This window comes from Streptomyces sp. NPDC004539, from assembly GCF_040610055.1.
GTDB lineage: Bacteria > Actinomycetota > Actinomycetes > Streptomycetales > Streptomycetaceae > Streptomyces.
On the sequence record NZ_JBEXLS010000003.1, the window covers coordinates 230687 to 287916 of the forward strand.

A 57230-nucleotide genomic window follows, 5' to 3' on the forward strand; every position below is an offset into this window, starting at 1 on the left:
GCGGCCCCCGGAACCGGCCCGGCCCACCGCCACCGACGCCTGGGACCCTCTCGCGACGCCCGCCGGACCGGCCCCGTACGACACCCACGACGCCTGGGACCCGTTCGCCGGTCCGGCCCCCGGCGCGGCCCGCGCCGACCACCACGGACCCCGGCTGACCCGCCCCGCCGCCCTCCGGGGCGAGGGGTGCGGGCTGCTGTGGGCCGGGGACCTCAGGGCGGCCCGTGTCGCGGGCGACCCGGACGTCGCCCCCGACGACCCGCGCGCGCTGGCCGTCCTCGTGGACGTCCTGTGCGGCCTCTTCGACGACGTCCTCGCCCGGCTCGCCGAACTCGCCGACTCCGCCGCCGTCCCCGCCGTCCGCCTCCTGGAGCACGACCTGTCCCCGGCGGCCCGCGACCGGGCCTGGACGGACGCCCTCCACCGGCTCGCCGGGGACACCGAACAGCCGCCGCCGGACGGCGGATCGGACCTCGTCGACCTGCTGACCGGGCAGGCCCCGCAGGTCCGGACCGTCCCCGGCGGACGGCTCGGCCGCTCCCGCGCGCACTGCGTCCACACCCTCGACGCCCTCGACACCCTTGACCTGGCCTGCCGGGTCGGCGCCCCCGCCGACGCGCTGGGCGACGCCGTCGAGGCCCTGGAACGCCACCGGGCCCTGATCGTCGAGGTGCTGAGCCACGAGGAGCCGCCCGAGGGGGAGGTGTCGGTCGCGCCGAGCGCCCTCACCCGGGAGGAACTCGCCGTCGCCCTGCGCGTCACCACCGAGCAACTCCTCGACCGGGGCGCCCCGTTGCGCGGCGTCGCCGCCCGGCTCGTGGCCCTCGCGGAGGAGGTGCTGCCCGGTTCCGCCGGCGAGGTCGCCGCCGAGGCCGAGCGGCGCTGCCCGCCCGCGCGCATCGGCCGCATCACCCCGCAGCAGCCGTTCACCGTCCGCCCGCACCTGCCCCTCGCGTTCCTCGCCGGCGCCGCCTGCGGCCTCGCCGCCTGGCCCGCGGCCCTCGGCGCGCTCGCCGTCCTCGCGGTGGGCGCCGCCGGAGTGCGCACCCTCAGGGCGGCCCTCCTCACCGCCGCCGCGTTCCTGCCGGGCGCCGCCGCCGGGTTCCTCGCGGGCCGGGCCCTGCCCCTGCCCGCCTGGACCCCCGCGCCCACCCTGGCCTGCGGGCTCCTCGCCGCGCTGCTCCTCGTCCGGGTCAGCCGCCGGGCCGCCGCCGACGACTGGTGGCGCACCTCCGGGGCCGACGGCGCCCGGCGTGTCCTCACCGACCTCGACACCCTCCTCGCCCAGGGCGCCGCCCGCCGCTGGTGGGCCGCCGCGCACCGCCGCGACCTCGCCGACCTGGCCCGCGCGAGCGCCGGGCTCCTGCGGGCCGCCGCCGACACCGCGCAGGAGTGCGCGGGCGTCCCCCGGCCCCGGCAGGGCGCCTACGACAGCATCGGCGAGGGACTCCGGCTCGTCCCGCCCGAACTGTCCGACACCTCTTTCGGCACCTCCTCCGACACCGCCTTCGGCACCCCTTTCGACTCTTCCGAGGAGACCGCCTCCGACGTGCCCCGCTGGCTGGGCCGGGAGGCCGGCGAGGGCGGGCCCGCGCTGGTCGCCACCCTGCGCGACGACCTCGACGCCGCCGTCCGCACCGCCCTGCGCCGGCACACCGGCCGGGGGCGCGGCGAGAGCGACCTGCGCGCCCTCTTCGCCGCCGCCCGCCGCCACCTCGACCGGCACGGCGTCGTCGCCCCCTGCCCGCACCGCCCCGGCGCACCCCGCCCCGACACCGAGGCCCTCCTCGGCGTCGCCGCCCGCGACCCCGACGACGACACCACCGACCTCGTCGAACTCGTTACCCCCCGGCAGTCCGCGCTCCTCAGCAAGGACCCCGGGCAGACCCGCCGCATCCGCTTCGCCCCGCACACCGCCCGCCGCCCCGCCTGGGCCACCGACCAGCCCGTCCTGTTCCCCGGCCGCTACAGCGGCACCCTGCGCCTGACGCCCCTGCGCCACGGCGTCATCCGCACCGTCCGCCGCCCGGCGACCGACGTCGACCCCGCCGACCATGAGGACATCTGGTGAACGACACCGCGAAGGGCCGCCTGTCCTTCCTCACCCCGCAGGGCGTACGGCGCACCGAGGCCGCCACCGCTGGCGAACCCCGCCGGCGCACCGTCCCGCCCCCGCTCACCGCCCGCGACGTGACCCTCGCCGGCCGGGCCGCCGTCCGGCTCACCGCCGCCGACCCCGAGACCGGACCGCCCCGCCTCGAAGCCGAGGCCCGCGCCGCCCTCACCGTCCACCGCGCCTTCGCCACCACCCCCTACCGGCGGCTCTTCCCCGTCCTCGTCGGCCACGACCTGGACGCCGACGAGCCGTTCCTCCTCTACGAGACCCCGCGCGGCGAACCCGCCGCCCGCCTCGCCTACGGCATCTCGACCACCGAACAGCGCACCGTGGAACGCGACCTGGTCCTCGCGGTCCGCCTGCTGGAGAGCGTCGGCCTCGTCCACCAGGGACTCGTCCCGGCCGCCGTGCGCTGGGACGGCAAGCAGGTCCAGCTCTGGGACCTCGCCTCCGCCACCCCCCTCGGCGCACCCCGCACCCCCGCCGGCTCGCCGCCGTACGCCTCCCCCGAACAACGGCGCGGGGTGGGCCGCAGCGACGCCCGGGACGCGCTGTGGAGCGCCGCGCAGATCGTCTACCAGCTCGCCGCCGGCCACCCCGGCGACCCGGACGGCCCGCCCGCCGACCTCGCCTCCTACCGCTCCCTCGAACTCGGCGACGCCTTCGCGCCCACCGCCGACGCCCGCCCCGAACCCGCCCGCGTCCTCGACCGGCTGATGCCGGGACCCGACCCGGCCGCGCTCGCCGAGGCCCGGCCCGACCCCCTCGAACCCCACCGCCAGGAGTACGACCGCGCCATGGAACGCAAACGCAGGGCGGCCGGCGTCGTCCCCCAGGACCCGGGCCCCGCCCCCGCCGCCGCGGACCCCGGACCCGCCCGGCGCCGCGCCTGGTTCGGCGGGAGGGCCTACTGATGACCGGCCACGACCACGTCCTGTGCCCGTACTGCCTCGAACACGTCCAGTACGACGAGACCCGCCTGCACCGCCGCACCGAGACCTTCAGCTACGAACGCCTCGACACCGCCGACCTCGTCAGCCCCCTGCGCCGGGCCGACATCCTGCGCTCCGCGTTCCAGGCGTGCGCCGGCGACGGGAAGGGCGAACCGCACTTCATCCCCGTCCCCTACCTCACCAACGGCCGTCCCCTCACCGTCGCCATGATCGGCGCCTCCGGCAGCGGCAAGAGCCACCTCCTGACCCAGATGGTCGCCGAGGTCATCGGCGGCGGCCTCGACCCCTACGGGGTGCGCTGGCAGTCCGTGAACCCCGCCGACCACGCCGCGTTCGTCCGCGAACGAGTGGTGCGGCTGCGCCAGGGACGGCAGTTGGAGGGGACCGGGCAGACGTCGTTCGCCGAGTTCGTCGAGGCGCTGCTGCTGACCGGCGCCGACCGGCAGGTGCGGCCCGTCGCCTTCTTCGACCTCGGCGGCGAGGACCTGGTCCGCACCGACAGCCTGCTGCGCTTCCTCCTCGGCGTCGACGCGCTCGTCTTCGTCGTCGACCCGCTGCTCGCCCTCAAGCTGCCCCACCTCGACGAGCCCCGCAAGGACGCCGGGCTCGAACTCACCGGCAGCGACCCGGCGTTCGAGACCGTCCTCGACCGGCTCCCGCTGCGCGACGGCTACCTCGACATCCCCTGCGCGCTCGTCGTCGGCAAGGCCGACCTGCTGCGCTTCGAACCGCCCGTCGACCGCTGGCTCGGCCAGGACACCGGCTACGACCCCCGGCTGCTGCGCGAGGAGAGCCGCGACGCGTACGCGTTCCTGCGCCGGCACGCCGACCCCGGCTGGCTGCGCCCCTTCGACAGCGCCCTGCGCTGCACCCTGCACTTCGCGTCCGCGACCGGGGGCAGCGCCCGTGACAGCCACTTCCCCCAAGGGGTGCGCTCCCGGCGGGTGCTGGGGCCGCTCGTCTCGATCCTCGCGATGTGCGGGATGTTCACCAAGGAGGCCGCCGTCGCGGGGGGTGTCGCCGGTGGCGGACTCCGCTGAGGTCGACCTCCTGCTCTTCCGCTGGGAGGGCAACCGCGACCGGCACACCACCGGGATCGCCGCCAGCGCCCACTCCTGCGGGGCGGCCCGCGCCGAGGAACTCCGGGCGCTGCTCGCGCCGTTGCTGCGGGTCGAGGGGGAGCAGAGCCGGCGGCCCAGCGTCGTGCGCTGCTTCGACCCGGCGACCGGGGACGCCGTCGTCGTGCACCGCAGGCCCTCGCTGGACGCGCGCGGCCGGGAGTCCACCGTCTCCCGCGCCCTCGTCGGCGGCCCCGAACTGCTCACCGCCCGCGACTCCGTCACCCTCGCGATGCCCGCCTGGGAGTGGCTCGGGGTGCCCGACGAGGCGTCCGGGCAACTGGCCCGGGTGCCCGCCGACACCGTCCGCGGGCGGATGGCCGGCCTCCTGCCGACGTACCTGGGGGGCGTCTCCTACATCCGTACGCCGCTGGAGATCGCGGTCGCCCAGCTCGTCCGCACGCCCGAACGCCGGCTGACGTTCCTGCGGCACGAGGTGCAGGACCTGGAGAAGGTCAACTACGCGCCGCTGCTGATCTGGGGGGTGTGCGCGATGCTGGGGGAGTGGCTCGGGGACTCCTCCCTGACCTACGCCAGTTTCGACACCCAGGCCGACGCGCGGCTGCGGCTCGTCTGCGTGCCCGAGTGGCCGCGCTCCGCGGTGGGCGGGGCCGGTGCCGAACGGATCTCCTTCGCGGAGGCGCCCCGTGACGAGGCCCGCGAGATCGCCGCCCGCCTGGTCGACCTCTTCCTCACGGAACCCGGCCGCCCCGAGGCGCTCCTGAGTGTGCTGCGCGGGTGTCCGGGGCCGACGGGGATGGGGACGGAGGAGCGGCTCGACGCGCTGATCTCCGGGCTGGGGGGCGGGGGGCGGCGTGCGGGGGCGGTGTCGGCGGGGGCGGGGGTGGGGGTGTCGCCGGGGGGTGCGCCTGCGGCGGGTCCGGTGCCGGAACCTGTGCCGGAGCCCGTGCCCGTGCCCGTGCCCGTGCCCGTAGTACCCGTAGTACCTGTGGACCCCGTAGTACTTCCGGTGCCCGGGCCGTCCCCGGAGCCGGCACCCGTAGTACCCGTAGTACCCCTGGCTCCCGTAGTACCTGTGGCGCCCGCAGAACCCGTAGTACCCGTAATACCCGTAATACCCGTAGTACCCGCACCTCCGACCGACTTCCCGCCCCCCGTCCCCGACCCCCTGCCCCCCGTCGCCGCCTACGTCCCGGCCGACCCCCTCCCCCTCCTCCCACCTCTCCCCAGGTCCTACGCCCCCACCCCCACACCCACCCCCGTCTCCGCCCCCGCGCCCACCCCGCGAGCCGACCGCCAACTCCCCCACCGCACCCGCAAACTGGGCCGTGCCACCAAGTACCTCTCCCCGGAGTGGTGGAGCCGGCGCCCCACCCGGCAGGACCCGGCGCCGGTGCTGGCCCGGCTGACGGGCCTCGACCGCCTCCCCGACCACGCCCTGTGCAAGGAACTCGACCGCCCCGACCTCACCCCCGAGGCGGCGCGGGCGATCCTGCGGGCGCTGGAGCGCCGGACGAGGTGGCGGACGCACGGCGAGGCGGTGAGCCTCGCGGGGACGGTCGTCCGGCACGGCATGTTCCTGAAGAACGGCTGGCGTGCGGAACTGGCGAAGGAGAACTCCTGCCACGGGGGAGCGGCGGGCGCCGCGCGGATGTTCCGCTGGGCGGTGCAGCCGTACCTGCGGCGACCGGAGCTGGAGGGCCAGGTGGGCAGGCTCGTGGAGTCGCTCGGCGGTCAGTACCGGCCGCTGGTGGGCGAGTTCTGGCGGCGCACCCTGTTCGACCAGGACCCCGCCCCGGACCTGCCGCCCCCGCTGTGGCGGGAGCTGACCCGGACCCGCCCGTGGGAGGAGCGGCCGGCGGAGCCGCCCGGCACACCCGAGGGACACGCCTCCGGTACCGGGTCCGGACACCCCGGAGCGCTGCGGCCCCCCACCGGACCGGCCCCCACCCCCGCGGGACACCGCACCCCCGAACCCCCCGACGACACGCTCAAGGCCGTCGTCATCGGCCTGGTCCTGCTCGTACTCTTCGTCCTGCTGATCCTCCTCCTGCGCCGGTAAGCCCCCAAGCCCCTCAACCCCCAAGCCCCTCGACCCCTGAGCCTCTTACCTCTCTCCGACCCCGCCGTACCCGCCCGTACCCGCCCCCTTCACACCACCGCCACCCGCCCCACCCCCCTCGTTCGGCCCCTCTCGCGAGACTCCTGGCGCACGCATTCCGACGCGAACCGGCCGGAACGAAACCGCCCAGGTCGAGAGGTCCCCCATGTCAGAGGTCAACCGGCGCCGCTTCCTCCAACTCGCGGGCGCCACCACGGCGTTCACCGCGCTGTCCGGGAGCATCGAACGGGCGGCGGCGCTGCCCGCGAACCATCGGACGGGGTCGATCGAGGACGTCGAGCACATCGTCGTCCTGATGCAGGAGAACCGCTCCTTCGACCACTACTTCGGCCGGCTGCGCGGGGTGCGCGGCTTCGGCGACCCGCGCCCGGTCGTCACCCGCGCGGACGGCAAGCCGGTCTGGTACCAGTCGGACGGCACGAAGGACATCCTGCCGTTCCGCCCCGACCACGACGACCTGGGCCTCGCCTTCGTCCAGGACCTCCCGCACGGCTGGAACGACGGCCACGCCGCGTTCGACGGCGGGAAGTACGACAAGTGGGTCCCCTCGAAGGGCTCCACGACGATGGCGCACCTGGAGCGCGGCGACATCCCGTTCCACTACGCGCTCGCCGACTCCTTCACGATCTGCGACGCCTACCACTGCTCGTTCATCGGCTCCACGGACCCCAACCGGTACTACCTGTGGACGGGTTACACCGGCAACGACGGCAAGGGCGGCGGCCCGGTCCTCGGCAACGACGAGGCGGGCTACTCCTGGACGACGTACCCGGAGCGGCTGGAGAAGGCGGGCGTCTCCTGGAAGATCTACCAGGACGCGGGCGACGGCCTCGACAAGGCGGGCGGCTGGGGCTGGATCGAGGACGCCTACCGGGGCAACTACGGCGACAACTCGCTGCTGTACTTCACCCAGTACCAGAACGCGAAGCCCGGCGACGCCCTCTACGACAAGGCCCGCACCGGCACGGACGCGAAGGCCGGCGAGAGCTACTTCGCCCGGCTCAAGGCCGACGTCAAGGCGGGCAAACTGCCCCAGATCTCCTGGATCGCCGCCCCCGAGGCGTTCACCGAGCACCCCAACTGGCCCGCGAACTACGGCGCCTGGTACGTCTCGCAGGTCATCGACGCGCTCACCTCGAACCCCGAGGTGTGGTCGAAGACGGCCCTGTTCATCACGTACGACGAGAACGACGGCTTCTTCGACCACGTCGTCCCGCCCTTCCCCGAGGCGGGCCGCTCCACGGTCGACCCCGGCCCCGACCTCTTCACCGGCGACTCCGCGGGCCATGTCCCCGGCCCCTACGGGCTCGGCCAGCGTGTCCCGATGATCGTCGTCTCGCCCTGGAGCAAGGGCGGTTACGTCTGCTCCGAGACCCTCGACCACACCTCGGTGATCCGCTTCATGGAGCGCCGCTTCGGGGTCCACGAGCCGAACATCTCGCCGTGGCGGCGCGCGGTCTGCGGCGACCTGACGTCGGCGTTCGACTTCTCCCGCCGGGACGACCGCGCGGTGCCCCTGCCGTCGACGGCCGGCTACAGGCCGCTGGACGACAAGCGGCACCCCGACTACGTGCCGACCCCGCCGGCCCACCCCGCGCTGCCCCGCCAGGAGCGCGGCCACCGCCCGACCCGGCCCCTGAGGTACGCGCCCAGCGTCGACGCGAAGGCCGAGGGCGGCGCGCTGACCCTGACGTTCGCCTCCGGGGCGCACGCCGGGGGCGCGTTCCTCGTCACCACGGCCGGCGTCACTCCGCGGAGCTACACGACGGGCGCCGGCAAGAAGATCTCCGACACCTTCACGGGCGCCTCCTACGACCTCACGGTGCACGGTCCGGCGGGCTTCCTGCGCGCCTTCCAGGGCGAGACCGCGCACGCGGGCCCCGAGGTGGTCGCCCGGCACGTCGGCGACCACGTCGAGCTGACCTTCACCAACAAGTCGAAGGAGACGGTCGAACTCCGCGTCACCGACGCCTACCGCTCCCGCACCACCACGGTGAAGCTCCGCCCCAAGGCGGTCGTCAAGCGCACGGTCGAGACGAGCAAGGGCCACCGCTGGTACGACCTGACGGTCACCTCGCACGCCTCCTCGACGTTCCTGCGCCGCTTCGTCGGCCACGTGGAGAACGGCCGCCCGGGGGTCAGCGACCCGGCGATCATCACCGAGTAGTACGGGTATTACGGGTACGGGACGGCCGGGTCAGCGGTACTTGGCCGTCTTGTACCCGTTCTCCTCGGTGCGCCGCACGTCCTCGTCGCTCCACGTGTTGGGGGTGACCAGCCCCCACTTCTTGCGCAGCGCCGCGTGTTCGGTCTTGTCCATGGTCACGTACCACTGCCCCCAGCGGCACCACCCCATGGGCTCGTCGCTCTCCGTCGCCACCGCCTTCACCAGCTTCGCCACCACCGGCTTCATCCCCGTGGCCTCCGCCTCCAGGACCTGGTTCATCCGGTAGGTGGCCTGGTCGCCGTGCTGGAACATGGCGTACGGCGAGTCCTCCATGTGCAGTCCGTGCGCGCCCTTGACGGACTTCCCCTCGCGCTTGACCGGGGTGTCGGAGCTGTTCGCGACCCCGGCGTTGAGCCGGTTCAGCAGGTGGACCTTCGCGTCCGACGCCTCGGCGATCTGCCCGCCGCCCGCTCCGGCACCCATCCAGGAGTACGCCTCGTGCAGGTCGTAGTCCCCGGTGTACAGGAGCGTCTTCCAGTTCGGGACGGCCGTCTTGAGGGTGGCCAACGCGCCGCCCCCGCCGTCCTCCAGCAGCGTGATCGGCACGTACTGCTCGTCGTCGGGGCCGGTCTGCACGATCCCGAGGTCCAGGACGCTCTGCGGCGGGTCGTCGATCCGGAGCCCCTCCAGCCCCGCGTCCCCCCAGTGCCCGACGAAACCGTCCAGATCCTCCTGGGCGAGCCAGGCCAGCACCTCGTCGAGGTTCGTGTCCGGCCGTTTGCTGCCGGCGCCGTACTCCTTCTTCACCGAGCCCGGCTTGATGGACTTCTCCAGGATGGTGTGCGGTTTCGGCTTGGCGCCCTCCGCGATCCGCTTGATCGAGTACTCGCCGGTCTCCCGCACGGCGATCGTGTAGTGGTACTTCTGGCACACCGCCGCGATGGGGGCCCAGTGCTCCGCCCACGCGATCTGCCGGAGCGTCGCCGCGCGGGGACCGTCCGCGACCTCTCCGACGGTCCCGCCGGGGCCGGGGGTGTACGTGGCCGCGGCGAAGGCCGTCAGCGGGTCGACGGGGGCGGGCGCGGGCGCGCCGTCCGCCTCCTCGTTCGTCATGCGCTGGACGGCCGTCCCCCGAGCCCGTCGCACCGCGCCGTCCGGTGCCGCCGCCGTCGCGACGGGTCCGGACATCACCCGGCGTGCCGTCGCCTCCGCCTCCCGTTCGAAGCGGTCCGAGGGGTCCGACACGCTCAGCCCCGAGCCGTCGTCCGTGCCCGGCACCGGCCCCGAGCGCTGCTGCACCACGTGCACCAGCTCGTGCGCCAGCGTGTGCCGGTCACCGCCGCCGTCCCCGATCACCACATGGTGCCCGGAGGTGTAGGCGCGGGCGCCGACCTCCGCCGCCGACCGCTGGGCGGCCACGCCCTCGTGCACCCGGACGTCGGAGAAGTCCGTGCCGAGCCGCTGTTCCATCTCGGCCCGCACGGGTCCCGCGAGCGGCCGGCCGGCGGAGCGCAGCACGTCGGGCACGGTCGAGCGCTGCACGGGCGGGCCGCCGGGCCGTTCGTCCGCGTCGGCGTCGTCCCGCCGCCGCTGGACCATCCGCGCCACCGCAGCGTTCCCGACGGCCCGTTGCAGGGGCGCGAGCGAGCGGGGCGGGAGGGAACCGGCCCCGAGCGGGGCCGCCGCGCCGGCCCGCCGGGACGTGCCCGGCGCGTGACGGGCACCGGCCGACTCCTCGGGTTGCTCCTTCTTCGCCCGCATGACGACCCCTGCCTCGATTCCCCGCCACCGTCCGATCGTCCCCTTGATAACAAGGGTGCCCGGCGGTGGTGAAGGTCCGAAGGGGCAGTCCCGAGGCAGGGCCGGCGGCCCCGGCGTCTACAACGCCGTGAGCTGCCCCGGGCCCGCCGTCGGCCGGGGCAGCAGCGCCGGCTCCTGCGACGCCGACTCCGGCCGCAGCGCGAGGACCGCCGCGACGGGGTGCTCCTCGTCGTCGTGCGCGACACCGGCGGGCTCCGGGAGCACGATGTGGTCGGGTACGACGATGTCGTCGTCCGCGCCGGCGTCGTACCCGTACGACTTCCGGGGGACGGCCGGGGCGTTCTCCGGGGCCTCGGCCGTGGCCGGCTGCGGGGTCGCGCGGGACAGGAGGACCACGCCGTACCCGGCGAGGCCGGCGCCCGCGAGGGCGAGGAGGATGCCGGCGGCGCCGCCCTGGAGGCGTTCACCGAGGAGGGTGAGGCCGATGGCCGCGGCGGCGACCGGGTTGGCGAGGGTGACCATGGCGAGCGGGGCGCCCAGGCCGCCCTGGTAGGCGGTCTGGGACAGCAGCAGGCCCGCCGTCGCGAACGCGGCGACCAGCAGGGCGATCCCCAGGACCTGGTACATCGGCAGCGAACCGGTGTCGGTGAGGGCGACCGTCACCGTCTGGGTGAGCGCCGAGGCGACACCCGAGGCGATCCCGGACGCGGACGCGTGCCGCAGACCCGGCTTCGCGCCGGGCTTCGCCAGGAACGCGATCACCGCGATCGTCGCCGCCGCGACGGCCACCGACTGCGAGCCGTCCAGCACCGTCTCCGGCGCGGGCCCCGACGCCACGACCAGGATCGCGGCGAGCCCGGCGAGGGTGTAGGCGGTGCCGCGCCACTCGGCCCGGCTGACCTTCCGCCCGGCGACCCGCGCCCCCAGCGGCACCGCCGCGACGAGCGTCAGCGCCCCCAGCGGCTGCACCACGGTCAGCGGGCCGTAGTTCAGCGCGACGACGTGCAGCAGCGCGCCGCCGCCGTTCAGCAGCACCGACCCCCACCAGGCGCCGCGCCGCAGCATCCGCATCAGCCCCGCCCCGGACGACCGGGACGCGAGCCGCTCCTGCGCGACGGCCGCCGACGCGTAGGCCACCGCCGAGAACAGGGACAGGACGATCGCGACGAGGGTGGCGTTCATCGGGCCGCTCCCACGAGCTCCTTGGCGGGCTCCTCGGCCTGCCTCTGCGGTACTACGGGTACGACGTCGGGGGTACGGGCCGCGGGCGGCCGCAGGAACGTCAGCGCGAGGCCGAGCAGCGCGCCCGCGACGATCGCGTCCAGCCAGTAGTGGTTGGCCGTGCCGACGATCACCAGCAGCGTCAGCGCCGGGTGCAGCAGCCACAGCCAGCGCCAGCGGGAGCGGGTCGCGACGATCATGCCGATCGCCAGCATCAGGGCCCAGCCGAAGTGCAGCGACGGCATCGCCGCGAACTGGTTGGAGAGGTGGTCCGTCTGCGGCGGGCCGTACACCGAGGGGCCGTAGACCCGCGCGGTGTCGATCAGGCCCGTGCCGGACAGCATCCGGGGCGGGGCCAGCGGGAAGAAGAGGTGGCCGACGAGGGCCGCGCCGGTGACCGCCGCGAGCACCCGGCGGGCCCACACGTAGTGCGCGGGGCGGCGCAGGTAGAGCCAGACCAGGAAGGCCAGCGTCGCGGGGAAGTGGACGGTCGCGTAGTAGGTGTTCGCGGCCTTCACGAGGGTGTCGCTGTGCAGCAGGACGTCCTGCACGTCGAGCTCGGAGGGGAGACGGGCCCAGCGTTCGAAGTCCCACACGTGGTGCGCGTTGCGGAACGCTTCCCCGGTATGGCCCGTCGCCAGCTGGCGGCCGAACTTGTAGACGAGGAAGAGCCCTGCGACAAGCAGCAGCTCGCGGACTATCCGAGGCCGGGCCGCTGTGGCCCCCGCCTCTTCTCCAGGCTCGGTGCGGGCATTCATCCCCAGACCTTTTCGTTCAGGGTGGTGCGCTGCGACGGTGGCCGCAGTGTCGATACTAAAGCGTATCGATACGCCAGTGTACCGATACGATCGAGTACCGGTACACTGGAGTATCGATTGATGTTCGCCACATCGATCAAGCCGCCGAACAGGGAATGAAACGGAGAGGGACCCCATGACGTCGCAGGCCGCGGAGGTGCCGGAGACGGCCGCGTCGCGCCGCTCCAAGCTCACGCCCGAACGCGAGCAGGAGTTCTTCGACGCCGTCCTCGAACAGATCCGCGCCTGCGGGTACGACGCCTTCACGATGGACGGCGTCGCCACCAGCACGCGGTGCAGCAAGTCCACGCTCTACCGGCAGTGGAAGACGAAACCCCAGTTCGTGGCCGCCGCGCTGCGCTCCTGCCGCGAGGTCAGGTTCGCCGGGATCGACACCGGCTCCCTCGCGGGCGACCTGCGCGCGGCGGCGCTCGCCGGGGCCGACCCGGCCGGCAAGGACAGCGCGCTCATGCAGGCCCTCGGGCACGCCGCGATGCAGGACCCCGAACTCCGGCAGGCGCTGCGCGAGACGCTGGTGGAGCCGGAGGTGGAGGCCGTCCGCGAGATGCTCCGCCGGGGAGTGGCCCGGGGCGAGATCCCGGCCGGCCACCCCGCCCTGGAGTTCGTGCCGGTCCAGCTCTACGGCGTGCTGCGGGTGCGGCCCGTCCTGGAGGGCAAGGAGGCCGACCCCGACTACCTCCTGCGCTTCGTCGAGGCCGCCGTCCTCCCGGCCCTCGGCCTCCCCTAGAACGGCGGGCCGGCCGTCCGTGGGATGACTGGACGGCGGCCCGCCGCGCCGCACCGTGGGGACGGGGGCGGCGCACCACCCGGCCGGGTGGGACCCTTCTTGAGCGGAGAAGGGCCCCACCCGGCCGGCTTCGTGTGCGGCGCGGTCAGATGTCCTGGCCGCTGCCCGTGCCGGAGGAGACCTTGACGCCGGTGGTGATCTGGTCGATCACGGAGACCTGCTGGTCGGCGTCCACACCGAAGCGCAGGACGACGAAGCGGGTCGGGTCGGCGGGGGAGGGGAACGCGACGGACTCGACGATGCCGTCGGCGCCCTTGCTGGTCACCGCCTTCCAGCGGATCTGGTAGCCCTTCTGCCCGGCGACGGTCACCGCCTTCGACGTCAGGACCTCGTGCGAGGTGATCGCGCCGTACGTCTTGCCGCCGTAGGACTTCTCGGCGTTGTCGGCGATGTCCGCCTTGGCGACCTCCTCGGCGGTGGAGCCGCTGCTGCCCAGCGCGAGCGCGGGCGCGGAGTAGACGCCGCCCTTCGTGCAGCTCTGGGTCGTGTCGCCGGGGCAGGGGTACGTGGAGTCGGAGTTGACCTGTGCCCCGACCTGTATCTGCTGGCCGGTCCAGCCCTTCGGGATCGGGATGCTGATGCCGTTGATCGGATCGGTGACGGCACCGCTCTTGATCTCGGGCGCCTCGGACTGGCCGGGGGAGGGGGTGCCGCCCGAACCGCCGGAACCACCCGAGCCGCCGGAACCTCCGGACCCGCCCGAGCCACCCGACCCGCCGGACCCGCCGTTGCCCCCGAACGGTCCGCCCTGTCCGCCGCCGGGTCCGCCCTGGCCGCCCTGACCGCCCCCGGGCCCCTGGGCGGTGCCGCCCCCGTCGTCCTTCGTCAGCGCGTACACCCCGACGCCGATGCTCGCGAGCACCGCGACGGCGGCGGCCACCGCTATCCCCATCCGCACCCCGGTCCTGGACCCGCCGGCCGGCTGCGCGGGGTACGGCGGCTGCCCCGGGTAGGGCTCCTGCCCCGGATACACCGGGAACCCCTGAGGTGTGGTCGGGTACCCGGACGACAGCACGTCACCCTGAGCGGACCCGTAGTACCCGGGGGCTCCCGTAGTACCCGTAGGACCCGTGGGGCTCACGGCCTCCACCGGTCCCACGCCCTTGTCGAACTCCACGGGCCGCGTGTCGTCCTCGCGGCCCTCCTCCGGTACACCCCCTTCGTCTTCCCCTCGCACGGAACCGGCCGGACCCGGCGAATCGACCGGACCGGCCGGGTCGACCGGCCCCGCACCCGAATTCACCGGTTCCTGCTCGGACTTCGGCCCCTCGGGGCTCCCCGGCCCAGGCTCGGCGGCACCGGTCTGCGCCGCCGCGGAATCCGCGCCCGCTCCCACGGCCCGGGTCCGTTCCGTCCACGCCCCGCCGTCCCACCACCGCTCGGAGGGAGGACCGTCACTCGTCTGCCCCGGGTCGGGGTACCACCCGGATGGAATCGCCTGCGTCATGCCCCCACCGTATGAGGCGTCGGTGAAAGCCGTATGAGAGGGCGGCCCCCGCCCTCGCGCGAGTTCCGCCCGGCGGTCCCGGGTATGCCCCGGGCATGGCGTGTTTTCGACGCCCGTCATATCGTCAACCCCACGCCCCGCGTCCCGGAGTTGACCACGGCCCCGCCCCGCGCAGGCCGCACGGCCCCCGCACCCCGCCGCCGCGTCACCCGCCCGGGGAACGCCTGCCCGGACCGGCCCCTAAGACCCCTCCGGTACGGCTACGCTCAAGGTTTGTACGTCGTTCGGGCGACTTGGGGAGGTAACGGGATGACGGAGGTAGGGCCGATGCCGGCCACCTCGGCCTCCCTGCGGGAGCGCGACGCGGAGGTCGGCACCATCGCCCGCGCGGTGGAACGACTTCTCGACAGGGAGTCCTCCACGGGCCGGCTCCTGGTCTTCCGCGGCGAGGCCGGCCTCGGCAAGACCGCGCTGCTGGCCGAGACCCGACGCCTCGTGGAGAGCGCCGGCGGCACGGTGTGGTCCGCGCGGGCCGGCGAGACCCTGAGGTCCGTCCCCTTCCACGTGGTCCGCCAGTTGCTCCAGCCGGCCCTGATGACGATGCTGGAGGAGGAGGCCCGCACCTACCTGGGCGACTGGTACGACATCGCGGGCCCCGCCCTCGGCATCACCCGCCCCGGCCCGCCGCCCACCGACCCGCAGGGCGTGTACGACGGCCTCGTGGAACTCGTCCGGCGCCTCGCGGCCCGCGACTACCCCCTCGCCCTGCTGGTCGACGACGCGCACTGGGCCGACCAGGAGACCCTGCGCTGGCTCGCCGCGTTCGCGGAACGCCTGGCCGACCTGCCCGTCCTGGTCGTCGTTGCGCACCGCCCCGGCGAGGCCGACGAGGCGGGCGCCGAGTACCTGAAGGCCGTCGACGACCTCGCGGGCGACGCGGTCCGCGGCCTCACCGCCCTCTCCCCGGCCGCCGTCGCCGAACTGACCCGCGCGACCCTCGGCCGGCAGGCGGACGACCCGTTCTGCCGCGAGGTGTGGGCGGTCACCGGAGGCAACCCCTACTACACCGTCGAACTCCTCGCGAAGGTCCACGACCGGAGGCTGGAGCCGACGGAATCGGCCGCCGAGGAACTGCGCGCCATCAACAAGGCCGCCCACGACGGCGGTTTCGTCGCCCACCTCGAAGGGCTCGGCATCGAGGCGACCCGCTTCGCGTGGGCCGCGGCGATCCTCGGCACCGACATCTTCGTCGACCACGCCGCCGGCATGGCCGGCCTCGGCCGCGACAAGGCCCTGCACTGCGTCGAGGTCCTGCGCTCCGCCCGCATCCTCACCGCGCCGGGCCCGGCGGACGACGGCGACCTCGTCTTCGTACACCCGCTGATAGCGACCGCCGTCTACAGCAACATCCCGGAGTACCTGCGCGGCGCCATGCACGGCATCGCCGCCAAGGTCGTCCTCGACGCGGGCCGGGGCATCGCCGCCGCTTCCCGGCACCTCCTCGAAGTACGCCCCGAGGGCGACGCCGACCTCGTCGAACAGCTCCGCGAGGCCGCCCGCGCGCACCTCGCGGTCGGCGCCCCCGACGCGGCCCGCCGCTGCCTGGAACGCGCCCTCGCGGAACCCCCGGTCGCCGGCGTCCACGCCCAGGTCCTGTACGAACTCGGCTGCGCCAGCCTCCTCACCTCCCCGTCCCAGACGATCGCCCACCTCCGCCGCGCCCTCGAACTCCCCGGCCTCGACGGCGACGACCGCGTCGACGCGGTGTGCCGGCTCTCCCAGGCGCTGCTGCACAACAACCAGCTGGACGAGGCCGTCCGCACCGTCCAGACGGAGGCCGCCCTGCACGAACCGGGGCCGGCCCGGATGCGGCTGACGGCCGTCCGGTTCATGTGGGAGCGGCTGCTGCTCGGCGAGGCGTCCGCGCCCGGCAGCTCCGAGCGGCTCGCCGCGCTCGCCGCGACCTGCACGGGCCGCGACAACAGCGAACGCGCGCTGCTCATCCTGCGCGGCTTCGACGCGACGTGCCGGGGCGAGAACGCCGAGGAGATCGCCGAACTGTGCGACCGGGCCCTCGTCAACGGCGGACTCGCGCCGGGGCTCGGCTGGACCGACACCACGTGGGGCCTCGAACTCCCGATGATGCTGGCGTCTGCCTACGCCTACACCGACCGCCTCGACCGGGCCACCGCCCTCTTCAACGAGGCCCTGCGCGCCTACACCTCCGCCGGCTGGAGCGGCGGCCACCTCTCCCTCGCCCACTCCTACCTCGGCCTCGGGCTGCGCCGGCGCGGCCGGCTGCGGGAGGCGGAGGAGTCCCTGCGGGACGCGGTGCGGCTCGCCGAACGCGTGGGCCGGGGGCTGCCGTTGTACTGGTCGGCGATCTGCAACCTCGTCGACGTCCTGCTGGCGCGGGGGCACGTCGACGAGGCGTGGCGGGTGGCCGAGAGCTACGAGTTCGTGCCGCCCTACCCCTCGACGATCGTCCTGCCCGACCCCCGTTCCGTGCGGGGGCGGCTGCTGCTCGCGGTGGGCCGGACGACCGAGGGGATCAACGAACTGGAGGAGGCGGAGAAGGCCGCCGCCGCGCGCGGTCACCTCAACCCCGTCATGGTGCCCTGGGCCGTCGACCTCGCCCGCGCCCTCGCCGTCGAGGACCCCGCCCGCGCCGCCCGCCTCGCCACGGAGACCCGCGCCCGCGCGGAACGCCTCGGCACGGACACGGCGATCGGCGAGGCGCTGCGCTGCGCGGCGGCGCTGGAGACGGGGCAGCGGGCGGTGCGGTTGGCGGCCCAGGCGGTGACCTACCTGGAGTCCTCCCCCTGCCAGTACGAGCACGCGGCGGCGAGGATCGAGTACGGGACGCTGTCGCGCTCGGTGTCGGAGCTGCGGAAGGGGCTTGATCTGGCGCGGTCGTGCGGGGCGGACGGGCTGGTGGGGCAGGCGGAGGAGGCGTTGAGGGCGATGGAGTGAGGCGGTGGGCGGTAGAAGAGGGAGGGGTCTGAGGCTTGTCCCTCTCACACCGCCAGCAACTGCCCCGTCACCCGCGCCAACCGCTCCCGCGTCCCCACCTCGTACGCCCCCTCGTGCGCCCGCGCGGCGGCCGTCCCGTCGAAGTACCCCCCGCTCCCCACCCCCTCCTCGACCAGCGCCAGCACCCCGGGCGCCCCGTCCGCCACCGAGCTCCACGGCGCCACCCCGCCCTCCCGCACCATCGCGGTGTCCATGAACGTCGCCGGATGGACGACGTTCACGGCGACCCCGCTGCCCGCCGTCTCCTCGGCCAGCGTGAACGTGAACGCGGCGAGGGCGAACTTGGACCGGCGGTAGGCGGCGAACCCGTCGTACCCCCGGGCGAACTCGGGATCGTCGAAGGCGACCGGCTCCTGGCCCACGGACCCGACGTTCACGATCCGGGCGGGCGTGTTCCTCCGCAGCACCGGCAGCAGCTCCCGGGTCAGCACGACCGGCGCCAAGTAGTTGACGGCGAGCCGCAGTTCGTGCCCGTCGAGGCTCAACTCCCGCCCGGCGCCCGGCGCGCCCGCCCCGACGCCGGCGTTGTTGACGAGGACATCGAGATCGGGGTGGGCCAGCGACACCTTCCCCGCCAGCTCCCGCACCGCCGCCAGCGAGGCGAGGTCCGCGACGAACCCCTCCGCCTCCCCCTCGGTCCGCAACTCGGAGACGAGCCGCTCCGTGCGCCTCGCGTCCCGCCCGTGCGCCAGCACGAGATGCCCGTCCCGGACGAGTTCGAACGCGACGTACCGGCCGAGCCCGGACGTCGCACCGGTGATCAGAATGGTCGACATGGTTCAACGGTAGGCGCAGCGGGCCGCCACCGGACCACCCCTTCTCACCGTACGACCACCGGTGGCACCCTCACTCCTCCTCCGCCAGCACCCGCTGGGCGACGGCGAACGCCGAGTTCGCGGCCGGCACCCCGCAGTACACGGCCGACTGCAACAGCACCGCCCCGATCTCCTCCGGCGTCAGCCCGTTGCGCCGGGCCGCCCGGACGTGCATGGCGAGTTCGTCGTAGTGCCCGTGCGCGACGAGCGCGGTCAGGGTGACGAGGCTGCGCTCGCGGCGCGACAGCGTCGGGTCGGTCCAGATCTCGCCCCACGCGTAGCGGGAGATGAAGTCCTGGAACCGCGCGGTGAACGCGGACTGCCGCTCCTGCGCCCGGTCGACGTGCGCGTCCCCGAGGACCTCCCGCCGCACCGCCATCCCCAACTCGGCGCCGCCGCCCCCGAGATGCGCGCGCAGGGTGGTCAGCACCGCCTCCGGGCACTGTGCGGGCGCCAGATGCGCGGCCCCGGCCAGCTCCACCAGCGTCGACCCGGGCACCCCGTCGGCGATCTCCCGCAGATGGGCCGGAGGCGTCGCCGGGTCCTCGCGGCCGGCGATCACCAGCGTCCGCGCCCGGATCTCGCCGAGCCGCTCCCGCACGTCGAAGGAGGCGAGCGCGTCACAGCAGGCCGCGTACGCGCCGGGGTCCGTGGCGACGAGGTCCCGCAGCAGGCCCGGCTCCCGGAACTCCCCGGCGAACCAGCGCCCGGCGGTGGCCTCCGACAGCCACTCCATGCCCTCCGCCCGCACCCGCGCGGCCCGCTCCTGCCAGGGCGCGGCCCCGCCGAAGTGCGCGGAGGAGCAGAGGACGGCCAGCGACTCCACCCGGTCCGGATGCTCCAGCGCGAGCTGCATCCCGACGGCCCCGCCGATCGACACCCCGGCGTACCCGAACCGGTCGATGCCCAGCGCGTCCGCCAACCGCACGACCAGCCCGGCGAGTTCGGACATCGTCGCGCCGGCCCGGATCAGCTCCGCCGGTGAACCGCCGTGCCCCGGCAGATCCCACCGCACCACCCGGTGCGTCACCGACAGCTCGGGCGCCACCTTGTCCCACAGCGCCCACGACGTCCCCACCGACGGCCCCAGCAGCAGCGGAGGAGCCGAAGGCGAGCCCTCGACCCGGTGGTTGAGCAGCTTCTCGGTCAACGTCGCTCCAGAGCACGGTCGGTGAGGGCACCGGCGAGACCGGTGTAGCGGGCGGGATCGGCGAGGTCCGTCAGATCGAGGCCCTTCAACTCGGGCTCCTCGCCGAGCAGTTCGGCGAGCGGACGGCCCTCGGTGTACGTCCGCCGGGCGAGCGAGGTCAACAGCTCCCTGGCGCGGGCCCGCCCGAGGACCGGTGCCAGCTCGGCGGCCAGCCGCTCGGACACGATCAACCCGTGGGTGATTCCCAGGTGTTCCCGCATCACCTCGGGCGACACCCGTAGCCCGTCGGCGAGTTCGACGGCGTCCCGCGCGGCCCCGCCGGTCAGCCGCAGCAGGTCCCGCAGCGGCTCCCACTCGGCGTGCCACGCCCCGGCCGGCCGCTCGTCCTCCGAGACCAGCGCCCCGTACAGCGTCGCCGCGAGCTGCGGGGCGCGCCGGGCGGCGGCCAGGACCAGCGTGGAGCGCACCGGGTTCGCCTTGTGCGGCATCGCGGACGACCCGCCCCCACCGCCCTCGGCCACCTCCCCGACCTCCGTCCGGGCCAGCGCCAGCACATCGGCGGCGACCTTCCCCAGCGCCCCCGCCGTGAACGCCAGCGCCCCGGCCAGGTCCGCGACCGGCGTGCGCAGCACATGCCACGGCAACTCCGGCTCCCGGAGCCCCAGTTCGGCGGCGAAGGCCCCCGGCAGCCCGCTCGCGTCGCCGGCGCCGTACACCGTGAACGCGGCCAGGGTGCCGGCCGCGCCGCCCAGTTGGGCGGGGAGCGAGCGGTGGACGGTGGTCAGGCGGTCGCGGGCGTCCAGGACGAGGGAGCGCCAGCCGGCGGCCTTCAGGCCGAAGGTCGTCGGGACGGCGTGCTGGGTGAGCGTGCGGCCCGGCATCGGGGAGTCGCGGTGGGCGGCGGCGAGTTCGGCGAGCGCGTGCTGGACGCGGTCGAGGTCGGCCAGGATCACGACGAGGGTGCGGGACGCGACCAGCATCGCGGCGGTGTCCAGGATGTCCTGGCTGGTGGCGCCCCGGTGGACGTACGGGCCGTGCGCCGGGCCGACGGCCTCGGTGAGGTCGGCGACCAGGGGGATCACCGGGTTCCCGCCGGAGCGGGCCCGCCCGGCGAGCGAGCCGACGTCGAAGCGGGCCGGGTCGGCGGCCTCGGTGACCGCTGCGGCGGCCTCCGCCGGGGCGAGGCCCAGCGCGGCCTGCGCGCGCGTCAGCGCCGCCTCCGCGTCGAGGAGGGCCCGCAGATAGGCGGCGTCGCTCGTCGCGGCGGCGGCCGGGGAACCCGACCAGCCGGGGGCGAGCAGGCCGTCGTCGGTCACCGGAACTCCAGGAAGACCGTCTCGCCCGCGCCCTGGAGCCGGACGTCGAACCGGTACGAGCCCGGACCGTTCTCGGCGGCCAGCAGCGTGCCGCGCCGCTCGGGCGGCAGGCCGGCCAGCAGCGGGTCCACGGCATGGGCCGCCTCGTCGCCCGGGAGGTAGATCCGCGTGTACAGGTGCACGAGCAGTCCGCGCGCGAACACGCACACGCTGACGTAGGGGGCGCTCGCCCCGCGCGCCGCCGGGCGGAGCGTACGCGCCGACCAGTGGCCGTTGCTGTCGGTCTGGACGCGGCCCCAGCCGGTGAACTCCACGCCGTTGCGCCCGAGGAACCCGCCGCTCGCCGGGTCCCGCCGCATCGAGCCGTCGACCCGCGGGACCTCGCCGTCGGGGCCGGGGCCCCACAGCTCCAGCAGCGCGTCCGGCAGGGGGGTGCCCTCGCCGTCGTACACGTACCCCTGGAGGGTGATCGTCTGCGGGTGGCCCGTCGGCGCGATGTCGCCGCCGCCCGGGAACGGCAGCGCGTGTCCGTAGAACGGGCCGACCGTGTGGGACGGCGTCGGCAGCACCGACTCCGGGCGGGTGGTGTCGATCCTGGTCATGTCGGTCAGCGTCCTTCTTCCATCCAGGTGGCGCGGGGGCCGTCCAGCACGATGTCCCAGTGGTAGCCCATCGAGAACTCCGGGACCGACAGGGCGTGGTCGTACGTCGCCACCAGGCGCTGGCGGGCCGCGTCGTCCGTCACGGACTGGATGATCGGGTCGTACGGGAACAGGGGGTCCGCCGGGAAGTACATCTGGGTCACGAGCCGCTGCGTGAACGCCGTGCCGAACAGGGAGAAGTGGATGTGCGCGGGGCGCCACGCGTTGACGTGCTGCCGCCAGGGGTAGGGGCCGGGCTGGATCGTCGTGAACCGGTAGAAGCCGTCCCCGTCGGTCAGCGTGCGGCCCACGCCGGTGAAGTGGGGGTCCAGCGGCGCGTCGTGCTGTTCGCGCTGGTGCGCGTAGCGGCCGGCGGAGTTGGCCTGCCAGATCTCCACGAGCTGGCCCCGCAGCGGCTTGCCGTCCCGGTCCAGGACCCGCCCGGACACGGTGATCCGCTCGCCGACCGGTTCGCCGTGGTGCTGGCGGGTGAGGTCGTTGTCGATCTCCGTGATGTCGCGTTCGCCGAAGGCGGGGGAGTGGAGCTCGACGAGTTCCGGGTCCTTGGCCGTGTCGATGGCGACGAGCGGCTGCCTGGGGTGGCGCAGGACCGAGGAGCGGTAGGGGGCGTAGTCGCGGCGGGGGTGGTGCTCGACGGGGTGGCCGTCGGCCAGGCGTTTCTCGTAGGCGGCGTGCTCGGCGGCTATCTCGAGGTCGATGTCGTGCTGGGTGAGGGTCACGGGGACGGCTCCTGAGTGTGTTGACGGAGAGGGCTCATCGCTCAAGCACCAGTGCCAGCCCCTGGCCGACCCCGATGCACAGCGTCGCGACCCCGACTCCCGAACCCTTGCGGGCCAGTTGATGCGCGACCGTCCCCGCCAGCCGCGCCCCGGACGCCCCCAGCGGATGCCCCAGCGCGATGGCCCCGCCCTGCGGGTTCAGCACCGCCGGATCGAACTCGGGCCACTCCGCCACGCACCCCAGCACCTGCGCGGCGAACGCCTCGTTGAGTTCGAGGACGGAGAGGTCGTCGAAGGCGCGGCCGGCTTTGGTGAGCGCCCGGTTGACGGCTTCGACGGGCGCCAGCCCGAAGTAGTGGGGGTCGATCCCGGACACCCCGGTCGCCGAGACGCGCGCGAGGGGTTCCCGGCCGGTGGCGCGCAGGCCCTCCTCGTCGGTGAGGAGGAGCGCTGCCGCGCCGTCGTTGAGGGGGGAGGCGTTCCCGGCGGTGACGGTCCCGCCCTCCGCGCGGAACGACGGCTTCAGCTTGGCCATGGCGGCGAGGGAGGCGTCGGGGCGGACGCATTCGTCGGCGTCGAGGACGACCGGGTCGCCCTTGCGGCGGGGGATCGTCACCGGTGCGAGCTCGGGGGCGAACAGGCCCTGTTCCTGCGCGGCGGCGGCCTTGCGGTGCGAGGCCAGCGCGAACTCGTCCTGCTGTTCGCGGGTGATCTTGTGCTTGTCGGCGATGAGCTCGGCGGACTCACCGAGGGGGACGGTCCACTGCGGGTCCATCTTCGGGTTGGTCATGCGCCAGCCGAGGGTGGTGGAGTAGAGCTGGGTGTGGGCGGCGGGGAACGGCTGGTCGTTCTTGGGGAGGACGTAGGGGGCGCGGGTCATGGACTCGACGCCGCCGGCGACGGCGACGGAGGCGTCCCCGACGGCGATCGCGCGGGCGGCCTGGACGACGGCTTCGAGGCCGGAGGCGCACAGGCGGTTGACGCTCACCCCGGGGACGGTCGTGGGCAGTCCGGCGAGGAGGGCGGCCATCCGGGCGACGTTGCGGTTGTCCTCGCCCGCGCCGTTGGCGTTGCCGAAGTACACGTCCTCGACGCGCGCCGGGTCCAGGTCCGGGGTCCGGGCGATCAGCTCGCGGATCGCGTGCGCGGCGAGGTCGTCGGGGCGCACGGGGGCGAGGGTGCCGTTGTAGCGGCCGATCGGGGTGCGGACCGCGTCGACGATGTAGACGTCCTTCATGCCTTGATCTCCTCCGGCACATGCACCTTGGCGGCGGTCTTCTCGATGATCTCCCCGGCCCTGACCCCGGGGGCCGTCTCGACGAGCACGAGGCCCTCGGGGGTGACGTCGAGGACGCCGAGGTCGGTGATGATCCGGTCCACACAGCCCTTCCCGGTGAGCGGGAGGGCACACTGTTCGAGGATCTTCGGGCTGCCGTCCTTGGCGGTGTGGGCCATGACGACGATGACGGTGCGCGCGCCGTGGACGAGGTCCATCGCGCCGCCGATGCCGGTGATCAGCTTGCCGGGGATCGCCCAGTTCGCGAGGTCACCCGTCTCGGAGACCTGCATCGCGCCGAGGACCGCGACGTCGATGTGGCCGCCCCGGATCATCCCGAAGGACAGCGCGGAGTCGAAGAAGGAGGCGCCCGGCAGGACGGTGACGGTCTCCTTGCCGGCGTTGATCAGATCCGGGTCGACCGCGTCCTCGGTGGGGTAGGGGCCGGTGCCCAGGATGCCGTTCTCCGACTCCAGGACCACCTCGACGCCCGCCGGGAGGTGGTTCGGGATCAGCGTCGGCAGTCCGATGCCGAGGTTGACGTAGCTGCCGTCGGGCAGCTCACGGGCCGCGCGGGCGGCCATCTGCTCACGTGTCCAGGCCATCAGCTGCTCACCGTCCGCTGCTCGATCTTCTTGTCGGCGGCCTGCCCGGGGGTGAGCGCGATCACGCGCTGGACGAAGATCCCCGGCAGGTGCACCGCGTCCGGGTCGATCTCCCCGGGCTCCACCAGCTCCTCCACCTCGGCGACCGTGATCCGGCCGGCCATGGCGGCGAGGGGGTTGAAGTTGCGGGCGGACTTGTTGAACACCAGGTTGCCGTGCCGGTCGCCCTTCGCGGCGCGGACCAGGGCGAAGTCGGTGCGGATGCCGCGCTCCAGAACGTAGTCGGTGCCGTCGAACTCGCGCACCTCCTTGGGCGGCGAGGCCAGCGCGACCCCGCCCTCGCCGTCGTAGCGCCAGGGCAGGCCGCCCTCCGCGACCTGCGTGCCCACGCCGGCCGGGGTGTAGAAGGCGGGGATGCCGGCGCCGCCCGCGCGCAGCCGCTCGGCGAGGGTGCCCTGTGGGATCAGCTCGACCTCCAGCTCCCCGGCGAGGTACTGGCGGGCGAACTCCTTGTTCGCCCCGATGTAGGAGCCGGTGACGCGGGCGATCCGCCCGGCCGCGAGGAGGACCGCGAGTCCGGACTCCATCGCCCCGCAGTTGTTGGAGACCACCGACAGCCCGCCCGGACCGTGCTCGAACAGCGCCTCGATCAGCACGGTCGGCACACCGCTGAGCCCGAACCCGCCCACCGCCAGCGACGCGCCGTCCGGCACATCGGCCACCGCCTCGCGGGCGGTGGCGACCACCTTGTCCATCCGTCCAGCCCCATCTCTCTATTACTCAGCGCACTGAGCATTTCAGCGAGGAGATCCTCACGCTCCCATCGCGACGGGAGACCGTCAAGACCCTTGCATTGAAGCAGTTCAGTTGTGTGCGGAGAGTAAAGACAACGGTCGGAGAGTGCGGGTATCGTTCAGTGCACCAACGAATTCGACGAGGGGAGCGCCCATGGGCGCGGTGGACCTCACCACCCACCCCGGGCATCTGGCCCGGCGGCTCCAGCAGGCCCACTACCTGCTGTGGAACACGATGGTCTCGGAGGAGATCACCTCCCCGCAGTTCGCCGTCCTCAACACCCTCGTCGCCGAACCGGGCCTCGACCAGCGGACGGTGGGGGAGCGGGTGGGCCTCGACCGGTCGACGATCGCCGAGGTGATCAGCCGCCTCGGCAGGCGCGGGCTCCTCGACAAGGTCCGCGACCCGCAGGACGGCCGCCGCTCCCTGCTGCGGCCGACCGAGGACGGCGTACGCGTCCACCGCAAGCTGACCGTCCGCACCGCGCGGATGAACCAGGTCTTCCTCGCGCCCCTCTCCGTCGCCGAGCAGGCCGTGTTCTTCGCGCTGATACAGCGGGTCGCCGACGCGGCGGAGGAACTGCGCCACCCCGGCGAACCGGCCTACGCGCCGGAGGTCCACTGACCCTCAGGACGCCCTGGCGAACACCACCCACACCTGCCCCCGGGCGAAGTTCACCGGCCGCCCGTCCCGCGTGGTGAACCGCGTCCCCTCGCCCGCCCTCGGCCGCTGCCACACGACGTCGTACGCCCGCCCGCCCCGCAGCACCGTCGCCCGCCCCGACCCGACGGTCCGCGTGTACGGCGTGTGGTTGCCCAGCCTGTCGTGGAACCGGCTCTTGCGGACCTTCACGTACTGCACGACGACCGTCGCCGGGGCCGCCTTCCGCGCCGCCCTGCCGTCCATCGCGACCAGCCAGCGCCCCCGCCCCGCCGACCAGGTGAACGTGAACCGCGCCGCCGGATAGCGCACCGTCCGGGAGCCCGCCGCCCGGCCTCCCGAGGGTGCCGGGCCGAAGCGGAACCCGGTCGCGTCGAGCGCGGCGGCCCCCGGCGCCGAGCGCACCAGCCGGCCGGGGCGCAGGTAGAGGTTGTGCGGCGCCGGTTTCGACCGGCCCCGGTAGTAGGCGCCGGACACCTCGCCGGGCTCGATCGCCCGCAGGGGCGCCTTGTCGATCAGGGGGTGCAGTTTGCGCTGGGCGCCGGAGAACGCGAGCACCGGGCGGTCGAACTGGCGCAGCAGCTCCAGGTCCGACTGGCGTGCGCTGCGCACCGGGCCGATCACCGGGGGGAGCCTCGTCGCGTACACCGCCATCAGGCGGCTCAGCCCGCCCTCGACCGGCTCGACGTACACGACGTCCGCCGCGTCCAGGCCGGTGTGGGGGCGGGCCGCCGGAGCGTTGTCGATCTTCACGGCGAGGACGGGGCCGGTGTGCGTCCGGGGCTTCACCGAGCCGTTCACGGCGTCGTCGGCGCCCGCGCGCGGGGTGGTCGCGCAGCCGGCGAGGAGGGCGGCCGTGAGGGTCGCGGCGAGCAGGGCCGCGGCGGTGCGGGCCGGGGTCGTCCGGGCGGGGCGGGTCGGCCGTGCCGGGCGGCTCGCCGGTGCCGTCCGGGGCGTTCGTTCCGGGTGTGATCGTCCGATGTCCATGAGTGCCACCAGTCCGTGTCCCTTGAGGGTGCGCTGAATCGGTCGAAGGTGGCCATACCCGGTCAAAAGCGATCGCGCTCGTTCGGTTACTCCGTCCGGGGCGTGCCCAGGATCTCCCCGAGGTCGTAGCGCGCCGGCTCGTCCAGTTGCGCGTACGTGCAGCTCTCCGGGGTGCGGTCGGGGCGCCAGCGGCGGAAGCGGGCCGTGTGGCGGAAGCGGACGCCGTTCTCCATGTGGTCGTACGCCACCTCGGCGACCCGCTCGGGCCGCACCGGCACCCAGGAGAGGTCCTTCTTGCCGGACCAGCGGCTCGGCGCCCCCGGCAGGCGTGCCGCCTCGTGTGCCGCCGCGTCGCCCCAGGCCGCCCAGGGGTGGGCGGAGGCGTCGGCGAGCCGCAGCGGCTCCAGCTCCTCGACCAGCTCCGCGCGCCGGGCCATCGTGAACGACGCCGACACGCCCACGTGCTGGAGGGTGCCCCCGTCGTCGTACAGGCCCAGCAGCAGGGAGCCGACCACCGGGCCGCTCTTGTGGAAGCGGTAGCCGGCGACGACCGCGTCGGCCGTCCGCTCGTGCTTGACCTTGAACATCGCCCGCTCGTCCTGGAGGTAGGGCAGGGTGAGCGGCTTGGCGATCACGCCGTCGAGGCCGGCCCCCTCGTACTGCTCGAACCAGCGCGCGGCCACCGCCGTGTCGGTCGTCGCCGGGGCCAGGTGGACCGGTGCGGAGACCTCCGCGAGCGCGCGTTCCAGGAGGGCGCGGCGGTCGCTCAGGGGGACGTCCAGGAGGGCGGTGTCGGCGAGGGCCAGCAGGTCGAACGCGACGAACGACGCCGGGGTGCGCTCGGCGAGGGTGCGCACCCGGGAGTCCGCCGGGTGGATGCGCTCGGTCAGCGCGTCGAAGTCCAGCCGGCCGTCCCGCGCGATCACGATCTCCCCGTCCAGGACGCACCGCTGCGGCAGCCGCTCCTTCAGCGCCGCCACCAGCTCGGGAAAATACCTGGTCAGCGGCTTGGTGGTCCGGCTGCCCAGCTCCACCTGGTCCCCGTCGCGGAACACGATCGCCCGGAAACCGTCCCACTTCGCCTCGTACTGCATGCCCGGCGGGATCTTCGCCGCCGACTTGGCGAGCATGGGCTTCACAGGGGGCATCACCGGCAGATCCATGGCTGAAGTCTCACCCGTCACGGTAGGAAATGCCTGATATGTGCCGTTCGCCTACGGTGGCTCCATGGGCTCCAAGGGTGATGCGGTCGAGCTGGAGGTCGGCGGGCGGACGGTACGGCTGTCCAGCCCCGGCAAGGTGTTCTTCCCGGAGCGCGGCTTCACCAAGCTGGACCTCGCCCGCTACTACCAGGCGGTCGCCCCCGGCATCCTGCGCGCCCTGCGCGAACGCCCCACCACGCTGGAGCGCTACCCCGACGGCGTCGACGGCGAGCACTTCTTCCAGAAACGCGCCCCGAAGACCATGCCCGACTGGATTCCCACCGCCCACATCACCTTCCCCAGCGGACGCAGCGCCGACGAGATGTGCCCCACCGAGGAGGCCGCGATCCTGTGGGCCGCCCAGTACGGCACCCTCACCTTCCACCCCTGGCCGGTCCGCCGCGCCGACGTCGACCACCCCGACGAACTCCGCGTCGACCTCGACCCCCAGCCGGGCACCGACTACGCCGACGCCGTCCGCGCCGCCCACGAACTCCGCGCCGTCCTCGACGAGTTCGGCGGCCTGCGCGGCTGGCCGAAGACCTCCGGCGGACGCGGACTGCACGTGTTCGTGCCCATCGAACCCCGGTGGACGTTCACCGAGGTCCGCCGCGCGGCGATCGCGGTCGGCCGGGAGATGGAACGCCGGATGCCGGACGAGGTGACGATCAAGTGGTGGAAGGAGGAGAGGGGGGAGCGGATCTTCATCGACTACAACCAGACCGCCCGCGACCGTACGATCGCCTCCGCCTACTCCGTCCGCCCCCACCCGCACGCCCCCGTCTCCGCCCCTCTGCGCTGGGACGAGCTGGACGACGCGCACCCCCGGGACTTCGACCTCGCGACCATGCCCGCGCGCTTCGCCGAACTCGGCGACGTGCACGCGGACATGGACGGGCACGCGTTCTCGCTGGACGCGCTGCTGGAGCTGGCCCGCCGGGACGAGCACGAGCACGGGCTCGGCGATCTGCCGTACCCGCCCGAGTACCCCAAGATGCCGGGGGAACCCAAGCGGGTCCAGCCGAGCCGAGCCCGTACCGAGTGACAGCGTTTCTGTGTGCGGAAGTCGAGGCCGGTGGGCCGCGACTGCCGTTGGGTTACAGCTCCTTGATCCTGATGTCCCGGTACGACACGACGTCCGTCGTCCCGTGGACCTGGAGCCCGACGTACCCGGCCGCGTACCGCCGCCCGTCGGTCCCCGGATCGTCACCGCGCGGCGGCTCGAAGACCTGCCCGCCGGTGTTGTCGAACTCGTTGATCAGCACGCCGTTGCGGAACACCGAGTAGTGCTGGTCGACCACCCGGATCTCGTAGTCGTTCCAGGTGCCCTTCTGCGTGACCTGCGCCCCGGCGAGCCCGACCCGGTCGAAGCCGTACACCGAACCGGTCTTGTACATGTCGCCGGTGGGCGAGTCGAACACCTGCACCTCGTGCCCGTACTTGATGGCCACCCACTCCGGCCGCGACTCCTCCGGGTGGTCGTGGACCCACGGGAACCGCACGAACACACCGGAGTTGGCGTTCCCGGTGCCCGGCGCGTCGTCCCGCCACTGGAGACGCAGCGAGAAGTCGCCGTACGTGCGCTGCGGGAACCACAGCATGCCGAGGCCCGGCCGGGTGGTGCCGCTGGTGATCGAGCCGTCCGGGTTCGGCGCGAACGAACCGCCGCCCACCTGCTGCCACTTGGCGAGCGACGCCGCCGTCCCGTCCATGATCGTGCGGTAGCCCTCGGTCTGGCCGGGCGTGCCGATCCCGGACGCGCGGGCCGCCGCGTCGATCGCGTCGTACTCGCGGTCGTCGACGACACCGGCCCGGAACAGGCCGTCGAGGACGGTCTTCACGTGCTTGAGGAACAGCGCGTGGGACGTCCACTCCTTCTCGTCCTCGATCAACTCGTTGATCCGGCACCGGCTGTCGGTGAGCCGGTTCGGCACACCCGAGTCGACCGTCCCGACGATCACCGTCAACCGCTCGTCGAACTCGGGGCAGTTGGGCGCCGGGACCGAGCTGCCCACGACGGTGAAGGTGACGGTCAGCGCGGCCGACGTGTTCCCGGCCCGGTCCGTCGCCCGGTAGGCCAGCGTGTGCGTGCCCGCCCGGTCGACGACCACGGGTGCCCCGTACGCCAGATAGGGTCCGGCGTCGATCGAGTACTCGATCCGGTCGACCCCCGAACCGCCCCCGTCGGTCGCGCTGACGGTGACGCGCGCCGAACCGACGTACGCGCCGTCGGAGTTGCGCGTCCCGGTGACGGTCACGCCGGTCACCGGCGGGACGGTGTCGGGCGCGGGCGCGGCGACCACCGTGAACTGCGCGGACTTCGCGGCGGACACGTTGCCCGCCTTGTCGGTGGCCCGGTAGCGGACCGTGTGCGTGCCGAGCTGATGCACCATCACGGGCGCGGTGTAGGTCTGCCAACTCCCGTCGTTCACCGCGTACTCGATGGTGTCGACGCCCGAACCGGTGTCGGACGCGGTGACGGTGACGGTCGCCATGTCGATGTACGAGCCGTCGGGCCGCTGTTGACCGCTGACCGTCGCCGAGGTGTCCGGGGCGGTCGTGTCGTCGCTCTGCGGGGCGACGACCGTGAAGCGGACGCTCTTCTCCTCCGACACGTTCCCGGCCTTGTCGAACGCCCGGTGGTAGAGGGTGCTTTGGCCGATCTGGTCCACGACGACCGGCGCCGTGTACGGCTGCCAGATACTCTCGCCGCCGTCGCCGCTGAGCCGGTACTCGATCCGGTCGACGCCCGAGCCCGCGTCGGTGGCGGTGACGGCGACGCTCGCCGAACCGACGTACTGGCCCTGGGCGTTCTGGGTGCCGGACACGACCGCGTTCGTCTCAGGGGCCGTCGTGTCCTCGCCGGTGCCCTCGGTGACGACGAGGATGCCCTGCATCTGGCCGTGGCCCGGGATCGTGCAGTGGTAGAAGTAGCGGCCCGGGGTGAGGGTCACCTCGGCGGTGTGCCGGCCGCCCGTGTCGTCGAACGGGTTGGCCAGGATGTTGAGCTGGACGTCGTTGTTGAACTCGGGGTCGCTCGTCACGAACGTCAGCGTGTGCGGCATGCCGGTCGTGTTGCCGGTGGCGGCGCTGTTCTCGAAGACGATCGTCGCCTTCCCGGCCACGGCGGTCCTCGGGGCGGAGACGTACTGGGTGATGTCGTTGCCGGCGGTCCAGGTGAGGACCTGGTCCTGGACGGTGTCCTGCCGAGGCTGCTGGGCGCTGCTGGGGACGGCCTGGAGCCCCAGCAGCATGAGGACGGCCGCCAGCAGGGCGGTGAGAACTCTCCGTCGGCGCATCACTGGCCTCCCCGCGCGAGCTGTCCGGCGGCCGGGGTCGGTCCGCCGCCCGTGTAAGTGATCCGCCAGAGCGCCGACCTGGCGTCCGAGGTGAAGAAGCCCCGCCCGTAGTCGAGGACGTAGAGCGTGCCGTCGGGGCCGAACTTCCAGTCCATGAGGTTCTTGATGCGGTCGTTGCCGACCGGGACGATCTTCTTGAGCGACTCGGAGTGGACGGGGAGTCCGCCGTCGCCCTGGTTCGCCGGGTCCATCACGACCGCGTTGCGCGGCTGGTCGCCGTCGTAGAAGTCGCCGACGAACCACTTGCCGTCCCAGTACGACGGCCATTTCGCCGTGCCGGAGCTCGTCGCGTCGTAGCGGTACACGGGCCCGTTCATCGTCGCCTGCCCGCCGCCCTTGAGCCACGGCAGCAGGTAGGTGGCCTCCGCCTGCTTGTAGGACGGGATGCCGTTCGCGTCGCGCGGGTAGTCGGGGGCGCCGCCCTGCGGCGAGTACCAGATGTTGTTCCCGGTGACCGGCGGCAGGTTGACGAGACCGTCGTTGTTCGGCGACTCGTTCTTCGGGTGGTCGCAGTCGTACCAGCCGAGCGGCTTCGACGGGTCCGGCAGATTCCGGTCCCGGTACGGCTGCTTGTTGCCCATGCAGTACGGCCAACCCCGGTTGCCCGCACGGGTGATGGCGGCGAACGTGTCGTACTTCGCCGGACCCCACGTCGTCGAGGGGGCGCCCGCGTCGGGGCCGACCCAGCCGGCGTACAGGACGTCCGTCTTCCTGTCGACGAAGATGCGCGCCGGGTTGCGGACACCCATCACGTAGATCTCGCCGCGCGTCTTGCCGCCGCCCTCTGCGGTCTCCTTGCCGGTGAACAGATTGCCCGCCGGGAGGGTGTACGTGCCGTCGGGCTCCGGGTGGATGCGCAGGATCTTGCCGTTGAGGTTGTTGGTGTTGCCGGCGGTGCGGCGCGCGTCCGCGAAGGAGACGCCCTTGTAGTTCGGCACCGGGTTGTTGCCCGAGTAACCCTCGCTGAACTGACTGGAGTTGTTGTCACCGGTCGCGATGTACAGGTTGCCCTTCGAGTCCCAGGACATCCCGCCGCCCGCGTGGCAGCAACTGTGCACCTGGACCGGCCACTTGAGGAGGACCTTCTCGCTGCCCAGGTCCAGCCTGTTCGTCGCGAGGTCCAACGTGAAGCGGGAGACGCGGCGTTCGGCGATCCGTGTGTCCCGGTTCAGTTGCGAGTGCGGTGTGTAGTGCAGGTACACCCAGCCGTTGTCCGCGAAGCGCGGGTCCAGTTCGATGCCGAGCAGGCCCTCCTCGACCTTGACCAGCTCGTCGCCGCCGCCCTTGTTGCCGAAGACGGTCAACGCCCCTGCCAGAGTCACCTTCTTGGTCTTCGGGTCGTAGACGTGGACCTCGCCCTTGCCCTTGCCGATGTCCGGGTTGTTCCAGTCGGTGATCACCGGCTGCGAGGAGTCGGCGCCGCCCCGGCCGATGTACAGCACCCGTCCGTCGGGCGCGGTCACCAGCCCGTGCGGCTCGCCGATCTGGTCGTTCTGGCCGGGCTGGTTGGGCTGAGTCAGGCGCTCCGCCTGGTAGTTGGCGGTGATCGTGGCCTTGCAGTCGGCCTGGACCAGCCGCGTCGTCCACAGCAGGGCGCCGCGCAGATGGGCGCGGAACTCGGTCTCGTCGTACGACGACACCGTCCCGCCCATCCCGGTGTAGAAGGACCGGCCGCCGTCGTAGTCCCGGCACCAACTCACCGGGTGATCGGCGCCGTTGGCACCCGTGCCGGGCTGGTACGACCGCTCGCGGACCCGGGCGACGGTGTGGACCTCGCCGGACGGATTCCTGGCCCAGTTGAACCACTGGTCGGCTCGCTTCCACTGCACCGGCACGTCCTTCGTCGCCGGATGCTGCCGGTCGCCCACCTCGACGACCGCGCGCTGCACGGCCGTTGGGCTCGTCGCGGCCGGGCGGGCGCCGATCAGACCGGTGAACCAGTCCGAGTACGGCTCGGCGCGGGCCGCGTCGTGGACGCCGAGGAAACCGCCGCCCGCCTCCATGTACGCCTCGAGTCCCGCCTCCTGGTCAGGATCGAGGACGTCACCGCCCCCGGTCAGGAAGGCGACCGCGTTGTAACTCCCCAGCGCCGTACCGTCGGTGAAGATCCGGGCGTCGTCCGTCGCGTCCACCGCGAACCGCTGGTCCGCCGGGCCCGACAGGCCGATCCGCTCGATCGCCGCGATCCCCGCGTTCACGACCGGCGACTCGTCACCGGCCGCCGCGGAACCGTAGAAGACCAGCACCCTCACATCCGCGCCGCCCGGCGGCGACTTGATCGATATCGTTGTCGGGGGTGGCAGCGCCTGGGCCGCGGCCGGCGCGGACATCAGCCCCGCGACGACCACCCCGGTGGCCAGCCAGATCCGTCTTCTCGTGCTCGATCCTCGTAAGTGCACGGGCACCTCCTCGGTCACAGCGGACAGCGCCAAGGAAGCTAGACGGCTTTGTGCCGTACGCCAACACCTAAGGCCGGAATCCCACCAACTTTGTCCTGAGTGTGGAGAAACAGTCCCGGGGCCGGTACCGTCTCACAGGTTCATCACAGGCACGCCTGCGCACACACCTTCTCAGGACGGGGAGTTGGGGCATGGACGGACCCGGATTCGACCGACGGACCCTGCTCGGAGGCGCCGCCGCAGCCGCCTCGCTGAGCCTCGCGCCGAACTCCCGCAACGCCGTCGCGGCACCCCCCGGCGGCACGGTCCGCCACCTCACCCTCTACGCCGAGCGGCTCCCCGACGGGCAGTTGGGCTACGGCTTCGAGAAGGGCAAGGCGTCCGTCCCCGGCCCGCTCATCGAGCTGTACGAGGGCGACACCGCGCACATCGCCTTCGAGAACACCCTCGACGTCCCCGTCAGCCTCCATGTCCACGGCCTCGACTACGAGATCACCAGCGACGGCACGAAGATGAACCACAGCGACGTCGCCCCCGGCGCCACCCGCACCTACACCTGGCGCACCCACCTCCCCGGGCGCCGCGCGGACGGCACCTGGCGGTCGGGCAGCGCCGGTTACTGGCACTACCACGACCACGTCGTCGGCACCGAGCACGGCACCGTGGGCATCAGGAAGGGCTTGTTCGGGCCGGTGATCGTGCGCCGTAAGGGCGACGTCCTGCCGGACGCGACGCACACCATCGTCTTCAACGACATGCTCATCAACAACAAGCCGGCGCACTCCGGGCCGAACTTCGAGGCCACGGTGGGGGATCGCGTCGAGTTCGTCATGATCACCCACGGCGAGTACTACCACACCTTCCACATGCACGGTCACCGCTGGGCCGACAACCGCACCGGCATGCTCACCGGACCCGACGACCCGACCCGGGTCGTCGACAACAAGATCGTCGGGCCCGCCGACTCCTTCGGCTTCCAGGTGATCGCCGGGGAAGGGGTCGGGGCGGGCGCCTGGATGTACCACTGCCACGTCCAGAGCCACTCCGACATGGGGATGGTGGGGCTGTTCCTGGTGAAGAAGCCCGACGGGACGATCCCCGGGTACGAACCGCCCCACGAGCACTGAGAGTCCGGCCGGCGGGCGCCGCGGGTGCCTCGCAACGGCCTTGACCGAGGGGGGGTGTCGATCTCCCGGCGGGCGCGCGGTGACTATCCTGATCCGCAGACCGGCCCTGGAGGAGACGACGTGACCGACATCGCCCCGCGTCCCACTCTGGAGGCCGTCGCCGCGCGGGCCGGGGTGTCGCGGGCGACCGTGTCACGCGTCGTCAACGGCGGCGACGGGGTGCGGGAACCGCTCGTCGAGCGGGTGCGGCGAGCCGTCGAGGAGCTGGGGTACGTCCCCAACCAGGCCGCCCGCAGCCTCGTCACCCGGCGCCACGACGCCGTGGCCGTCGTCATCGCCGAACCCGAGACGCGGGTCTTCGCCGACCCCTTCTTCGGGCATCAACTCCGTGGGATCAGCAAGGAGTTGACCGCCCGCGACAACCAACTCGTCCTGCTGCTCACGGAGGGGCGGGACGACCATGCGCGGGTCGCCCGCTATCTCGCCGGCGGGCACGTCGACGGGGCGCTCGTGTTCTCCCTCCACCTCGACGATCCGCTCCCGGGGCTGATCCGGGGCGCGGGCGTACCGATGGTGATCGGCGGCCGGCCGGGGTGGGACGCGGAGGGGCGCGGGGAGCGGGCCGGGGGAGGGGCTCGGGGGGTGCGGCCGGGCGAGGGGGGTGCCGGGGCTCGGGCCGCGGGGGCGGGTGGCGGGGCCGGAGGGCCGGGGAGGGGCGGGGGCCGGGTCGGGGTGTGGGGGGACGTGGGGGTGGGGGAGTGGCGTGGGGCTTGGGGCGGAGAGCGGCGGGCGGGTGGCCGGGCTCTGGGGGCGCGGGGGGCGGAGGGGGACGGCTTGCGGGCGGGTTTCGAGGGTGGGAGAGAGTACGGCGTGGCGGCGGGTTCCGAGGGCGGCGAAAGCCACGGCGCCGGGGCGCGCGGTGAGGGGGAGCGGTGGTACGGGGCGGGGGCGGGCCGTGCGGGTGAGGGGGCGTACGGGGTGGCGGGCCGTGCGGGCGGGACGGGGTACGGCGTCGAGGCGGGGCGTGAGGGCGGGGCGGATTCCGGGGAGGCGGCCACCCTCTACGTCGACAGCGACAACAGGGGCGGTGCGCAGGACGCCGTGCGGTGTCTTGTCGGCCTCGGGCGGACCCGGGTCGCGCACATCACCGGGCCGCTGGACCAGACCTCGGCGGTCGACCGGCTCGACGGGTACCTCGATGTCGTGGGCGACACCGATCCCGCCCTGCTCGCGGAGGGGGACTTCACGCCGGGCGGCGGGGAGCGGGCGATGCGGGAACTCCTCGACCGGCGCCCCGGCCTCGACGCGGTCTTCGCCGCGAACGACCTGTCCGCCTCGGGGGCGCTGCGCGTCCTGCGCGAACAGGGGCGGCGGGTGCCGGAGGACGTCGCCGTGATCGGCTTCGACGACATGCTCCCCATCCCCGAACAGACCGACCCGCCCCTCACGACGGTCCGTCAGGACATCGAGGAGATGGGCCGCCTGATGACCCGCCTCCTCCTCGCACGCCTCTCCCGCACCTCCCCGTCCGCCCCCGGCACCCCCCTGAACAGCGTGGTACTCCCGACGAGACTGATCCGGAGGGCGTCGGCGTGAGCCGCGGGGGCTCGGGCCCCAGGACCCGGTTCTCCGAACTCCTGCGCCCTCACCCCTCCTCCGGCACCGCGCTCTTGATCACCGCGAACCGGGCCCCGTACGGGTCCGTCAGTTTGGCGAAACGGCCCACGCCCTCCATGTCCACGGCCGGAGTCCGGACGCTGCCGCCGTGCTCCACCGCCGTGGCGACCGCCGCGTCCGTGTCGGTGACCTCGAAGTACGGGAGCCAGTACGCGCGGTCCTCGTCGGGCGCGTCGGCGAGGGGGACGAGGCCGGCGAACATCGCGTCCTCGCCCATGTCCTTGGGGTTGACGCAGGTGTACGTACCGCCGGGGAACGGCATGCCGGACGTCTCCAGACCGAGGGCGGCGCGGTAGAAGGCGGCGGCAGCGGCGATGTCGGCGGTGTACAGCTCGGTCCAGCACAGCGAGCCCGGCGCGTTGACGAGATCGAGGCCGGGGAGCAGGGCGGGCTGCCAGAGACCGAACGGTACGTCCGCCTCGTCCGCGAGGATCGCCATCGTGCCCTGCCCCATCACGTCCATCGGCGCCACCAGCACCTTGCCGCGCGCCCGCGAGGCGGCCTCGGCGGTGGCCCGCGCGTCCAGCGTCTGGAAGTACAGCGTCCAGGACGGCGGCCCCTGCTCCCCGGTCGTCTCCATCCCGGCCGCCACCGTCCTGCCGTCCGACCGGAAGAAGCCGTACCCGCCCGCGTCCGGCCCCGCCGACTCGAACCGCCAGCCGAACAGCGCGCCGTAGAACTCGCTCGCACCCTTGATGTCGGGCGTCCCCAGGTCGATCCAGTTCGGAGCGCCCTCGACGAAACGTGTGGTGAGCATGGCCACCCTCCTCGGCAGGAATCCCTTGACCGCCGAGTCTTGCACCGCCCACTGACAATCGCCCCCCACCCGCGCCCCGCTCGCCCGCTCGCGCACCCCTCGACCGCCCCCGCACCGGCCCGTTGATCGCCCGTTGATCAAACGTTTTCGTCCACCCGGCACGATCCCGTCATGTCCACCGACACGACGCTCGCCCCCGACCTCTCCTGGCAGCAGGAGGCCCTGTGCGCACAGACCGGCTCCGGGTTCTTCTTCCCGGAACCGGGCAGCTCGGTCCGTGAGGCCAAGCAGATCTGCGGCCTCTGCCCGATCCGCCCGGCCTGCCTCGACCACGCCCTCACGCACGACGAGCAGTTCGGCGTCTGGGGCGGCCTCTCCGAGAAGGAACGCCACCACCTCAAGCGCCGCTGACACACTCCGGGAACGCCGGCACACTCCGGGAACGCGGAAAGGGCGGCCCGGTCGACCCGGCCCGCCCCACTCACCGCTCTACACGCTCACGCGCTCGCGCGCGCCGCCATCCGCGCCTTGCGCGCCGCGAGCTTCTCGTCGAACTTCCGCGCCTCCGCGTCGAGCCCGTTCATGAACAGGCCCAGCTCCTCCTGCGCCCGCAGACCCTCCGGGCCGAGCCCGTCGATGTCCATGACCTTGAGGTAGCGCAGCACGGGCGAGAGCACGTCGTCGTGGTGGATACGCATGTTGTAGACCTCGCCGATCGCCATCTGCGCGGCGGCCCGCTCGAAGCCCGGCATGCCGTGCCCGGGCATCCGGAAGCCGACGACGACGTCCCGGACGGCCTGCATGGTCAGGTCGGGGGCGATCTCGAACGCGGCCTTCAGGAGGTTGCGGTAGAAGATCATGTGGAGGTTCTCGTCGGCCGCGATGCGTGCCAGCATCCGGTCGCAGACCGGGTCGCCGGACTGGTGCCCGGTGTTGCGGTGCGAGATCCGGGTGGCGAGCTCCTGGAAGGACACGTAGGCCACGGAGTGCAGCATGGAGTGGCTGTTGTCCGACTCGAAGCCCTCGCTCATGTGGGCCATCCGGAACTGCTCCAGCTTGTCCGGGTCGACCGCGCGGGAGGCGAGCAGGTAGTCGCGCATGACGATGCCGTGCCGCCCCTCCTCCGCCGTCCAGCGGTGCACCCAGGTGCCCCAGGCGCCGTCGCGCCCGAAGAGGGAGGCGATCTCGTGGTGGTAGCTCGGCAGGTTGTCCTCGGTCAGCAGGTTCACGACGAGCGCGATCCGGCCGATCTCGGTGACCTTCGACTGCTCCTTGTCCCAGGCCTCGCCGTCCTCGAAGAAACCGGGGAAGTTCCGGGCGTCGCCCCACGGCACGTACTCGTGCGGCATCCAGTCCTTGGTGACCTTCAGGTGCCGGTTCAGTTCCTTCTCGACCACTTCCTCCAACGCGTACAGCAGCCGGGCGTCGGTCCAGCCGGCGGGGCTGCCCAGGTGCGGAGAGGTGATCGTCACAAGAACTCCAGGGACGTGAAGCGGGGCGGAACACTCCGGCGAGCGGTGCCGGAACCTACGGGATCGTAGGCTACGAAACCGTAGGTTACGAGACCGTAGGTTAAGCCCGTTGTAAAGGGTGCTGATCAGCGGGGTCGCGGACGATCACCCGAACCTACCGGGTGCCCTGGAACGCCCAGGTCCCGGGGCCGTCGGAGTGACGCCGTCAGCCGGTCAGCCGGTCAGTCGGTCAGTCGTACAGGTCGCGCAGCCGCACCGAGAGGCACGTCACACAGCCCTCCAGCTTCTCGAACTCGCTGATGTCGACCGTCACCACCTCGTGCCCGAGGTCGGTGAGCAGCTCCGCCGTCTTCGGCGCGCTCGCCGCGATCAGCAGCTTGTGCCCGCCGAGCAGCACCACGTGCGCGCCGGACTCCTCCGGGACCGACAGGAACCGCGGGAACAGGGACGGCCGGTCGACGTGCGGGACGTGCCCCAGCACCGTCCCGTCGGGCAGCGCGGTGACCGCCGACTTCAGATGCAGCACCCGGCTCACCGGAACGGCCACCACGCGCGCGCCGAGCGGCTCGAACGCGGCCCGCAGCTGCTGGATGCCCGCCGCGTTCGTCCGGCTGCCGCGCCCCACGTACACCGTGTCGCCGACCTTGAGGACGTCGCCGCCCTCCAGGGTGCCCGGCTCCCAGATCCAGTTCACCGAGCAGCCCAGCCGGGCCACCGCCTCCTCCACGCCGGCCGTCTCGCCCCGCCGGGAGCGCGCCCCCGGGCGGGTGATCAGGGCGACGTTGCGGAACACGACGACCGAGTCCTCGACGAACACCGCGTCCGGGCAGTCGTCGGCGGGCTCCACCTCGACCGTCTCCCAGCCGTGCGCGGCCAGCGTCCCGGCGTACGCCTCCCACTGCTCCAGGGCGAGGTCCGGGTCGATCTTCGTGCGTTCGATGTGCGTGACCAGCCCTTCCGCGAGACGCGGGCCGGGGCGGCGGATGAGGGCCTTCTTGCTGGGCACGTCCAGTTCTCCGAATCGGCGACGGCGGTCCGGCGCCCTGGTGCGGGTCGCCGGTCCGCCATCATGCAACCCCGCGCGGGGTCCGCAGAAGCCCTGCCGGAAGGCTGTGGCTCAGCTGAGATACCGGTGGGTCACTCCGGGGCGCCCTCCCGCAGCCCGCCGTCCAGCTCCAGCCAGCGCGTCACCCCGATCGACCGGAGGAACGGCAGATCGTGACTGGCCACGACCAGGGCGCCCTCGTACGACTCCAGGGCCGTCGTCAGCTGGCGCACGCTCGCCAGGTCGAGGTTGTTCGTCGGCTCGTCCAGCAGCAGGAGCTGCGGGGCGGGCTCGGCGAGCATCAGGGACGCCAGCGCCGCCCGGAACCGCTCGCCCCCGGAGAGCGTCCCGGCCCTCTGGTCCGCTCTGCCGCCCCGGAACAGGAACCGGGCCAGCCGGGCCCGGACCCGGTTGTTCGTCGCCCCGGGCGCGAACCTGGCCGCGTTCTCGGCCACCGTCAGCCCGTCGTCCAGGACGTCGAGCCGCTGCGGCAGGAACCGCGTCGGGACGTGGACGACGGCCTCGCCCGCGACCGGCGCCAGCTCCCCGGCGATCGTCCGCAGGAGCGTCGTCTTGCCCGCGCCGTTGCGTCCGATCAGCGCGACCCGCTCCGGCCCGCGCAGATCGAGGCTCCCCACGCGCGTGCCGTACGCCGTCTCCAGGTCCAGCAGCGACAGCACGCCCCGGCCCGGGGGTACGGCTGTGTACGGCAGGTCGACGCGGATCTCGTCGTCGTCCCGGACGGCCTCCGCCGCCTCGTCCAGCCGCTCCCTCGCCTCCGCGAGGCGCTCCTCGTGCAGGATGCGGTGCTTGCCGGCGGACTCCTGCGCGGACCGTTTGCGCAGGCCCATCACGATCTTCGGCTCGCGCTTGTTGTCCTGCATCTTCTGCCCGTACTTCTTGCGCTTGGCCAGCTTGACCTGCGCGTCGCTCAGTTCGCGCTTCTGCCGGCGGACGTCCGCCTCCGCGACGCGCACCATCCGCTCGGCCGCGTCCTGCTCGACGGCGAGCGCCTCCTCGTAGGCGCTGAAGCCGCCGCCGTACCAGGTGACCTCCCCGGCGCGCAGGTCGGCGATCTGGTCGACCAGGTCCAGGAGTTCACGGTCGTGGCTGACGACGACCAGGACGCCCGACCAGGCGGAGACGGCGGCGTACAGGCGGGCGCGCGCGTGGAGGTCGAGGTTGTTGGTCGGCTCGTCCAGCAGGAGGACGTCGGGACGGCGCAGCAGCAGCGCCGCCAGCCGCAGGAGCACCGACTCGCCGCCGGACACCTCGCCGATCGTGCGGTCCAGGCCGATGTGCCCGAGACCCAGCTCGCCCAGGGTGGCCAGGGCGCGCTCCTCGACGTCCCAGTCGTCCCCGAGGGCCTCGAAGTGCTCCTCGGAGGAGTCGCCGGCCTCGATGGCGTGCAGGGCGGCGCGGCGGGCGTCGATCCCGAGGGCCTCGTCGACCCTGAGGGCGGTGCCCAGGGTGACGTTCTGCGGGAGGTAGCCGATCTCGCCCGCCACCCGCACGGTGCCGTCGGCCGGGGGCAGTTCCCCGGCGATCAGCTTCAACAGGGTGGACTTGCCGGACCCGTTGACCCCGACGAGTCCGGTCCGGCCGGGGCCGAAGGCGAGGTCCAGCTCCTCGAAGACGGGGGTGCCGTCGGGCCAGGCGAAGGAGAGGGCGGAAGCGGTGATGGAATGACTCAAGAAAGCCTCGCGGTGTGCGCATGCGGTCAGGGGCAGACGCGTGTCGAGACACCGGAGGTCGGCTCGGGGCACCGTTCCACTGCGGGACGGCTCGTACGCCGAGGTCGGACGCTGCGCACACAGCACGCGAAGACGGTTCGCTGTGCGACGCGGTGTCTCGGGACCTCAGACGAGCAACGTCCTTCTCCAATCGGCGGCAACAGATGCGGGTCAACCGTAAGGAGGGCGGTTCGGGGCTGTCAAAGGAATTGACGCGCCCTCTTACAGGGCGGTCGTTCCGGTCGGAATCGGTCAGTACGCGTCGCGCATGAGCTCCGCGAGGTCGTGGTCCAGGTCCAGCTGGAGGTGTTCCAGGCCGACCGGGACCAGTTCGCTCGTCGACGCCAGGAAGCGGCGGACGTCCGCCGAGTGGACGTGGACGACGGCCGTGCCCTCCGGGGCGTGGAACTCCAGGACCGTGCGGTCGAAGCCGTAGGGGCGGACCCGGACGTCGCCGTCGCCCTCCGCGTCCACCAGGCCCGCCGCGAGCAGGTCCCTCGCGAACGTCCAGCACACCTCGACGCCCTCCAGGGTGGCCGGCGCGGGGAACGTCATCCGGACGGCGAAGGGATCGGTCCGGTCGTAGTGCAGCGTGGCGGGGATGCTCTGCATCCGGGGCGCGGCGGCGACAAGACGGGCCTCTACGGGCTGATCGATGACGGTGGACATCGTCTTGCTCCCTTGTGACTGCTGGGCGAACTTCCGGTCGGAGGACACTCGACACTTGAAGAGACGCCGGAACGGCCCGATCCGTGCACCTTGATTTCACGTGACGTCGGTCACCGTACGCGGGGGACCGGAGGGGCTTGTGGGGACTTCCGGCTCAACAGTGACGGAAGAGGCGGGAACCGGGGAGTACCCGCGCACGGGGAGAACATGCCGGGAGGGCCTCTGGACGCGCTCCGGGACGTCCGCTAGCTTCGCCCGCCATGAGGCGCTCGGGGATCACGCGACGTGTGGGCGGTACGGCGGCCAGGGGACGCAAGGGGGCTGCCCTGGGGGCGGTCTGCGGGGTGGTGCTGGCGCTGCTGAGCGCCGCTCCCGCGCGGGCGGGGACGGGGGAGTGGGCCGGGCCGGGAGGGGTGCGGGGCGTGCCGGGTGCTGTCGACGGGGCACGGGACGGGCTGAGCGGGGCGCGGTGGGCGCTGAAGGACACCGGGGCGCCGACCGTGCGTTTCCGGGGGCTCGCGGCCGTCGACCGGGACACGGCGTGGATCGCGGGGACGCAGGGGACCGTGCTGCGGACGACGGACGGCGGGGCGAGCTGGCGGAACGTGTCGCCGCCCGGCGCGCAGGACCTCCAGTTCCGGGACGTCGAGGCGTTCGACGCGCGCCGGGCGGTGGTGCTGGCGATCGGGGAGGGCGAGGCGTCGCGGATCTACCGCACGGACGACGGCGGGGCGAGCTGGACGGAGTCCTTCCGCAACACCGACGCGCGCGCCTTCTACGACTGCCTCGCCTTCTTCGACCGCCGCCACGGCCTCGCGATGAGCGACCCGGTGGACGGGAAGTTCCGCATCCTGTCGACCTCCGACGGCGGACGCACCTGGAGCGTCCTGCCCGGCACCGGCATGCCGCCCGCGCTGGACGGCGAGGCGGGGTTCGCGGCGAGCGGCCAGTGCCTCGTCACCTCCGGGCCCCGCGACGTCTGGCTCGCCACCGGAGGCGCCGCCCACGCGCGCGTGCTGCACTCCCGCGACCGGGGCCGCACCTGGACCGCCGCCGACACCCCGGTCCCGGCCGCCGACCCGGCCCGCGGCGTCTTCGCCCTCGCCTTCCGCGACCCCCGCCACGGCATCGCGGTGGGCGGCGACTACCGCCCCGACCAGCCCTCCCCGACCCCCGCAGCGGTGACGACGGACGGCGGCCGGACCTGGCACCCCGCCCCGGTCCCCCCGCCCGCCTACCGCTCCGGCGTCACCTGGCTCCCCCACTCCCGCACCACCGCCCTGGCCGTCGGCCCCACCGGCACCGACCTCACCACCGACGCCGGCCGCACCTGGCACCCCCTCACCCCCGGCTCCTTCGACACCGTCACCTGCACCCCCGACCGCACCTGCTGGGCGTCGGGCGAACAGGGCAGAGCGGCCCGCCTGGAACGCTGACCCCGCACCCCACCCCGTACCCTCGACCCACCATGACGACCGTACAGATCCCCGCCGGCTGGCCCGCCACCGAAGAAGCCGCCCGCGCCGTCCAGGACGCCCTCCGCGCGCGGGTGGTGACCGACGAACCGGGACCCCCGCCCGGCACGGGGCACGTGACCGGGGTGGACGTCGCCTACGACGACGAGCGGGACGTCGTCGCGGCGGCGGCGGTCGTGCTGGACGCGGGGACGCTGGAGGTCGTCGCGGAGGCGACGGCGGTGGGGCGGATCTCGTTCCCGTACGTTCCGGGGCTGCTGGCGTTCCGGGAGCTGCCGACGGTCATGGCGGCCCTCGCCGCGCTCCCCTGCGACCCCGGGCCGGTCGTGTGCGACGGCTACGGCCTCGCGCACCCCCGCCGCTTCGGCCTGGCGAGCCACCTGGGCGTCCTCACCGGCCTCCGCACGATCGGCGTCGCGAAGAACCCGTTCACGTTCACGTACGCCGAACCGAGCCCCCCGCGCGGATCGTCGACACCGCTGCGGGCGGGCGACGAGGAGGTCGGCCGAGCCCTGCGCACCCGCGCGGACGTGAAGCCCGTCTTCGTCTCCGTGGGCCACCGCGTCACCCTGGACGACGCGTGCGCCCACACCCTCGCCCTCACCCCCCGCTTCCGCCTCCCGGAGACGACCCGCCGCGCGGACGCGCTGTGCCGCCGGGCCCTCCAGGAGGCCACGGACACCCGGCAGGAGGCCACAGGCACCCGGACGTCGCCGATCTGATCATCCGTCGATCTGAGTACCTGTACGGATGTGGCGCCCCGCCCGCCCCGGCAGGCTGACCCCCATGACGAGCCACCGCGCCCCCAAGCCCCTCACCGACCCCGCCCGCCCCGTCGAGCGCGCGGTCAACGCCGCCCTCATCCTGGCCGCGCTGGCAGGTCTCGGCTGGATCGGCGGCATGATCTACACCCTCGTGGAGTGGCAGATCTGACGGAACCCGACCGACCTCGACCGGATCGCCCCTCCCGAGAGGCCACGTCCCTCACACCCGGGCCGCCACCCGGAACCTGATCCCCGCCTTCTGCAACCGCTCGGTCAACGCGTCCCCCATCGCCACCACGGTCGTCACCTGCCCCGCCACCGGCGGCAGTTCGTCCAGCGCGAGCGCCATCGCCCCCTCCGCGAACATCTTCGCCGTCTCCCCGTACCCGGGGTCCCCGCCGGACACCTCGGTGAACACCCGCCGCCCACCGCCCTCCCCGACGAACCGCACGGAGAACCAACTGCGCGCCCGCTTCTCCTCGCCGGGCCCCTCCCCGGGCTCCAGCCGCGAGGACAGCCAGCGCCGCACCGGCGGCACCTGCGCGGCGGCGACGAGCGCGCCCACCCCGGCGACACCCCCGAGGGCGACCGGAAGACGCCGGACGGCTGCGTAGTGCCGGTAACGGAAGTCGGGCCCGTACCGGGCCACAGCACGCGCGGAACGCACGACGACCTGAGGGTCGAGGGTGGGCAGCGGCAGCGCCCACGCCCCCACCTCGGACGCGAACCGGGGCGCGCCCGCGGGCGCCCCCGCCCGGCGGCCCACGAGCCGCGGCTCGTACCGGGCCCGGTCCCGCGCCGCGGCGAACACCTGGCGCCCGCGCGAGAACTGGTTCAGCGCGGAGGAGAGCGTCCCGCCGGAGATCATCGCGTCGGCGCTCACGAACCCGTCGACGGTCAGCGGCACCCCCTCGGGCAGCTGACGCACCGTGAAGTACGCGCCCAGGTCGTGCGGGACGGAGTCGAACCCGCACGCGTGCAGCAGCCGCGCCCCGGTCTCCCGCGCGCGGGCGTCGTGCCGCACATAGGTCAGGTCGACGAACTCCGGCTCCCCGGAGAGGTCCAGATAGTCCGTGCCGTGATCGGCGCAGGCGGCCACGAGGTCGTCCCCGTAGGTGACGTACGGCCCGACGGTCGTGGCGACGACACGCGCCTGCTCCGCGAGCGCCCGCAGGGACGCCGTGTCGGCCACGTCCGCGTGCAGCACCCCGACGTCCTCGCCGCCGGGCAGCCGTTCCCGCAGCCGCTCCAGCTTCTCCGTGCTGCGCCCGGCGATCGCCCACCGCAGCTCCCCGGGGGCGTGCTCGGCGAGGTACTCCGCGGTGAGCGTGCCGACGAAGCCGGTGGCCCCGAACAGCACGACGTCGTACGGACGGTCCGTCTTTTTCAGCCTGCTCATGACACCCCTCGGGTCGTACGGTGCGCCGTTGTCAGTGCCTGAGGCTAGCGTGGAGGGTGCCGGGCACGATCAAGCATCCGGCACCCGGACAGGCTAGTTTCCAAGCGCTTGCTCTTGTGCTCGGCGGGAGCGCGTTCCTAGCATCGGCGGTGACGACGGCGAGGGGGCTGGATGACGACGGCAGCGCAGGGACCGCTCGCCGGGGTGCGGGTGGTCGAGCTGGCCGGCATCGGCCCCGGCCCGTTCGCCGCGATGCTCCTGGCCGACCTCGGCGCCGACGTCGTCCGGGTGGACCGCCCCGGCCGCCCGGTCCTCGCGATCGACCCGGCCCACGACGTCACGAACCGGGGGAAGCGCTCGGTGGTCGTCGACCTCAAGTCCCCCGAGGGCCCGGCACAGGTGCTCGACCTGGCCGCCCGCGCGGACGTCCTGATCGAGGGCCTGCGCCCCGGGGTCGCCGAGCGCCTCGGTGTCGGCCCGCGGGAGTGCCACGCGCGCAACGCCCGCCTGGTGTACGGCCGGATGACCGGCTGGGGCCAGGACGGTCCCCTCGCCCAGCGCGCCGGGCACGACATCGCGTACATCGCCGTCACCGGCGCCCTCGGCATCACCGGCAGCCCCGACCGGCCCCCGCCCGCCCCGGCGAACCTCCTGGGGGACTACGCGGGCGGCTCGCTCTACCTCGTCGTGGGCGTCCTCGCCGCGCTCCACCACGCGCGCGCGACGGGCACCGGACAGGTCGTGGACGCGGCGATCGTGGACGGCACCGCGCATCTCACGGCGATGCTCCACGGCATGCTCGCGGCCGGCGGCTGGCAGGACCGGCGCGCGGCGAACCTCCTGGACGGCGGCTGCCCGTACTACGGCACGTACGAGACGGCCGACGGCGGGCACATGGCCGTCGGCGCACTGGAGCCGCAGTTCTACGCCGAGTTCACGGCCCTCCTCGGCCTCGACGGCTTCGCGGACGCCCGCAAGGACCCGGCCCGCTGGCCCGCCCTGCGCGAGGCGACCGCCGCCCGCTTCAGGTCCCGTACCCGGGACGAGTGGACGGCCGTCTTCGAGGGCTCCGACGCGTGCGTGGCGCCGGTGCTGTCCCTGAGCGAGGCCCCGCACCACCCGCACCTCGCCGCGCGCGGCACCTTCACCGACCACGCCGGCCTCACCCAGCCCGCCCCCGCCCCCCGCTTCTCCGCCACCCCGGCCACGATCCGCACACCCCCCGCCCGGCCGGGCGCCGACACGGCGGCCGTGGCCAGGGACTGGGGGATACCGGGACTCGCGACGGGCCGGGGCCCCGCGACCGACTGACCCGCACACCCCGCGACCACTCGGAACCCGGCCCACTCACAGCCCCAGGCCGACCCCGGCCCCCGAACGACCGGCCAATCCCAGCTCCTGAAACCGACCCACCCAGATCCACCCAGATCCACCCCGACTCACGCCGCCCCAGCCCGAAACCCCGGCCCACCCGAAACCCACCCGGCCCCCCGAAAGGCCCACCCCTTGAGCACCGAAGCGTACGTGTACGACGCGATCCGCACCCCGCGCGGACGCGGCAAGGCCGACGGCGCCCTGCACGGCACGAAACCGATCGACCTGGTCACCGGCCTCCTGCGGGCGCTCCAGGAGCGGCTGCCGAGCCTGGACCCGGCGGCGATCGACGACATCGTGCTCGGCGTCGTCGGCCCGCACGGCGACCAGGGCTCGGACATCGCGCGGATCGCGGCGCTCGCGGCGGGCCTGCCGGACACGGTCGCCGGGGTCCAGGAGAACCGCTTCTGTGCCTCGGGCCTCGAAGCCGTCAACTCGGCCGCCGCGAAGGTCCGTTCCGGCTGGGAGGACCTCGTCCTCGCGGGCGGCGTGGAGTCGATGTCGCGGGTCCCGATGGGCTCCGACGGCGGCGCCTGGTTCAACGACCCGATGACGAACCTCGCCGTGAACTTCGTGCCCCAGGGCATCGGCGCCGACCTCATCGCGACCATCGAGGGCTTCACCCGCCGCGACGTCGACGAGTACGCGGCGCTCTCCCAGGAGCGCGCCGCGACCGCCCTCAAGGAGGGCCGTTTCGAGCGGGCCGTCGTCCCGGTCGTCGACCGCGCGGGCCTCACCGTCCTCGACCACGACGAGCACCCCCGCCCCGGCACCACCGCCGACTCCCTCGCCCGCCTCAAGCCGTCCTTCGCGGACATCGGCGAACTCGGCGGCTTCGACGCGGTCGCCCTCCAGAAGTACCACTGGGTCGAGAAGATCGACCACGTCCACCACGCGGGCAACTCCTCCGGCATCGTCGACGGCGCCTCCCTCGTCGCGATCGGCTCCCGCGAGGTCGGCGAGCGCCACGGCCTCACCCCGCGCGCGCGGATCGTCTCCGCCGCCGTCTCCGGCTCCGAGCCGACCATCATGCTCACCGGCCCCGCGCCCGCCACCCGCAAGGCCCTCGCCAGGGCGGGCCTGACGATCGACGACATCGACCTCGTCGAGATCAACGAGGCGTTCGCGGCCGTCGTCCTGCGCTTCGCCAGGGACATGGGCCTGCCCCTGGACAAGATCAACGTCAACGGCGGCGCGATCGCGCTGGGCCACCCGCTGGGCGCGACCGGCGCGATGATCCTCGGCACCCTCGTCGACGAACTGGAGCGCCAGGACAAGCGCTACGGCCTCGCGACCCTGTGCGTGGGCGGCGGGATGGGCATCGCCACCGTCGTCGAGCGCGTCTGACCCCCTCCCGACGGATCACCGAGAAGGCACCCCATGAACTCCACGACCATCCGCTGGGAACAGGACCGCGAAGGCGTCGTCACCCTCGTCCTCGACGACCCGGACCAGTCCGCCAACACCATGAACGCCGCCTTCCGCGCCTCCCTCGCCACGGTCACCGACCGCCTGGAGGCCGAGAAGGACACCATCAAGGGGATCATCGTCACCTCGGCGAAGAAGACCTTCTTCGCCGGCGGCGACCTGCGCGACCTCATCCGCGTCACCCCCGACACCGCCCAGGAGCTGTTCGAGGGCGGCCTGGAGATCAAGCGGAACCTGCGCCGCATCGAGACCCTCGGCAAGCCGGTCGTCGCCGCGATCAACGGCGCGGCCCTGGGCGGCGGCTACGAACTCGCCCTCGCCTGCCACCACCGCATCGCCCTCGACGCCCCCGGCACGAAGGTCGGCTGCCCCGAGGTCACCCTCGGCCTGCTCCCCGGGGGCGGCGGCGTCGTCCGCACGGTCCGCCTCCTCGGCATCGCCGACGCCCTCCTGAAGGTCCTCCTCCAGGGCACCCAGTACAACCCGGCCAGAGCGCTCCGGAACGGTCTGGTCGACGACGTCGCCGCCACCCGCGACGAACTCCTCGCGAAGGCACGCGCGTTCATCGACGCGAACCCCGAGTCCCGCCAGCCCTGGGACAGGCCCGGTTACCGCATCCCCGGCGGCACCCCGGCCCACCCGAAGTTCGCCGCGAACCTGCCCGCGTTCCCGGCGACCCTGCGCAAGCAGACGAACAACGCCCCCTACCCGGCGCCGCGCCGCATCCTCGCCGCCGCCGTCGAGGGCGCCCAGGTCGACTTCGAGACCGCGCAGGTCATCGAGGCCCGCTACTTCGTCGAACTGGCCGCCGGGCAGATCTCGAAGAACATGATCCAGGCGTTCTTCTTCGACCTCCAGGCCGTCAACTCCGGCGCCAGCCGCCCCCAGGGGACCGCCCCCCGCCAGGTCCGCCGGGCCGCCGTCCTGGGCGCCGGGATGATGGGCGCCGGCATCGCCTACGCGTGCGCGCGCGCCGGGATCGACGTCGTCCTCAAGGACGTCACCCCCGAGGCCGCCGCCAGGGGCAGGGCGTACTCCGAGAAGCTGTGCGCCAAGGCCGTCGCCAAGGGCCGGATGCCGCAGGAGAAGGCGGACGCGCTGCTCGCCCGCATCACCCCGACCGCCGACCCCGCCGACCTCGCGGGCTGTGACGCGGTCATCGAGGCCGTCTTCGAGGACGCCTCCCTCAAGCACAAGGTGTTCCAGGAGATCCAGCACGTCGTCGCCCCGGACGCGCTGCTGTGCTCCAACACCTCGACGCTCCCCATCACCGCCCTCGCCGAAGGCGTCGAGCGCCAGGGCGACTTCATCGGCCTGCACTTCTTCTCGCCCGTCGACAAGATGCCCCTCGTCGAGATCATCAAGGGCGAGCGGACCGGCGAGGAGGCCCTCGCGCGCGCCTTCGACCTGGTCCGGCAGATCAGGAAGACCCCGATCGTCGTCGGCGACTCGCGCGGCTTCTTCACCTCCCGGGTCATCGGCCAGTTCCTCAACGAGGGTGTCGCCATGGTCGGCGAGGGCATCGAACCCGCCTCCGTCGAACAGGCCGCGGCCCAGGCGGGCTACCCGGCGAAGGTGCTCTCCCTGATGGACGAGCTGACCCTCACCCTCCCGCGCAAGATCCGCGCCGAGTCGAAGCGGGCCGTCGAGGAGGCGGGCGGCACCTGGACCGCGCACCCCGCCGAGGCCGTCATCGACCGCATGGTCGACGAGTTCGGCCGCGAGGGGCGCGGCGCCGGCGCCGGCTTCTACGACTACGACGACACCGGCAGGCGTACGGCCCTGTGGCCCGGACTGCGCGAGCACTTCACGCGCGCGGGCACCGAGATCCCCTTCCGGGACATGCAGGAACGCATGCTGTTCGCGGAGGCCCTCGACACGGTCCGCCTGGTCGAGGAGGGCGTCCTCACGTCCGTCGCCGACGCCAACATCGGCTCCCTCTTCGGGATCGGCTTCCCCGGCTGGACCGGCGGCGTCCTCCAGTACGTCAACGGCTACGACGGCGGCGTACCCGGCTTCGTCGCCCGCGCCCGCGAACTCGCCGCCGCCTACGGCGAGCGCTTCACCCCGCCCGCCCTCCTCGTCGAGAAGGCCGCCAAGGGGGAGACCTTCACCGACCGCTGACCCGCCCCCGCCGGGGGGTGGCCCTCGCACCTCCCGGCACCGGGCGGGCGCCCGTACCGCTCACCGACACGTCCCCCTTGCCCCCGCACCCCCGCCCCCGGACCCTGACCCGCGGAACCCCCCACCGCCCTCCCGGAGGAGCCCCCATGGGTCACAGGCCAGCCCGCGCCGTCCTGGACATCCTGCGGAGCGAAGGCGTGGACCGCGTCTTCGGGAACCCCGGCACCACCGAACTCCCGTTCCTGGCAGCCCTGTCGGCGTCCCCGGACGCGCCGGAGTACGTCCTCGGCGTCCACGAGGGCGCGGTGGTCGCGATGGCCGACGGGTACGCCCGGGGCACCGGCCGCCCGGCGTTCGTGAGCCTGCACATCGCCGCCGGACTCGCCAACGGCCTGCTCGGCCTCCTCAACGCCCGCCGCTCCCGCACCCCCCTGGTCGTGACGGCCGGCCAGCAGGACCGCCGCCACCTCCAGCAGGACCCGATGCTCACCGGCGACCTCGTCGGCCTCGCGACCCCGGCGGTGAAGGCGGCGTACGACGTCCAGCACGCCCACGACCTGCCCCTCGCACTGCGCCGCGCCTTCGCGCTGGCCCGCCGGCCGCCCGCCGGACCGGTGTTCCTGTCGGTCCCGATGGACGTCCTCCTGGAGGACACCGAGGTCGAGGTCCCGCCCCGCACCCCCACGCCCCCGCTCGGCCCGGCCCCCGGGCTCGACCGCGCCGCCGCCCTCCTCGCCGCCGCCCGGCACCCCGCGATCGTCGCCGGCGACGGCGTGGCCCGCGAGAACGCCCTCGCCGCGCTGGTCCGCACCGCCGAGGCGCTCGGCGCGACCGTCCACCACCAGCCGATGAGCGACGGCCTCGACTTCCCGACCACCCACCCCCTGCACGCGGGCACGCTCCCGCCCCGCCACGACGCCGTCCGCACCGCCCTCGCCCCCTACGACGCCGTCCTCATCGCCGGCGCGCACGCCTTCACCCCGCACCACTACACCCCCGGCCCCGCCCTGCCGCCCGGCCTCACGGTCGTCCAGCTCGACTCCGACGCCGACGAGATCGGCCGCAACTTCCCCGCCGACGCCGGGCTCGTCGGCGCCCTGGCCCCCTCCCTCGACCGGCTCGCGGACCTGCTGCGCGAGCGCGTGCCCGAGGACACCGCGGCCTCCCGGCTGCGGGCGGCGGGCGCCCGGCACCGCGCCGAGCGGGAACGCACCGAGGCCGCGGCCCGAGCCGCCTACTCGCCGGCCCCGCTCGACCCGTGGGCCGCCGCGCACGCCGTCGCCGACGGACTCCCGCCCGGCGCGGTCGTCGTCGAGGAGGCCATCACCACCGGACTCCTGCTGCGCCGCCTGCTGCGCCTGGAGCGGCCCGGCAGCTACACGCACACCGTCGGCGGCGGCCTCGGCTGGGGGGTCGGCGCCGCCGTGGGCCGCGCCCTCGCCGAGCCGGGACGGCCCGTCGTCGCCGTCCTGGGCGACGGCTGCACGCTGTTCGGCCTGCAAGGGCTGTGGAACGCGGCCCGGTCGGGCACGCCGGTGCTGTTCGTGGTGATGAACAACGGGGTGTACCGCACGCTCCAGGACACGTACAAGACGCTGGGGGGAGTCGGCGACTGTCCGGGTACGGAGCTGGGGGAGCTGGACTTCACGCGGGCGGCGGGGTTCTTCGGGGTCGACGCGGTGCGCGCGCGGAGCGCCGGGCAGGTGCGTGAACTGGTCGCGGGGGCGGGGGAGTTGACGGGGCCGCTGCTGGTGGACGTACCGCTGCGAGGGTAGGGCGACACTCGCACGGCACTCACAGGGACCGGCGTCTTGTCACCCCGCCCGCCGGGCCCGATCATCGGCACATGACGGACGGTCCGCTGCCGAAGTCGGTGCTCGCCCGCGGGGCGCTGCTGCTGCACGCGTGCGGGGGCAGCGACACGGCCCTCTCCCTCGCCGAACTCGCCCTGCGCACCGGCCTCCCGAAGCCCACCGCGCACCGGCTCCTCGGTGAACTGGTCCGCCTCGGCTTCGTCGAGCGCACCCCCGAAGGCGCTTACCGCGTCGGCCTCGCGCTGTTCGTGCTAGGCCAGTCGGCGCCGTCCGTGCGCGAACTGCGCGACGCCGCCCTGCCGTTCCTCGGCGACCTGCACGAGGCGACCCACGAGAACGTCCACCTGGCGGTCCCGGACGGCGCCGACACACTGTTCCTGGAGAAGGTCACCGGCCGCCGCGCCACCCCGATCGTCTCCCGTACCGGCGGCCGGCTCCCCGCCCACTGCACCGCCACCGGCAAGGTGTTCCTCGCCCTCGGTGCCCGCCCGCCGCGCCGCGCCCTGCCCCGCCTCACGCCCCGCACCCTCGTCCTGCCCGGCCAGCTCGCCCGCGACCTCGCCCTCACCCGCGCCCGCGGCTACGGCGTCAACCGCGAGGAGGCCGAGATCGGCGTCTCCGCCGTCGCCGCCCCCGTCTACGCCCTCGGCCACGGCTCCCGCCCCGTCGCCGCGATCTCCGTCACCGGCGGCACCCGCAGACTCGACATGGACCGGGTGGGGGCGAGGGTGTGCGCGGCGGCGAGGGCGCTGACGCGAGCGCTGTCGGGCTGACGGACCGTCAACATCTCACCGTTCAAACCGAATTGCCCACTCCCCGCTGCATCGCCACCGCCAACCCGTGCTCCGTCAGCCCCGCCCCGCTCACCTCTCCCGCCACCCGCCCCCGCACGAACACCACCACCCGGTCGCACATCTCCGTCAACTCCGCGAGATCCGTGGACGCGAGCAGCACGGCCGCCCCCCGCTCCGCCAACTCGCCCACGATCCGGTGCATCTCACCGCGTACGCCGATGTCGACACCCCGCGTCGGATCGTCCAGCACGACGACCTTCGGCCCGGCGGCCAGCCACTTCGCGAACACCACCTTCTGCTGATTCCCGCCCGACAACCGCCCCACCACGTCGTACGGCCCACCCCGCAGCCGCAGACGGTCCGTCAGTTCCCCTGTCTCCCGCACCAGTTCGGCGCGGCGCGGTACGGCCCCGCCCCGCCCCAGTGCCAGCCAGCTCACGGCGGTCGCGTTCTCCCACACCGTGCGGTCCGTCATCAGCCCGTACCGTTTCCGGTCGCTCGGCACGAAGGCGACCCCCGCCCGCACCGCGTCCCGCAGCGAGCGCGGCCGGCCCCGCCCCGCGACGTCCACCCGGCCCGCCGAGACCGCCGCCCGCCCGCACACCACCTCCAACGCGTCGAGATGGCCCGCCCCTTGGAGCCCGGCGACCCCGACGACCTCGCCCGCGCGGACGCCGAACGTCACGTCGCTGAGCCGCCCCGGCACGCACACCCCGGCCAGCGTCACGGGCGGCACCCCCTCCCGCACGGCCTGCGGTCGGCGTACGGCCGGTTCGGGACGTCCGCCCAGCATCGCCGTCACCAGTTCGGGCACGTCCACCGACGCGCGCGGCACCCCGGCGAGGGCGACCCGGCCGTCCCGAAGCACCGTCACCCGCCGGGCGATCCGCGTCACCTCCTCCAGGAAGTGCGAGACGTACAGCACGGCGATGCCCCGCGCGGTGAGCGTGCGCAGCACCCGCTCCAGCCGGGCGACCGCGTCGGCGGGCAGCGCGGAGGTCGGCTCGTCGAGGATCAGCAGCTCCGGCTCCCGCAGCAGCGCCCGCGCGATCTCCGTCAACTGCTGGTCGGCCAGCGGGAGTCCACCGAGTCCGGCGTCCGGGTCGACGTCCAGCCCCAGCTCCGCGAGCACCGGCCGGGCCGCCCGGTCCATGGCGGCCCGGTCGAGGAGACCGAGGCGGCGCGGAGGGTCGTACGGGAAGAGGTTCTCGCGCACGGAGAGATCGGGGAACAGGCTCAACTCCTGGGAGACGGTGGCGACTTGAACACGGGCGGCACCGTGCCTCGCACCCCACCGCACCACCCCTCCCTCCGCCCCCACCACCCCCGCCAGAATCCGCACCAGCGTCGACTTCCCCGCCCCGTTCTCCCCGACCAGCGCGTGCACCTCCCCGGCCCGCAGCCGGATGTCCACCCCGTCCAACGCCCGTACCCCGCCGTACGACTTGACGAGACCCTGCGCCACCAGCACGTCGGTCATGTCAGCGCGCGTCCTTGAGCGGCTTCAACTGGGCGGCCTGGTCGCCGAGGAGGGAGTCGATGGCCGGCTCGTACCACTGGTAGGCCGCCTCGGCGGACTTCTGCCGGGCGATGATCTCGTCGACGTTCGAGGAGTCGACGACCGCGCCGGGGGAGAGGAACCACCCCTCGGGCAGCTTGCCGTCCTTCTCGCGGACCGCCTCGATCAGCATGGCGGTGGAGAGGTAGCCCTTGAGGAAGTGCTGCGGGTCGACGGTGACGAAGTTGGAGCCGTCCTTCACCGCGTCCAGGGTCTTCGGGTCGACGTCGAACCCGGCGGACAGCCACGTCCCCTTCCCGGACTTCTTGATCTTCGCGAGGTTGTAGCTGTCGGCGTCCCCGACCCCGAGGAAGGCGAGGGCGTCCGGATGCGCGTTGACCTGCGCGGACCAGGCGCTGTAGTTCTGCCCGGGATCGCTGTACGTCTGGAAGGGGCCGACGATCTTCACGCCGGGCGCCCGCTTCGCGAACGTGTCGGCGATGCCCTTGGCCCGGCTGTCGAGGACCGGTGTCCCCGGGTTCGGCACACCGATCGCGACCTCGCCCCTCGGGTTCGCGCCGAGCCGCTTCAGCGCCTCCGTCGCCATCAGCTCGCCCAGCGCGTAGTTGTCGTTGCCGACGTAGAAGCCGATCTTCGAGCCGTCGGTGGGGGAGGTGTCCAGCGCGACGATCGGGATGCCCTTGTCGACGGCCTGCGCGGCGGGCCGGGTGAAGATCGGCGGGTCGAGGTTCTCCAGGACGATGCCGTCCTTCGCCCGGGTCGTGAGGTTCTGGAAGAGCTGCACCTCGGCCGGCCCGTCCGTGTTGGGCGGCCCGACGGCCTTGAAGTTCACGTCCCCCGCGTGGCTCGCGGCGCTCTCGGCGCCCAGCACCATCTCGTGGGCGAAGTTCAGCGAGATGTTGGCGACGGCGATCCCCATGTCCAGCTTCCCGCCCTCGCCGGACCCGGAGCCGCTGCCGCAGCCGGCCGCGCCGATCAGCAGCAGCGCGCCGAGCGCCATGGACACCGTACGGATTCTCGGTTGCATCACGGCCTCCAGGGCTCGGCTCACTGACGGCGGCGCCCGGTGCGCCGCAGGATGCTGTCGGCCGCGACGGCGACGAGGATGACCCCGCCGGTCGCGAACGACGTCCAGTTGATGGGGACGTCGAAGAAGACGAGCCCGGCGGCGACGACCGACAGGATCATCGCCCCCGCCACCGCGCCGACCACCGAACCCCGGCCCCCGGCCAGCGGGGTGCCGCCGATGATGCAGGCGGCGATCGCCTGGAGCTCGTACCCCTGGCCGAGGGTCGGGTCGCCGGCGCCGTAGAAGGCCAGGGCCAGGGCCGCCGCGCAGGCCGTGGTGAGGCCGGACAGGGCGAGGGCCTGGACGCGGGTGCGGACCACCGGGATGCCGGTGAAGACGGCGGCGTCCGGGTTGGAGCCGATGGCCCGCACGCGGGCCCCGAACCGGGTGCGGGCCAGGACGACGGCCAGCGCGGCGACCACCGCGAGCAGCACCCACAGCGCGAACGGCACGCCGCCCGGATCGCCGCCCGCGACGGTGAAGAACGAGTCGTCCAGCGGCAGATCGGTGATCTGCCTGCCGTCCGCGAGCGCGAGGCCGACGCCCCGGTACAGCAGCAGCGTGCCCAGCGTCACGATGAACGACGGCAGCGCGAGGACCGTCGTCACCAGCGCGTTGAACACCCCGGCGGCGGCCCCGGTGAGCAGCACCACCGGCACCGCGAGCCACGGCGGCGTCCCCTCCCGGATCAGCAGCGCCCCCACGACCAGGCACATCGCGTAGCTGCCGCCCACCGACAGGTCCACCTCGCGCATCGCCAGCGCGAACACCATCCCGCACGCCATCAGCGAGATGTAGACCGAGTTGTGGGCCGTCGACAGCAGGTTGTCCGTACCGAGGAAGTCCGGGTACGGGATACCGATCCCGGCGACCAGCAGCCCCAGCACCAGCAGCACGCCCAGCTCGTCCCGGGCGGGGAGGCGGGCCGGCAGCCGGAGGGGGAGACGGACGGCCGGACGGGCGCGTGGACGATGGGGCCGACGGGTCGGCGGGCTCCTCCGTCGAAGCCCGCCGCCCTGCTCGGGGCCGCGCTCGGCACCGCCCACGGCACCCTCGGTCTCTGTCATCAGGCACGGCTCCCGTACGGCCGACTCGGTCCGTCCCGCAGCGTCGGGCCGCCGGCGCCGCCCGGCAACCGCCGCGTTCCGGCGAGTGGAATGCGCCCTTGCCGCCCGGACCCCGGCTCCCCACACTCGGCGCATGGAGACACGGACCGCGCTGGTGACCGGAGCGGCGCAGGGGCTCGGGCGGGAGTTCGCCGTCGCGCTCGGCGGGCACGGGTACCGGGTCGCGGGCCTCGATCTGCTGCCGCAGCCGGAGACGGCCGCGCGCGTCCCGGAGTACCTGGAGCTGACCGGGGACGTCGGCGACGAACGGGTGGTGGAGGAGGCGGTGGAGCGGGTCGCCGGGCGGTTCGGGGGGCTGCACGTCGTCGTCAACAACGCGGGCGTCTACCCCGCCGGGCCGTTCGAGGAGACGACCGCCGAGGAGTGGCGGCGGGTCATGCGGATCAACCTGGAGGCGCCGTTCCTGGTCGCGCG

The 57230-nt window shown here is 73.6% G+C and carries 45 protein-coding genes and 3 pseudogenes (2 of these 48 running past the window's edge); 22 read left to right on the plus strand and 26 right to left on the minus strand.

Going from position 1 to position 57230, the window contains the following annotated elements; translation table 11 throughout:
- The 5 genes from ABZX85_RS07600 to ABZX85_RS07620 form a co-directional block, all read left to right on the plus strand.
- A protein-coding gene (locus tag ABZX85_RS07600) for a hypothetical protein (RefSeq protein WP_355863472.1) crosses the window boundary here: on the plus strand, window positions 1-2071 show its 3' portion. Its footprint begins 254 nt before the window's first position; only the last 2071 of its 2325 coding nucleotides appear in the window; its start codon lies off the left edge, out of view; the stop codon is at window positions 2069-2071.
- Window positions 2068-3030, plus strand: coding sequence for a hypothetical protein (locus ABZX85_RS07605; RefSeq protein WP_355863474.1), 963 nt, complete (start codon window positions 2068-2070; stop codon window positions 3028-3030). Before ABZX85_RS07600 ends, ABZX85_RS07605 begins: the two co-directional genes overlap by 4 nt.
- Window positions 3030-4109, plus strand: a complete 1080-nt coding sequence (locus ABZX85_RS07610; RefSeq protein ID WP_355863476.1) for a hypothetical protein — start codon at window positions 3030-3032, stop codon at window positions 4107-4109. The genes ABZX85_RS07605 and ABZX85_RS07610 overlap by 1 nt, the downstream gene beginning before the upstream one ends.
- A complete protein-coding gene (locus ABZX85_RS07615) occupies window positions 4093-6210 on the plus strand; it encodes a hypothetical protein (RefSeq protein WP_355863477.1) in 2118 nt (705 codons plus the stop codon). The genes ABZX85_RS07610 and ABZX85_RS07615 overlap by 17 nt, the downstream gene beginning before the upstream one ends.
- Window positions 6211-6415: 205 nt before the next feature.
- Window positions 6416-8437 (plus strand): phosphocholine-specific phospholipase C, encoded by a 2022-nt coding sequence (locus tag ABZX85_RS07620; protein ID WP_355863479.1) that lies wholly within the window; start codon window positions 6416-6418, stop codon window positions 8435-8437.
- Between the two features lie 30 nt (window positions 8438-8467).
- Here ABZX85_RS07620 and ABZX85_RS07625 read toward each other — a convergent pair whose 3' ends face one another.
- From ABZX85_RS07625 to ABZX85_RS07635, 3 genes are all read right to left on the minus strand, one after another.
- The gene (locus tag ABZX85_RS07625) at window positions 8468-10036 is read right to left on the minus strand and encodes a DUF4157 domain-containing protein (protein WP_355864153.1); all 1569 of its coding nucleotides are present in this window, start codon (window positions 10034-10036) and stop codon (window positions 8468-8470) included.
- A gap of 279 nt (window positions 10037-10315) precedes the next feature.
- Entirely contained in the window at window positions 10316-11380 is a 1065-nt protein-coding gene (locus ABZX85_RS07630) for a DMT family transporter (RefSeq protein ID WP_355863481.1), read from the minus strand.
- Window positions 11377-12177: a phosphatase PAP2 family protein gene (locus tag ABZX85_RS07635; RefSeq protein ID WP_355863483.1), complete on the minus strand. Its 801-nt coding sequence runs from the start codon at window positions 12175-12177 to the stop codon at window positions 11377-11379. The genes ABZX85_RS07630 and ABZX85_RS07635 overlap by 4 nt, the downstream gene beginning before the upstream one ends.
- A gap of 175 nt (window positions 12178-12352) precedes the next feature.
- Between ABZX85_RS07635 and ABZX85_RS07640 the strand changes: the two genes are divergently transcribed.
- Window positions 12353-12964 carry a TetR/AcrR family transcriptional regulator C-terminal ligand-binding domain-containing protein gene (locus ABZX85_RS07640; protein WP_355863485.1) on the plus strand — a complete coding sequence of 204 codons (612 nt, stop codon included), beginning with the start codon at window positions 12353-12355 and terminating at the stop codon, window positions 12962-12964.
- 145 nt (window positions 12965-13109) lie between these two features.
- Here the strand turns inward: ABZX85_RS07640 and ABZX85_RS07645 are convergent, their stop codons facing one another.
- Together ABZX85_RS07645 and ABZX85_RS07650 are read right to left on the minus strand one after the other, a co-directional pair.
- Window positions 13110-13997 (minus strand): hypothetical protein, encoded by an 888-nt coding sequence (locus tag ABZX85_RS07645; RefSeq protein ID WP_355864155.1) that lies wholly within the window; start codon window positions 13995-13997, stop codon window positions 13110-13112.
- A 360-nt stretch (window positions 13998-14357) separates the two neighbouring features.
- Window positions 14358-14591 (minus strand): annotated as a pseudogene (locus ABZX85_RS07650) (DUF2510 domain-containing protein); the annotation flags it as partial.
- A gap of 189 nt (window positions 14592-14780) precedes the next feature.
- Between ABZX85_RS07650 and ABZX85_RS07655 the strand changes: the two are divergent.
- The gene (locus ABZX85_RS07655; RefSeq protein ID WP_355863487.1) at window positions 14781-17444 is read left to right on the plus strand and encodes an AAA family ATPase; all 2664 of its coding nucleotides are present in this window, start codon (window positions 14781-14783) and stop codon (window positions 17442-17444) included.
- A 44-nt stretch (window positions 17445-17488) separates the two neighbouring features.
- On the opposite strand, the gene ABZX85_RS07660 is transcribed toward ABZX85_RS07655, so the two are convergent.
- The 8 genes from ABZX85_RS07660 to ABZX85_RS07695 form a co-directional block, all read right to left on the minus strand.
- Complete coding sequence (locus tag ABZX85_RS07660; protein ID WP_355863489.1) at window positions 17489-18280, minus strand: SDR family NAD(P)-dependent oxidoreductase; 792 nt, start codon at window positions 18278-18280, stop codon at window positions 17489-17491.
- Window positions 18281-18350: 70 nt separating this feature from the next.
- Entirely contained in the window at window positions 18351-19469 is a 1119-nt protein-coding gene (gene pcaD / locus ABZX85_RS07665) for a 3-oxoadipate enol-lactonase (protein WP_355863491.1), read from the minus strand.
- Window positions 19466-20785, minus strand: a complete 1320-nt coding sequence (gene pcaB / locus ABZX85_RS07670; RefSeq protein ID WP_355863493.1) for a 3-carboxy-cis,cis-muconate cycloisomerase — start codon at window positions 20783-20785, stop codon at window positions 19466-19468. The genes pcaD and pcaB overlap by 4 nt, the downstream gene beginning before the upstream one ends.
- Window positions 20782-21387, minus strand: a complete 606-nt coding sequence (gene pcaG, locus ABZX85_RS07675; RefSeq protein WP_355863495.1) for a protocatechuate 3,4-dioxygenase subunit alpha — start codon at window positions 21385-21387, stop codon at window positions 20782-20784. The genes pcaB and pcaG overlap by 4 nt, the downstream gene beginning before the upstream one ends.
- A gap of 5 nt (window positions 21388-21392) precedes the next feature.
- The gene (pcaH, locus tag ABZX85_RS07680; protein ID WP_355863497.1) at window positions 21393-22166 is read right to left on the minus strand and encodes a protocatechuate 3,4-dioxygenase subunit beta; all 774 of its coding nucleotides are present in this window, start codon (window positions 22164-22166) and stop codon (window positions 21393-21395) included.
- 34 nt (window positions 22167-22200) lie between these two features.
- Entirely contained in the window at window positions 22201-23403 is a 1203-nt protein-coding gene (locus ABZX85_RS07685) for a thiolase family protein (RefSeq protein ID WP_355863499.1), read from the minus strand.
- On the minus strand, window positions 23400-24047 hold the full coding sequence (locus ABZX85_RS07690) for a CoA transferase subunit B (RefSeq protein ID WP_355863501.1): 648 nt from the start codon (window positions 24045-24047) through the stop codon (window positions 23400-23402). Before ABZX85_RS07690 ends, ABZX85_RS07685 begins: the two co-directional genes overlap by 4 nt.
- Entirely contained in the window at window positions 24047-24802 is a 756-nt protein-coding gene (locus tag ABZX85_RS07695) for a CoA transferase subunit A (protein WP_355863503.1), read from the minus strand. Before ABZX85_RS07695 ends, ABZX85_RS07690 begins: the two co-directional genes overlap by 1 nt.
- Window positions 24803-24995: 193 nt before the next feature.
- Here ABZX85_RS07695 and ABZX85_RS07700 point away from each other — a divergent pair, with 193 nt between their 5' ends.
- On the plus strand, window positions 24996-25466 hold the full coding sequence (locus tag ABZX85_RS07700) for a MarR family transcriptional regulator (RefSeq protein ID WP_355863505.1): 471 nt from the start codon (window positions 24996-24998) through the stop codon (window positions 25464-25466).
- 3 nt (window positions 25467-25469) lie between these two features.
- Here ABZX85_RS07700 and ABZX85_RS07705 read toward each other — a convergent pair whose 3' ends face one another.
- On the minus strand, window positions 25470-26489 hold the full coding sequence (locus ABZX85_RS07705) for a DUF3048 domain-containing protein (RefSeq protein WP_355863507.1): 1020 nt from the start codon (window positions 26487-26489) through the stop codon (window positions 25470-25472).
- An 86-nt stretch (window positions 26490-26575) separates the two neighbouring features.
- Window positions 26576-27652, minus strand: a complete 1077-nt coding sequence (locus ABZX85_RS07710; RefSeq protein ID WP_355863509.1) for an ATP-dependent DNA ligase — start codon at window positions 27650-27652, stop codon at window positions 26576-26578.
- 64 nt (window positions 27653-27716) lie between these two features.
- On the opposite strand from ABZX85_RS07710, the gene ligD reads away from it, so the two are divergent.
- Window positions 27717-28736 (plus strand): non-homologous end-joining DNA ligase, encoded by a 1020-nt coding sequence (gene ligD, locus ABZX85_RS07715; RefSeq protein WP_355863511.1) that lies wholly within the window; start codon window positions 27717-27719, stop codon window positions 28734-28736.
- Between the two features lie 52 nt (window positions 28737-28788).
- Here the strand turns inward: ligD and ABZX85_RS07720 are convergent, their stop codons facing one another.
- Together ABZX85_RS07720 and ABZX85_RS07725 are read right to left on the minus strand one after the other, a co-directional pair.
- On the minus strand, window positions 28789-30990 hold the full coding sequence (locus tag ABZX85_RS07720) for a family 16 glycoside hydrolase (protein WP_355863513.1): 2202 nt from the start codon (window positions 30988-30990) through the stop codon (window positions 28789-28791).
- A complete protein-coding gene (locus ABZX85_RS07725; protein WP_355864157.1) occupies window positions 30990-33380 on the minus strand; it encodes a ThuA domain-containing protein in 2391 nt (796 codons plus the stop codon). Before ABZX85_RS07725 ends, ABZX85_RS07720 begins: the two co-directional genes overlap by 1 nt.
- A gap of 260 nt (window positions 33381-33640) precedes the next feature.
- On the opposite strand from ABZX85_RS07725, the gene ABZX85_RS07730 reads away from it, so the two are divergent.
- The 3 genes and pseudogenes from ABZX85_RS07730 to ABZX85_RS07740 all read left to right on the plus strand — a co-directional run.
- On the plus strand, window positions 33641-34576 hold the full coding sequence (locus tag ABZX85_RS07730) for a multicopper oxidase domain-containing protein (protein WP_355863515.1): 936 nt from the start codon (window positions 33641-33643) through the stop codon (window positions 34574-34576).
- 120 nt (window positions 34577-34696) lie between these two features.
- Window positions 34697-35173, plus strand: a pseudogene (locus ABZX85_RS07735) (LacI family DNA-binding transcriptional regulator); the annotation flags it as partial.
- 462 nt (window positions 35174-35635) lie between these two features.
- Window positions 35636-36172, plus strand: a pseudogene (locus tag ABZX85_RS07740) (substrate-binding domain-containing protein); the annotation flags it as partial.
- 49 nt (window positions 36173-36221) lie between these two features.
- Here the strand turns inward: ABZX85_RS07740 and ABZX85_RS07745 are convergent.
- Window positions 36222-37010 (minus strand): VOC family protein, encoded by a 789-nt coding sequence (locus ABZX85_RS07745; RefSeq protein ID WP_355863517.1) that lies wholly within the window; start codon window positions 37008-37010, stop codon window positions 36222-36224.
- 171 nt (window positions 37011-37181) lie between these two features.
- Between ABZX85_RS07745 and ABZX85_RS07750 the strand changes: the two genes are divergently transcribed.
- Complete coding sequence (locus ABZX85_RS07750; protein ID WP_355863519.1) at window positions 37182-37421, plus strand: WhiB family transcriptional regulator; 240 nt, start codon at window positions 37182-37184, stop codon at window positions 37419-37421.
- 86 nt (window positions 37422-37507) lie between these two features.
- On the opposite strand, the gene ABZX85_RS07755 is transcribed toward ABZX85_RS07750, so the two are convergent.
- The 4 genes from ABZX85_RS07755 to ABZX85_RS07770 form a co-directional block, all read right to left on the minus strand.
- Window positions 37508-38482 (minus strand): acyl-ACP desaturase, encoded by a 975-nt coding sequence (locus ABZX85_RS07755; RefSeq protein WP_355863521.1) that lies wholly within the window; start codon window positions 38480-38482, stop codon window positions 37508-37510.
- A 229-nt stretch (window positions 38483-38711) separates the two neighbouring features.
- Window positions 38712-39488: a dimethylargininase gene (ddaH, locus tag ABZX85_RS07760; protein WP_355863523.1), complete on the minus strand. Its 777-nt coding sequence runs from the start codon at window positions 39486-39488 to the stop codon at window positions 38712-38714.
- Window positions 39489-39619: 131 nt separating this feature from the next.
- Window positions 39620-41221: an ABC-F family ATP-binding cassette domain-containing protein gene (locus ABZX85_RS07765; RefSeq protein ID WP_355863525.1), complete on the minus strand. Its 1602-nt coding sequence runs from the start codon at window positions 41219-41221 to the stop codon at window positions 39620-39622.
- Window positions 41222-41512: 291 nt separating this feature from the next.
- A complete protein-coding gene (locus ABZX85_RS07770; RefSeq protein ID WP_355863527.1) occupies window positions 41513-41929 on the minus strand; it encodes an SsgA family sporulation/cell division regulator in 417 nt (138 codons plus the stop codon).
- A 260-nt stretch (window positions 41930-42189) separates the two neighbouring features.
- Between ABZX85_RS07770 and ABZX85_RS07775 the strand changes: the two genes are divergently transcribed.
- From ABZX85_RS07775 to ABZX85_RS07785, 3 genes are all read left to right on the plus strand, one after another.
- The gene (locus ABZX85_RS07775) at window positions 42190-43365 is read left to right on the plus strand and encodes an oxidoreductase (RefSeq protein WP_355863529.1); all 1176 of its coding nucleotides are present in this window, start codon (window positions 42190-42192) and stop codon (window positions 43363-43365) included.
- 32 nt (window positions 43366-43397) lie between these two features.
- Entirely contained in the window at window positions 43398-44126 is a 729-nt protein-coding gene (locus tag ABZX85_RS07780; RefSeq protein WP_355863531.1) for an endonuclease V, read from the plus strand.
- A gap of 64 nt (window positions 44127-44190) precedes the next feature.
- Window positions 44191-44337, plus strand: coding sequence for a hypothetical protein (locus tag ABZX85_RS07785; protein ID WP_355863533.1), 147 nt, complete (start codon window positions 44191-44193; stop codon window positions 44335-44337).
- A gap of 51 nt (window positions 44338-44388) precedes the next feature.
- Here ABZX85_RS07785 and ABZX85_RS07790 read toward each other — a convergent pair whose 3' ends face one another.
- Window positions 44389-45567, minus strand: coding sequence for a saccharopine dehydrogenase NADP-binding domain-containing protein (locus ABZX85_RS07790; protein WP_355863535.1), 1179 nt, complete (start codon window positions 45565-45567; stop codon window positions 44389-44391).
- Between the two features lie 171 nt (window positions 45568-45738).
- On the opposite strand from ABZX85_RS07790, the gene ABZX85_RS07795 reads away from it, so the two are divergent.
- From ABZX85_RS07795 to ABZX85_RS07815, 5 genes are all read left to right on the plus strand, one after another.
- Complete coding sequence (locus ABZX85_RS07795; protein WP_355863537.1) at window positions 45739-46878, plus strand: CaiB/BaiF CoA-transferase family protein; 1140 nt, start codon at window positions 45739-45741, stop codon at window positions 46876-46878.
- Window positions 46879-47073: 195 nt separating this feature from the next.
- Window positions 47074-48288, plus strand: coding sequence for an acetyl-CoA C-acetyltransferase (locus ABZX85_RS07800; RefSeq protein ID WP_355863539.1), 1215 nt, complete (start codon window positions 47074-47076; stop codon window positions 48286-48288).
- Between the two features lie 33 nt (window positions 48289-48321).
- The gene (locus tag ABZX85_RS07805; RefSeq protein WP_355863541.1) at window positions 48322-50493 is read left to right on the plus strand and encodes a 3-hydroxyacyl-CoA dehydrogenase NAD-binding domain-containing protein; all 2172 of its coding nucleotides are present in this window, start codon (window positions 48322-48324) and stop codon (window positions 50491-50493) included.
- A gap of 146 nt (window positions 50494-50639) precedes the next feature.
- Window positions 50640-52268 carry a thiamine pyrophosphate-binding protein gene (locus ABZX85_RS07810; RefSeq protein WP_355863543.1) on the plus strand — a complete coding sequence of 543 codons (1629 nt, stop codon included), beginning with the start codon at window positions 50640-50642 and terminating at the stop codon, window positions 52266-52268.
- Window positions 52269-52339: 71 nt separating this feature from the next.
- The gene (locus ABZX85_RS07815) at window positions 52340-53080 is read left to right on the plus strand and encodes an IclR family transcriptional regulator (RefSeq protein WP_355863545.1); all 741 of its coding nucleotides are present in this window, start codon (window positions 52340-52342) and stop codon (window positions 53078-53080) included.
- 22 nt (window positions 53081-53102) lie between these two features.
- Here ABZX85_RS07815 and ABZX85_RS07820 read toward each other — a convergent pair whose 3' ends face one another.
- The 3 genes from ABZX85_RS07820 to ABZX85_RS07830 are packed head-to-tail and all read right to left on the minus strand — an operon-like array spanning window position 53103 to window position 56756.
- Window positions 53103-54581 (minus strand): sugar ABC transporter ATP-binding protein, encoded by a 1479-nt coding sequence (locus ABZX85_RS07820; RefSeq protein WP_355863547.1) that lies wholly within the window; start codon window positions 54579-54581, stop codon window positions 53103-53105.
- Window position 54582: 1 nt separating this feature from the next.
- Complete coding sequence (locus tag ABZX85_RS07825; RefSeq protein ID WP_355863549.1) at window positions 54583-55647, minus strand: substrate-binding domain-containing protein; 1065 nt, start codon at window positions 55645-55647, stop codon at window positions 54583-54585.
- Between the two features lie 20 nt (window positions 55648-55667).
- Window positions 55668-56756 carry an ABC transporter permease gene (locus tag ABZX85_RS07830; protein WP_355863551.1) on the minus strand — a complete coding sequence of 363 codons (1089 nt, stop codon included), beginning with the start codon at window positions 56754-56756 and terminating at the stop codon, window positions 55668-55670.
- Window positions 56757-56889: 133 nt separating this feature from the next.
- On the opposite strand from ABZX85_RS07830, the gene ABZX85_RS07835 reads away from it, so the two are divergent.
- A protein-coding gene (locus tag ABZX85_RS07835; RefSeq protein ID WP_355863553.1) for an SDR family oxidoreductase crosses the window boundary here: on the plus strand, window positions 56890-57230 show its beginning. Its footprint extends 385 nt past the window's final position; the window shows 341 of its 726 coding nt (coding positions 1-341); the start codon lies at window positions 56890-56892; its stop codon lies off the right edge, out of view.

What these genes read in the sequence shown, in the direction of transcription:
- ABZX85_RS07795 (WP_355863537.1), top strand. Translation starts at nt 45,739, where the DNA reads ATGACGACGGCAGCGCAGGGACCGCTCGCCGGGGTGCGGGTGGTCGAG.
- ABZX85_RS07620 (WP_355863479.1), top strand. Translation starts at nt 6,416, where the DNA reads ATGTCAGAGGTCAACCGGCGCCGCTTCCTCCAACTCGCGGGCGCCACC.
- ABZX85_RS07640 (WP_355863485.1), top strand. Translation starts at nt 12,353, where the DNA reads ATGACGTCGCAGGCCGCGGAGGTGCCGGAGACGGCCGCGTCGCGCCGC.
- ABZX85_RS07610 (WP_355863476.1), top strand. Translation starts at nt 3,030, where the DNA reads ATGACCGGCCACGACCACGTCCTGTGCCCGTACTGCCTCGAACACGTC.
- ABZX85_RS07720 (WP_355863513.1), bottom strand. Translation starts at nt 30,990, where the DNA reads ATGCGCCGACGGAGAGTTCTCACCGCCCTGCTGGCGGCCGTCCTCATG.
- ABZX85_RS07730 (WP_355863515.1), top strand. Translation starts at nt 33,641, where the DNA reads ATGGACGGACCCGGATTCGACCGACGGACCCTGCTCGGAGGCGCCGCC.
- ABZX85_RS07655 (WP_355863487.1), top strand. Translation starts at nt 14,781, where the DNA reads ATGACGGAGGTAGGGCCGATGCCGGCCACCTCGGCCTCCCTGCGGGAG.
- ABZX85_RS07705 (WP_355863507.1), bottom strand. Translation starts at nt 26,489, where the DNA reads ATGGACATCGGACGATCACACCCGGAACGAACGCCCCGGACGGCACCG.
- ligD (WP_355863511.1), top strand. Translation starts at nt 27,717, where the DNA reads ATGGGCTCCAAGGGTGATGCGGTCGAGCTGGAGGTCGGCGGGCGGACG.
- ABZX85_RS07825 (WP_355863549.1), bottom strand. Translation starts at nt 55,647, where the DNA reads ATGCAACCGAGAATCCGTACGGTGTCCATGGCGCTCGGCGCGCTGCTG.
- ABZX85_RS07750 (WP_355863519.1), top strand. Translation starts at nt 37,182, where the DNA reads ATGTCCACCGACACGACGCTCGCCCCCGACCTCTCCTGGCAGCAGGAG.
- ABZX85_RS07690 (WP_355863501.1), bottom strand. Translation starts at nt 24,047, where the DNA reads ATGGCCTGGACACGTGAGCAGATGGCCGCCCGCGCGGCCCGTGAGCTG.
- ABZX85_RS07630 (WP_355863481.1), bottom strand. Translation starts at nt 11,380, where the DNA reads ATGAACGCCACCCTCGTCGCGATCGTCCTGTCCCTGTTCTCGGCGGTG.
- ABZX85_RS07790 (WP_355863535.1), bottom strand. Translation starts at nt 45,567, where the DNA reads ATGAGCAGGCTGAAAAAGACGGACCGTCCGTACGACGTCGTGCTGTTC.
- ABZX85_RS07820 (WP_355863547.1), bottom strand. Translation starts at nt 54,581, where the DNA reads ATGACCGACGTGCTGGTGGCGCAGGGTCTCGTCAAGTCGTACGGCGGG.
- ABZX85_RS07685 (WP_355863499.1), bottom strand. Translation starts at nt 23,403, where the DNA reads ATGAAGGACGTCTACATCGTCGACGCGGTCCGCACCCCGATCGGCCGC.
- ABZX85_RS07780 (WP_355863531.1), top strand. Translation starts at nt 43,398, where the DNA reads ATGACGACCGTACAGATCCCCGCCGGCTGGCCCGCCACCGAAGAAGCC.
- ABZX85_RS07700 (WP_355863505.1), top strand. Translation starts at nt 24,996, where the DNA reads ATGGGCGCGGTGGACCTCACCACCCACCCCGGGCATCTGGCCCGGCGG.
- ABZX85_RS07770 (WP_355863527.1), bottom strand. Translation starts at nt 41,929, where the DNA reads ATGTCCACCGTCATCGATCAGCCCGTAGAGGCCCGTCTTGTCGCCGCC.
- ABZX85_RS07745 (WP_355863517.1), bottom strand. Translation starts at nt 37,010, where the DNA reads ATGCTCACCACACGTTTCGTCGAGGGCGCTCCGAACTGGATCGACCTG.
- ABZX85_RS07815 (WP_355863545.1), top strand. Translation starts at nt 52,340, where the DNA reads ATGACGGACGGTCCGCTGCCGAAGTCGGTGCTCGCCCGCGGGGCGCTG.
- ABZX85_RS07830 (WP_355863551.1), bottom strand. Translation starts at nt 56,756, where the DNA reads ATGACAGAGACCGAGGGTGCCGTGGGCGGTGCCGAGCGCGGCCCCGAG.
- ABZX85_RS07660 (WP_355863489.1), bottom strand. Translation starts at nt 18,280, where the DNA reads ATGTCGACCATTCTGATCACCGGTGCGACGTCCGGGCTCGGCCGGTAC.
- ABZX85_RS07710 (WP_355863509.1), bottom strand. Translation starts at nt 27,652, where the DNA reads ATGGATCTGCCGGTGATGCCCCCTGTGAAGCCCATGCTCGCCAAGTCG.
- pcaG (WP_355863495.1), bottom strand. Translation starts at nt 21,387, where the DNA reads ATGACCAGGATCGACACCACCCGCCCGGAGTCGGTGCTGCCGACGCCG.
- ABZX85_RS07625 (WP_355864153.1), bottom strand. Translation starts at nt 10,036, where the DNA reads ATGGTCCAGCGGCGGCGGGACGACGCCGACGCGGACGAACGGCCCGGC.
- ABZX85_RS07725 (WP_355864157.1), bottom strand. Translation starts at nt 33,380, where the DNA reads ATGTCCGCGCCGGCCGCGGCCCAGGCGCTGCCACCCCCGACAACGATA.
- ABZX85_RS07695 (WP_355863503.1), bottom strand. Translation starts at nt 24,802, where the DNA reads ATGGACAAGGTGGTCGCCACCGCCCGCGAGGCGGTGGCCGATGTGCCG.
- ABZX85_RS07635 (WP_355863483.1), bottom strand. Translation starts at nt 12,177, where the DNA reads ATGAATGCCCGCACCGAGCCTGGAGAAGAGGCGGGGGCCACAGCGGCC.
- ABZX85_RS07775 (WP_355863529.1), top strand. Translation starts at nt 42,190, where the DNA reads ATGAGGCGCTCGGGGATCACGCGACGTGTGGGCGGTACGGCGGCCAGG.
- ABZX85_RS07785 (WP_355863533.1), top strand. Translation starts at nt 44,191, where the DNA reads ATGACGAGCCACCGCGCCCCCAAGCCCCTCACCGACCCCGCCCGCCCC.
- ABZX85_RS07810 (WP_355863543.1), top strand. Translation starts at nt 50,640, where the DNA reads ATGGGTCACAGGCCAGCCCGCGCCGTCCTGGACATCCTGCGGAGCGAA.
- ABZX85_RS07805 (WP_355863541.1), top strand. Translation starts at nt 48,322, where the DNA reads ATGAACTCCACGACCATCCGCTGGGAACAGGACCGCGAAGGCGTCGTC.